Origin of the sequence: Mucilaginibacter sp., assembly GCF_964263795.1 — a bacterium.
Classification (GTDB): Bacteria; Bacteroidota; Bacteroidia; order Sphingobacteriales; family Sphingobacteriaceae; genus Mucilaginibacter.
Map to the genome: position 1 here is coordinate 1 of NZ_CAXVWK010000029.1, position 41,784 is coordinate 41,784.

Genomic DNA, 41,784 nt, shown 5'->3' on the forward strand with positions numbered 1-41,784 from the left:
CGATCCTGCTCCCCGCTACTCTTAAGATCAGCCTGTTACGTTAGTTCGTGACAGGCTTTCTTTTTGTTGACGTATTTTTTACGATTTCTGCTTATTCTATGTCTTAAAGATGCGATCCTTCTATGGTCAAACCCGATTGTATTTGAAATATCTAACTTAATTGTCCATCCCAAACTGTTACACCTTTTCAAAAAATAGGTTTATTAACACCCTTTTTATCAAGTGTCCCAAAGTTGATGATTGAATAGGATTGTTGGTACAATACTTAACTTATCGATGTTGAGTTAATTCAATATTAACTCAGTTCATTGCCACCATCTTACAATGCTTTCTATTATTAAGCTGGCTGTTGAAACTTAATCTCATTTGTTAGACTTTCACGGAATGCATGAACAAATGCGTTTTTCAGGATACCTACAAAGGTCGCCCAACCATTTGTTTTCAGGTCTTTAACATTCCCTTTTATAGGAATCACGGTTGCTATTTTTTTAGTTTTCGGGTTAGTAACTGCTTTAGCAAACAAGCCGACAACAGCTTTTTTAATCACTCTAAGAACACCTTGCTTTTTCTTTATATCCTTTTTGACATTGAGAACCTTTAAGTTTTTAATGAACGGCTTGACATAACCTTTCATTTGTCCATCTTTCAGTGTTAGGTTACTAAAAATGTCAATGCTTCCACGTTCTACATCCATCTTCGCATTTGCTTCAAAAAAACCATTTAAACTTAGCAGATTGGCATCTGTTAACTTTATTCCCAAGTCGAAATCAGGTATATCTTTAATTACATTAATTTTCATATCCGCTTTCATCTTACCGTTACCAATAGAAATTCCTGTAAAGTGTACTTGTGAGGGTAAAGGATCGGCCGTTTTTTGCACGTTTGCTAAATTAAGAGCCGTTAGGTGCATTTGCCCAATATGTAAATCGGTATGAGGTTGTGTGTTAAGGTCGCGGTAATCAAATCTTCCGTTATTAACTACAAGTTTGTTAACGGTCATTGGCATTAGTGCCTTCACTGTCTTAGTCCAACTATCTTTCGATGGTTCTTTTGCAATAGATTCAGTAATTAGGATATTAATAATTGGCTCATCAAGAATAACTTCACCAACTAACCTCCCTTTAAAAAGAGCATTCCATTCGATGGACAAATCTGCTTGTTTAATTTGAAGAAAGGGATATTTTGTTGGATCTGTTTTCTTTTTCAGAACCATGTTTTTAATCACGTAAGCACCTCTTAACAAATGTATATCAATATCGTCAACATGCCCAGTATAACCAGGAAGCTCATTTAATCTCTTGTTGACATAATTCTTTACTATACCAGGAAGTGCTAATCGAATTACGATGACTGATAAGAGAAGAATAACGAGAACCAGATAAATAAGCTTAATTTTTCTAACAAAATCCACTACCGACTGATAAGATTTATTCATCTTCAACATCCCTTTAGTATTTACAACTTCCACTTTTGTATATTGTTTACAAAGACATTAGGATATGGATAAAACCGTTACAAGCGTGTAGTCAAATCCTATTTCTGCATATGCTGATAAGCTAAGGCCTAAGCACTCAAGAAAAGCTGTTAAGAAAGAGGCGACTGTTTATACTAAAAGGACTTTGAATAAATATCATAAAGTAGATTGTAGCTATTTGCGTTGTAGTTCTTTTGCGGAGGACAAATCTGATGCAATTGCAGAGGACTACACAGCATGTAGTGAATGTAGTCGTTAAATAAATGAATATATAAACTAGAAATAAATGAAAATCACAATTCTTATATGTTTTGTAATATTGACATCGCTACTTTGTAAAGCTCAGACACAAAACGATTCTTTGCCGAAGATCAAATCGGTCGTCGATATTTCCTGGGCTGTCACCAGATTTTATACGCCGAACAAGGATTCATTGAAAAATGCATGTTGGGAAGGATGTGTTTTTATAAGGTTTACCCTTGATAAAAACCGGCAGTTTAAGGATGTGAGTGTCACTAAAAGCACCCCTTTGTTCATTGCTACTGCTATAATAAATGCTTTTGATCAAATTAATTCTTATGGAATGTTAATTAGTCAAATGAATGATAATTTAAACAAGACATATATATTACCATTCATTATTTCTCACAATGAAGGATGCGGATTTCCAAGTGGTTGGGAAGATGGTAACGCTAAACGCGATCCAAAATCAGAAAAAATATATCAGGTGAGGCAAAGCCGATATGATCAGTCAATAACATCATTACTGAATATGATGAAATATACTGATAAGGACTTTAAATTATTGGATTGCGTGTTATTAGCTCCTGCATTAATTGGTGCCACAATGTATTAAAAGTTAATATCTATTTTAAAGCTTTTATAGATAACGTGTATCATTAGATTCGCGTTACTTTTATTTATATAAAAAATCATATTGAATTAATTCAAATTCCCGAAGGCCTTCTAAACTATGCAGTTTCATAAGTCACTTGCATAATGTAATCAGTTGCACGATGCGCCTGTGCAGCAGCTTAATGATTAGTGTTTTATATTCTTCAAAGCTTTAGCCGGCTTTCAATATAGGCAGCGCTGTTGTCGATGGTTGCTTGACCAATGACAATAATGGCACCTAAGAAAGTAGCAACTATCGCTGCTGCAATTTTAATTTATCTTTGGTTGGTGAAGAAAAAGGATAGCATACCCGTAAACAGCATGATTGATAATGCTGGCGGCATTTCAGTTGAGCGTTTTGCAGTACGCGACCTGGGCGAAATAATGCTGGAGGATGCGCACCAGTCACACCGGCACGATAGCCATTCTTTTTTTCTGTTGGAAACCGGCGAGGTAGCTATTGAAATCGACTTCCAGAAGTTTCTCATTCAATCGCCGGCGGTATTATATCTGCACCCCGACCAGGTACACAAGCCTTCTGCCAGGGACGATGTACAGATCAGCAGCTTATCCATTACAAATGAAAACCTGCATGCCGAATACCTGGAGATGCTGGAAGGATTAACACCCGCTGCACCACTGCCTTTGAATGAAGATGCATATTTACTTTTAAAGGAAACTATCAGCCTTTGCCTTAAACTTACTGAACGCAAACACGCCCCGCTGTACCAGCATACGCTTAAAGAAAGTTGCAATACGTTTATCGGTCTGGTAATATCGCAATACCTGGCTACCAAAAAGGGTCCGGATAGAGCGTCCCGTTATGAGGTGGTAACCAAAGAATTCCGAAAGTTATTAGAGCAAAGTTACCCCACTGCAAAACGCCCGGCAGATTATGCGAAGTGGCTAAACGTTACGGTTGCTTACCTTAACGAATGCGTAAAAGGGGCTACTGGGTTTTCAGTATCACACCATATTCAACAGCGGGTAGTATTAGAAGCTAAGCGCCTTTTGTACCATTCTGATAAATCGGTAAAAGAGATTGCATTTGCGTTGGGTTATGATGATTACCCTTATTTTTCACGAATTTTTAACAAGCTAACCGGTTTAACCGCACTGGCATTTCGTAGCAAAAACCGCGATTAGTCCTATACTTGCAGCGTATTTCCCTTTTGCCCTACCGCTGCCTGCAGTTTCTTTGTGGCATGAAAAATATTTTGATTTCTGGAGCAAGCATCGCCGGATTGGCTACCGCCTGGTGGATGGATCATTTGGGATATAAGGTAACCGTTGTTGAATTGGCTGCCGCCCCGCGTACTGCCGGTGCTGCGGTAGATATTCGTGATGATACTACAGCTATAGTAAAACGCATGGGCTTATACCATGCTTTACGCTCCAAAACATTACAGGTGCAACTGATGGAGTTTAAAAATGCGGATGATGTAACCGAGGCCTCTATCGTTGTGCCCGAAAGCCATGAAGATATTGAAATTGAGCGCCCCGAATTTATGGAGATCATGCTGGCCGACCTCAAAAACAGGGTAGACTTTATCTTTAACGACCGCATAACTGCCTTTGTAGAAACAGATACGGACATAACTGTGACTTTCAAGAACGCCCCTCAGCAATCCTTTCATCTGGTGCTGGGCTGCGACGGTATGCACTCTGGTGTCCGTAAGTTGTGGTTTGGCGAGGAAGCGGAATACGCTCACTTTCTGGAAGCGTACTTTTCTATTACCATTGTTAACAAATTGCTTATTCCAACTAGCACCATGCAAGGTTATAACTCGCCGGGCAAAGCAGTAATGCTTAACGCTTATAATGGTAAAACAGACATTATTTTTTGCTTCGTAGCTGAAGAAGAGATTCCGTATCATTACCGGGATGTAGAACAGCAACGACAGCTCATTCTGAAAAATTTCACCGGCGGCGGCTGGCGTACCGACGAATTGCTGGCTGAAATAGAAAAAGCCGATAACTTTTACTTTGATAAGTTTTGCCAGATCAAAATGCAGTCATGGAGTAAAGGACGGATAGCATTGGTGGGCGATGCAGCATATTGTGCTTCTCCGGCGGCTGGTATGGGCGCCTCATTATCTATAGCCGGTGCTGCCGCCTTAGCAGACGCTTTGGTTAAGCACAACGGTAACTTTGAAAATGCTTTTAAAGAATATAATAACAGCCTGCGTCCCTTTATCGAAGAGGTACAAGCCACCGCATTAAATAACGTCCGTAAAACGTTTCTGCCCCGTACCGAGGAAGAGATCCATCAAAGAAATACGCACATGACCGGCTTCTGATCGTTACAATTAGTTGTATGCAGTCTGATAGGCATTAAAGCAAAATATTAGCTACCTGCATATACATATCGGCAATTACTTGCTAACCGCTAAATGATGGTGTATATACAATCAGGCACTCAGCTAATCTGCACAACCAGTTGCAAACAGGCCCATTTATAAGATTGGGGCTTTTGCATTACCTTTGCAGCATAAACGTACAGTATGAAACACGAAGAGGTAGTGGCCGCCATCAAAGTAATTGCAGAAAAAGGTATGGCCATCAACATCAGCAAAGCCGACTTGCAAAGCCTTAAGGCTTACAACCTGATCGATATTGCCAAGGGGGCCGAGAACGATCGCTCGCCGGCCTGCACCTTAACCAAAAAAGGCAGGGTAATGCTTAAAGCCAATACAAAACCTGCCGAGAAATCCGAATAGCTTTGCGCTGCTTTTTTCATATCGGTTACCTGGGCACCCAATACAGCGGCTGGCAAAAACACCCCGACGGGTTAAGTGTACAGCAAGTACTGGAACAAGCTTTAAGCAAGCTTTTTAAAAAGCCGGTATACATTGTAGGATGCGGCCGCACAGATGCGCAGGTGCACGCCAGCCAATTTTTCTTTCATGTGGATATTACCCAACCCCGGGATTATGACCTGTTGTTCAGGCTTAACAATATCCTGCCTGATGATATTGCCGTGTTTGACATTGTAGAAGTGGCCGATGATGCCCACGCAAGGTTCGATGCTACCGAACGAGGGTACGACTATTTTATCCATACCTATAAAGATCCATTCTTGGGTGGTTTTAGTTCGATGTATGCCGTAACATCGTGGGATACAGGGCTAATGCAGCAGGCTGCCAACCTGTTGTTAAAGTACGATGACTACCATGGTTTTTGTACGATGCCCAATCGCCAGCAACACACTATCTGCAACATTAGCAGTGCCACCATTGTTGCAGACGATGCCGTTGATAAACTACGCTTCCATATATCAGCCAACCGGTTCCTGGGCAAAATGGTGCGGATAATTACCGGCAAGTTGATAGATATTGGTACAGGCAAGCTTTCTTTAGATGAGTTTGAGGCACATCTTGCCAATCCGCTTTTGCCCTGGACAATTAAACCGGCTTACCCGCAAGGGCTGTATTTAAGCTCGGTAAAATACCCTTATCTGCAGCTGCCTAACCGCAGCAATTTTACGCAGATGCTGTTCAACACTACAAGCCGTTAAGCCGCTCCGGCAAACTATCGAGGGAATTTAAGGTAATGTAACTGTGAAATCTTTAGTATCATGTTGATCTTACTTTTGCCGATACGGCTTTACCAAACAAGTTAACGCTGGTAGCTGATCAGGTATTCAGCTTGATGAAACCGCCGTCTATCGGGTAGTCGCAACCTGTTATAAAGCCAGCCTCGTCAGAGCAGAGGTAAAGCATAAGGGCTGCTATCTCATCCGGGTTACCCATACGGCCTATGGGCTGCGTTTTCGAAAGCTTATCAAACATATCCTCCTGACGGCCGGGGTAGGTTTTAGCCAGAAAGCCATCGACAAATGGTGTATGTACCCTTGCCGGTGATATACAGTTACAGCGAATGCCATCTGCCAGGTAGTCCTTGGCTACAGATAACGTCATACCTACAACAGCGCCCTTTGATGTAGAGTAGGCAAATCTGTCAGCCAGTCCAACCGAGGATGCTATCGACGCAAGGTTACATATCACACCGCCGGTTTGCTTCATTATCGGCAATACGGCATGCAGGCAATTGTAAACACCCTTTACATTAACAGAAAGCACGCGGTCAAAATCCTCTTCGCTGGTATTATCAGCCTTGCCAATGTGGGCTATCCCGGCGTTGTTGATGAGTATATCAATCTTACCATATTTGGCTGCTATCCTGCCCGCCACTTCTGCTACCCCTGCTTGTTGCGCTACATCGCAATTAAAATATTCGGCGCTTTGGCCGGCTGCCGTAATTTCATTCACTACGGCGTGCCCGCCCTTATCATCAAAGTCTATAATACATACAGTTGCACCTTGCCCGGCAAATAAGATGGATGCTGCACGGCCAATACCGCTGCCCCCGCCGGTTATTACCGCTATTTTCCCTTTTAAACTAAACATGCTGCTACTGGTTAGATGTTGACTGGATAAAAATACAGCATCCGGCTAAGTTTTTACAACAATAACCGCAACTATCGGTTTTATAGACAACCAATGGGCGCCAAGAATGGAAAGATTTGATATCAGGATCAAAAAAGGAAAAGAAGAGCTGGAATTTGAAGTAAAAGAATACCTGCACCATGACGGTGAAAAATGCAAATTTGAAGTATTTAAAGATCATGAACTTGTAGTTAGCTTTAACCCCGACCCGCATGAAAACCTTTCGGTATGCCAAAACCCGGGTAACCTGGATAAACAATTGGTGCACTTGATTGCCGATAAGTTAGAACCATACGTTTAATCGTACATTAAAAATCCATTTTAGCATCCTTCATTCCGGCAATGGCGCCGGGCGGCATATGGTCAAAAGCATGCCTGTTTTTAGGCAGGCTGTCCGGATAATTATCAGCTAAAAATTTGATAAGGTTTTCGCGGATATAACAGCGCAGGTCAAACGCCTGCGATGAGTTGCGGGCGCTTACGAGGCAACGCAATTCTACCGTGCGTTCTTTTACATCTGTCACCTGTAAAATGCCTACCCGTTTATCCCAAAGTTTAGATCCCTCCAAAAGCCTGGTGAGCTCTTCGCGCAAAGCTTCGGCGGGCACATTGTAATCGACATATAAAAAAACGGTGCCCAATATTTCAGATGTAGTGCGGGTCCAGTTTTGAAATGGCTTTTCAATGAAATAGTTAATGGGCAATATTAGCCGGCGCTGGTCCCAAATATTGAGCACAACATAAGTAAGGTTAATGTCTTCTACCCTGCCCCACTCACCTTCAACCACCAGCACATCATCTATCCGGATAGGCTGTGTAAATGCTATCTGGAATCCGGCAAGCAAATTGCCCAGCGATTTTTGCGCAGCAAAACCCACAATGATACCGCCGATACCCACCCCCGTTAATAACCCTGCACCCAGCTTACGCACGTTATCAAAACTTAACAGGATAAGCGATACTGTGATAAGGATGATCAATACCGAGGCCACCCTTCGAATAAATTGCAATTGGGTGCGGATCTTCCGTTCTTTTAAATTATCCTCTTTATTGAAATCGTACCGGTGATAAACATAATCTTCCAATATCTTAATGGCGTTCATCAACAGGTTGGCAAACGATATTAACAGCATTATGCCTATCCAATTGCGTAGGGTACCCTCAAGCACATCCTTAAGCGTTAGATAAGGCATTGCTATGATCAGGATCAGTAAAGGCACAAAGTGATTTAAAGGCCCGCTTAAATGCGTTACCAGCGACCGGAAAAAAGAATAATCTTCGGCCTTTTTATTTTTATAGTAATTAAGCAGCAGGGTTATCAGGCCTTTAACCAGCAAACCTATCAGCAGTACAAAGGCAATCACCACCAGGTTCCACACCCAGGGCGCCATATTTTTTGACCACGAATTAATTTGCGCGTTCATACCCTGTTATAAAAATATGGGTTTATCCAGCTTCATGGCTATGCGGTAGGCGGCGTTCATCAGCCCTACGTGGCTGTATGCCTGCGGGAAATTGCCCCATTGGCTGCCCGATTCCTCATCCACATCCTCGCTGAAAAGCATTAGATGGTTACAATATTTCATCAGCTTTTCAAACTCGCGGATAGCATCGTCCATACGGCCTACACAAGCCAGCGCTTCTACATACCAAAATGCACAGATCAGGAAAGTTGTTTTAGGCTTACCAAAGTCGTCGGTATGAATGTACCTGTAAAACAATCCGCCTTCGGTTTTCAGTTCACCTTCCAAAGCTATCAAATGATCTTTAGCTTTTTGTGATGCCGGGTCGATGTAATTCATCATAATAAGCTGTAGCGTACTGGCATCCAGGTGCGGGCTGCCGGCAGCATGCGTGTAAACCTTTCGCTCGGCGTCGTAACAGCTTTCAATATGTTCGGCAGCGCGGGCTTTCAATTCCTGCGCCCTGGTCACCAATTCCTGGTTACCAATGGTTAGCGCTATTTTTTCGGCAGCGCAGCAGCCCGCCCATTGAAACAGGTTGCTGTAGCAGTGTATATGCGCAATGTTCCGAAATTCCCAAATGCCTGCATCCTTTTCATCAATAGTCCGTTCTATTTTACTCAGCAAAGATTTTATCCATTTATCAGAATCCTTACGTTCGCTAAAAACAAAGCGATGATCAGTATAAAGTGGCAACAGCGATATAAGCACCTGCCCGTAAATATCGTTCTGGATATGTTCTGACGCCTGGTTACCAATACGCACCGGCTTATTACCCATATAGCCGTCCAGGTGTTCCATGATCATTTCGGTAAGGTCTTTTTTACCGGTTATACCATATAAAGGCTGGTACCTGAAACTGTCCCCGTCAGAAAAGGAGATATCGGTTACATAATTAAAGTAACGCTCCATCTCTTCAAAATGGCCTATGTGGTTAAGCGAGGTGAGTACGTAATACGTATCGCGCAGCCAGCAGTAACGGTAGTCCCAGTTACGCTCACTACCCGGAAATTCGGGCAGGCTGCTGGTACTTGCGGCAATAAAAGCGCCGGTATCCTCATACTGATGGATCTTTAAAACCAATGCCGACCGCACCACGTATTGCTGGTAAAATGTAGCTATAGATGAATGCTTTATCCAAATGCGCCAGTAGTTGACTGTTTCGCGCAGGTATTCTTCACAAGTGCTGGTGAGCGAGCTGTTCAGCTCGGCACCGTAATTAAGCAACAGGTACTTGGTCTCGTTCAATGAAAAATATTCCTCATCTATCAGGTAAGTAAGCGGGATGTTTGATGTAAGGGTCATTTTCTCGCCGCAGCCACTATACTCTATCGAGTCGCTGCCCTGTAAAACATCTTGCCTGGAGCGGCCGTAATCGCAAACGGGGTTGCACTTTACCCTGATGCGCGGGGTGCCCTCAAGCGCCTCTATCTTGCGGATAAATATCAGCGGTTTAAAGTAACGGCCGTTCTGGTAAAACCTCGGGGCGAAATCAGTTACACGGTATTTACCACCATCGGTTGTAATTTCGGTACGCAGTACGTTGGTGTTCTCTAAATAATACTGTTTGGTAGTGTAATCGCCCTTTGGCAGGATAGAAAACTCGCCGCCTTTATTTTTATCCAGCATACCTCCAAAAACAAAGGGGCTATCAAACCTGGGCCAGCACATCCATTCTACATTGGTGTTTTTATTGATATGGGCCAAAAAAGCGCAGTTGCCTATAAGTCCTGTTTGATAGATATGTTTTTCCATTTAGTAGCTGCTATTAAAATTACCTATGCAACAACGCTTTTAAATATTTGTTAGTCTAAATTGAAATTGCACTATTGGGTAAAATATTATCTAAATAAGAAACATCGTTCCAAAAATTAAAACAATTAATTATACCGCTGTTTTATTGGAGTATGATAAAGAACATTTATCCGGGTAAACCTTATCCCCTGGGTGCTTCGTGGGACAACAAGGGCGTTAACTTTGCCCTTTTTGCAGATAATGCCACAGGCGTTGAACTTTGCCTTTTTGACGAGCAGGAAAATGAAGAGAAAATTGTTCTTCATGAACGCACGCATCAGATCTGGCACTGCTACATTCCGGGAATGGCACCGGGCCAATTATATGGCTACCGTGTTTACGGGCCTTACGAGCCGGAGAACGGCCACCGATTTAATCCCAACAAGTTACTAATAGACCCTTATGCCAAAGCTATTAATGGTGTTATAGACTGGCATGATTCGTTGTTTGGCTATGAACTGGGCCATGAAGATAAAGACTTGAGCTTTAGCAGCAGTGACAGTGCGCCCTTTGTACCTAAGTGTGTGGTTATTGACCCACACTTTGCCTGGGAGGATGACCAGCCGCCTCGAACGCCCTATCACCAATCAGTCATATATGAAGCGCATGTAAAAGGCTTTACCCAGCAACACCCGGACATCCCGGACGAGATCAGGGGTACATATGAAGCATTGGGCCACCCGGTAACTATTGAATATTTGTTAGACCTGGGCGTTACGGCATTGGAGTTGATGCCGGTACACCAGTTTGTTGCCGACAGGCATTTGATAGAAAAAGGCCTTACCAACTACTGGGGCTATAACACCATTGCGTTTTTTGCTCCTGATATACGGTATGCAGGCAAGGTTAATGCAGGTAAACAGGTGCAGGAATTTAAACAAATGGTTAAAAACCTGCATAAAGCAGGTATAGAGGTAATACTTGATGTGGTTTACAACCACACCGGCGAGGGCAATTACCTTGGCCCAACTTTATCACTCAAGGGAATCGATAACGCGTCTTACTACCGTTTGGTTGACGAAAACCCGCGTTATTATAACGATTATACCGGTACCGGAAATACGTTGAATGCCATGCTACCAAACGTGCTGCGGTACATTATGGATAGCTTACGGTACTGGATCCTGGAGATGCACGTAGATGGTTTCCGGTTCGATCTGGCATCAACCCTGGCACGCGAGCTGCACGAGGTAAACCGGCTAAGTGCGTTTTTTGATATCATTCATCAGGACCCTACCATATCTCAGGTTAAGCTGATAGCCGAACCCTGGGATGTTGGCGAAGGCGGTTACCAGGTAGGTAAATTCCCGTCGGGATGGGCCGAGTGGAATGGCAAGTACCGGGATTGCATCCGCGATTACTGGATAGGCGCCGATAGTATGCTGGGCGAATTTGGACAGCGTTTTACCGGCAGCCCGGATCTTTACCAGGACGATTACCGCAAGCCTACGGCAAGCATAAATTTTATTACCGCGCATGACGGGTTTACGCTTAACGACCTGGTATCGTACAATCAAAAGCATAACGAGGCCAATGGGGAAGACAACAACGATGGCGAAAGCCATAACCGATCCTGGAATTGCGGAGAAGAAGGCCCGACAGATGATCCGGATATAATTAAGCTGCGCGATAAACAAAAACGCAACCTGCTGGCCACACTTTTTCTATCGCAGGGTGTGCCGATGCTGGTTGCCGGCGATGAGTTTGGCCGCACACAAGGAGGAAACAATAATGCCTATTGCCAGGACAATGAAATATCATGGCTTAACTGGGCAGGCCGAGATGATGAACTTTTAGCTTATACCCGTAAGCTGATCAAAATACGCAAGGAGCACCCCATTTTCAGACGGCGGCGCTGGTTTCAGGGGCAGCCGGTTAAAGCAAAGGGGTTGGAAGATATCGCCTGGTTTTTACCGGAAGGCACCGAAATGGAGGAAGAGAACTGGAACCACGATTTTGCCCGGTCGCTCGGTGTATTTTTAAATGGCCGCGGCTTGCATGCGGTCGGCCCGCAGGGCGAGCAGATCTACGATGACACGTTTTATGTGATTTTTAACGCGCACCATGAGCCATTGGAATACCATCTACCGGAAAAGATCTATAGCGACAGCTGGCGTATTGTGCTGGATACCAGTAACGACGAGGTAACTGAGCAGCCGCTAAGCAAACAGGAAAGCATTATGGTAGATGGCCGCTCGATTGTATTACTTCATCATCCGCTTACATAACATGGCCAACAACAACTTGCATATACAACCGGGTATCAGCTTTATAGAAGATGGTAAAGCCCGTGTTCACATCTGGGCGCCAAACACCGAAACGGTGTCTGTTCTATTGCCCGAACAAAATCTAACGTTACCGTTAGAAAAAAATGAGCGCGGATACTTCGGGTTAGTAACTGACAAAATACTTCCCGGGCAGCTTTACCGGTTTGTGCTGAATGGAAACAAAGAACTGCCCGACCCGGCTTCACTTTCGCAACCACAGGGGGTGCACGGCCCATCGCAAGCGGTTGATGTAAAATCAATGGCGTGGACCGACCATGCCTGGCAAAATCCGCCACTGGCCGACTATCTGATGTATGAACTGCACACCGGCACTTTTACCCCGCAAGGCACATTTGCATCAGTTGCCGGTAAATTGGCCTACCTTAAAGACCTTGGCATTACGGCAATAGAGATTATGCCGGTAGCACAGTTCCCCGGCGAACGTAACTGGGGGTATGACGGGGTTTTTCCATACGCAGTACAAAATTCCTACGGGGGTGCTACAGAGCTAATGCAACTGGTTGATGCCTGCCATAACGTAGGCCTTGCGGTAATTTTAGATGTAGTGTATAATCATATTGGCCCCGAAGGGAATTACTTTAACGAGTTCGGGCCTTATTTTACCGAAAAATATCATACGCCCTGGGGCAACGCCATCAATTTTGATGATGCTCAATGCGATGAGGTGCGCAACTATTTTAAGCAAAACGTGCTGATGTGGTTCCGAGATTTTCACATCGATGCCCTACGGTTAGATGCAGTACATGCCCTTAAGGATTTAGGCCCTAAGCACATCCTGCAGGAAATTAAAGAAGCGGTAGATGAATTGATGGCCCAAACCGGTCGCAAGCATTACCTCATTATTGAGTTTGACCTTAATGACAGTAAATTCATCAACCCTGTTGCCCGTCATGGTTTTGGGATGGATGCGCAATGGATAGACGAATTTCACCACGCGCTGCGGGTAACAGCAGGCGAAAAGCCGCTTGGCTATTACAGCGATTTTAGCGGCATTGCCCATCTGGCCAAATCTTACCAGGATGCTTACGTTTACGACGGGCAATATTCTGAAGAACGACAAAAAACATTTGGCACCAAAACCGACAACCCGGGCGATCAGTTTGTGGTGTTTTCACAAAATCATGACCATGTGGGCAACCGGATGCTGGGTGAGCGCAGCAGTACTTTGTTCAGTTTCGAAATGCAAAAATTAATGGCCGGTGCCGTAATGGTTGCGCCATACTTGCCAATGCTTTTTATGGGCGAGGAGTATGCCGAAGAAAATCCTTTCCTATACTTTGTCAGCCATAGCGATCCGGAGCTGATAGATGCCGTACGCAAAGGCCGCAAAGCAGAATTCGCCTCTTTCTATGCCGACGGCGAAGCCCCAGATCCACAGGCTGTAACAACTTTTGAGCAATCAAAACTCAATTGGGATACCGTAAACGCCGGCAACCACAAAATTATGCGCAATTACTATAAGGCACTGATCGGCCTGCGGAAACAATTGCCAGCCTTACACACACTCAATCGCAATCAATTATCCGTAACATTTGATGCAGACCAACAAACCCTGCAATTACACCGCTGGGCAGGGTCGCAACATGTTTACGCTTTCATGAATTTTTCGAAAGAGGCCCGGATGATAACTATGCCTGCAGACGCTGGGGATGTTAAGCTTTTGTTCAATTCATCCGACGTGCAGTACAGCGAAAATGGGTCCGGGCAACGGGATGCTCAGCCCTCCGTTATTCAACCCGAATCTTTACAATTATATATTAGCCATGTTTAACCCGGTATCTACCTATCGTATCCAGTTCCATAAAGATTTTACGTTCGGCCATCTCGAGCAGATCATCCCCTACCTGGTTGAACTGGGAATCAAAACCCTGTACGCTTCGCCTATATTCAAAGCGGTACCGGGCAGCAACCACGGTTATGATAATGTTGATCCGCTGACCATCAACCCGGAAATCGGCACGGTTGATCAATTAAAAAAGATCAGCCAAAAGCTTAAAGCCAATAAAATTGCCTGGCTGCAGGATATTGTTCCAAACCATATGGCTTTTCATCAGGATAATTTATGGCTGATGGATTTGCTGGAGAAAGGCCCGGATTCGGATTATAAAAACTATTTTGATCAAAGCCTTGCCGATAACAGCCTTTTTGAAGGACCTATTATGGTGCCTTTTTTAGGTGATGACATAGAAACGGTGATTGCGTCCGGCGACTTAAAACTAGACTTTCGCAATGGTAAATTGGTATTTGCATACGCCGATCAGATTTGGCCGGTGAACACCTCCGGCTATTCAATGCTTTTTGAAACACTTAAAGCCAACGGATCACCGGAAAATATTACGGATGTAGCTGCATTATGGGAAGCTGATCAGGATAAAATAAACGGCGACACTTCCCTGCTATTGAAGGTATTACAATGCCAATATTACCGGCTCTGTAGCTGGAAGGAAACCGACCAGCAGATCAATTACCGCCGTTTTTTTACAGTTAACGGCCTTATTTGCCTTAACATTCAGCGGGAGGAAGTATTTGAGCATGTACACCAGCTAATTGGTGACCTAGTAAAAGATGGCACCTTTCAGGGCTTGCGTATCGATCACATTGACGGACTTTATGACCCTGCCCAATATCTGCAGCGGCTGCGGGCAATGGCCGGGCCAGACGCCTACATCGTAGTTGAAAAAATATTAGAAGCCAACGAAGAACTGCCGCCGCTATGGCCAATACAGGGTAGCACCGGTTATTACTTCCTATCGATCGTGAATAACTTATTTACTAACCGCCAAAGCGAAAAAGCTTTTACAGAATTTTATAGTGAGCTTACAGGCAAGGAAAAACCGGTACAGCGGCAGGTACACAGCAAAAAATCACTTATCCTTTCGGAGCACATGGGCGGTGAACTGGATAACCTTACCCGGCTGTTTAATAATTTGGACCTGGCTGATGTTCCTGTCGACAACGACCTGCTGAAAGAAGCTATCGGCGCTTTTTTAATTGAATTCCCTGTTTATCGTTTTTATGGCAATTCATTCCCTCTAAATAATGAAGAGGTTGCAGGATTGGAAACGATTTTCAATAGCATAACCAAACGCCGCCCCGACCTTTCAGAAGCGATTAAAACCCTTGCGGGGGTATTAATTGAAAAACCGGCGATGGAGGATTTAGCTTATAACGAACGTGCTTTAAAATTTTATCAGCGGTGCATGCAGTTTACCGGCCCATTAATGGCCAAGGGTGTGGAGGATACGTTAATGTACACGTATAACCGCTTTATCGACCATAACGAAGTTGGCGATTCGCCGGATGCATTCGGCTTGTCGGTAGATGAATTCCACCAGGCCATGCAGCTACGCCAGCAAAAATGGCCGCTGGCGCTAAATGCTACAGCAACCCACGATACCAAGCGAGGCGAAGGTGTGCGTGCAAGGCTGAATGTATTAAGTTGTATCCCCGACGAATGGATAGCAACTGTGCGCAAATGGCAGGCATTAAATAACGGTGTTAAACATGATCACGCGCCTGACGCAAACGATGAATATTTTATCTACCAAACCCTTACCGGCGCCTATCCAATGCCCGGGCAGGAGGATGACGACTTTGCAGCCCGACTGGATGAGTACATGGAAAAAGTGCTTCGCGAAGCGAAACGGCACTCTAACTGGGCCGAACCTAATGAAGCCTATGAAAACGGCGTAAAGAGTTTTGCAGCAAAATTGCAGGATAAAACAAGGCCTTTTTGGAGCGAATTCACGGCTTTTCATCAAAAAATAAGCGATTTAGGGATAGTAAATTCCCTGGCGCAGGTAACGTTAAAACTAACTTGCCCCGGCGTGCCAGATGTTTACCAGGGTACCGAACTTTGGGACCTGAGCCTGGTTGATCCTGATAACCGCCGCGCTGTTGACTATCAACTGCGCGACAGCTTACTATCGTCAGATCACAGTATCCAACAATTATGGAACGACAGGTTTAACGGACAAATTAAGGCATGGACAGTACAGCGCCTTTTGTTGCTGCGCAAAAAACATCCCAACCTTTTTGCAAAAGGCGATTATTTACCCTTACCTGTTAAAGGAGATTTTAAAGCCCGGGTAATGGCCTTTGCGCGTATATACAAGGGCACCTGGATAGTAGTGATCATCCCTTTGAACGTCGCGTCATATTATGACGGTTTGCCGGCTATCGATTGGCTCAATAACCGGATCCCGCTGCCCGGCCATGCTCCCGCAGAATGGGAAAACATGCTTACCGGCGAAACCGGCAAACATCAAAAATCCTTATTACTTACCGATGCACTGCAACAACTGCCTTATGCCGTATTAAAATTAGCGCACCCAAAAAGCACCCGCAGTTCGGGCGTGTTGATGCACATCACTTCATTACCGTCAAATTTTGGTATTGGCGATCTGGGCCCGCAGGCCAGGGCCTTTGCCGATCTGTTACATAAAGGCAGCCAGCAATACTGGCAGATATTGCCGCTAAATGTAACATCCGCAGCCGACGGGCATTCGCCGTACAGCTCCAATTCCAGTCATGCTGGCAACGTGCTGCTGATAAGCCCTGAGCTATTGGCAGATGAAGGGCTGTTAACAGCAGATGAACTTGAAAGCGCTTTTATAACCGATAGTAACCGGGTAAATTTTAAGGATGTTGAGAAAATCAAAACCCACTTGCTGAACACCGCCTGGAATAATTTTAAGGGCCGGACAGATAATATCCTCCGGGCACCCTTTGATGAGTTTTGTGCAGCGCAGGCTTTCTGGCTTGATGATTACGCGCTGTACGCAGTTATCAAACAAAAACATGATAACACACCATGGGCCGAATGGCCGCGGGAGTTAAAGTTCAGGGATCAACAGGCACTTGACGCTTTTTCGGTGAAACATTCGGATGAGATTCAAAAGGCCAAATGGCTGCAGTATCTTTTTGCTAGTCAATGGCGTTCTTTCAAAACTTATTGCAACCAATTAAACATACGCCTGTTTGGCGATTTGCCTTTTTACATCAGTTATGATTCGGTAGACGTTTGGGCAAACCCGCAACTATTTAGCCTTGACGAACACCTGGAGCCGGAAAGCGTTTGTGGTGTACCGCCCGATTATTTTAATGCCGACGGCCAGCGCTGGGGGATGCCTGTATTTAAATGGGGTACATTAAAAGCAAGTGGATATGATTGGTGGCTAAAGCGTATCCGTAAAAATCTGGAGTGGTATGACCTGCTTCGTTTAGATCATTTCCGAGCATTTGCTGCCTATTGGGAAATACCCGCCAGCGAACTAACTGCCGTAAACGGTAAGTGGGTTACCGGACCCGGCAACGATTTTTTCAACGCGCTGGTAAAAGAATTTGGAAAGCTTCCCTTCGTGGCCGAGGATTTGGGTGATATCGACGAAGACGTTTATAAACTTCGGGACGATTTTAAACTACCGGGAATGAAAGTGCTGCAATTTGCCTTTGGCGATGATTTGCCGCAATCTGCCTACGCACCGCACCATCACGGCAAAAATTATTTTGTTTATACCGGCACGCATGATAACAATACAACACTGGGCTGGTACAATGAAGATGCAGGTAAAACGGAAAAACATAACCTGAAGGTTTACACCGGTGTTGACGTGAGCAGCAAAAACATTAACAAGGTGCTCATTAAAGCCGCGTTTGCATCTGTATGTAAAACGGCCATTGTTCCGGCGCAAGATTGGCTTGATCTTGATGAAACGGCCCGCATGAACACTCCGGCAGGCGAAGGTGAAAACTGGACCTGGCGGTTAACGCGCGAACAAATGGCCGATATCCCGGTAAAAAAAATGCGTAAGTGGACTTTATTGTACGATCGTGGTTGAGCCCTGCAGTGTATCCGGCTAATAAAAACGCAATTCTTTTTATATTGCAGGCATGAAAGTAGCCGGGTTTACATTTATCAGGAACGCTGTTAAGAACGATTACCCGGTAGTACAGTCTATCACATCTATACTTCCGCTTTGCGATGAATTTGTAGTAGTGGTGGGTAATTCAGACGATGGTACCCGGCAATTGATAGCCGCTATCGAATCGCCCAAGATCAGGATCATTGACTCTGTTTGGGATGAATCGATTAAGGATGGCGGCCGGGTTTTCGCTGTAGAAACCGATAAGGCTTTTGTGGCCATCTCACCAGATGCTGACTGGGCATTTTACATCCAGGGCGATGAATTGGTACATGAGCGTTATCATACCACTATCAAAAAAGAGATGGAAGAAACGCTCATCGATCCGTCTATTGAAGGCCTGCTGTTCAAATACATGCACTTTTACGGCTCTTATGACTATTTTGGACAGTCGCGCAGATGGTACCGGCGGGAAATCAGACTTCTAAAAAACATTAAGGGTGTACACGCCTATCGCGATGCGCAGGGTTTCCGGCTTAATGATCGCAAGATGAGGGTGAAACTCATAGACGCCTATATTTACCATTACGGTTGGGCTAAGCCACTAAAAGGCCTTAACAATAAGATCAGGAATTTTAATCGCTATTACCATGACGAGCAGTGGGTGCAGCAACATATACCCGATACTTATGAGTTTGATTACGGCAACGCCGACAAGCTGGTTAAGTTTACCGGTACACATCCTGCGGTTATGCAAAAGCGCATAGCTGCGACTAACTGGAACATTGACTTTGGCGATAAAAGCCTTCAGAAAAATATGGACCTGAGGCGCAAGGTGCTGCAAAAGATAGAAGACTGGACAGGCTGGCGAATTGGCGAATACAAAAATTACATCATCGTAAAGCGCTACAAATAAACTGTTACAAAAGCCTGACCCAACAAATTTTGGCAATTGCCATTAAAACTTATTTTTGTAATACTGTTTAATTAACAGTTATAACTCCGCTGCATGGCTGAAACTTCTCTGGTACGACGACTTGGCCTTGCACATGCCACCGCAATAAACATGACCGATATGGTTGGCATTGGCCCGTTCATTACCCTGCCTATGGTTATCGGTATGATGAACGGCCCTTACTTTTTATATGCCTGGCTGGCAGGTGCCGTACTTTCCCTTATTGACGCGATGGTTTGGAGCGAGTTGGGTGCAGCTTTCCCAATGGCAGGTGGTTCGTACAATTTCCTTAAAGAAACCTATGGCAAAACCGGTCCGGGACGGCTCATGAGCTTTTTGTTTGTTTGGCAAACCATGATACAGGCACCTTTGGTGATTGCATCAGCTGCTATAGGTTTCGCATCTTATTTTTCATACCTGTTGCCGTTAAGTACTATCGAGGCAAAAATAATGAGCGGAGGCGTAGTAATTGCCATCGTTATTTTATTATATCGTAAGATCGAAGCCATCGGCAAAATAAGCATCGTTATGTGGGTGGGCGTTTTGGCTACCATGCTTTGGATAATTGGTGGCGGCATTTTTCACGGCAACTTCCTGGAACCTATTAAACATATTAACGATGGAATTAACGTAAACTATGCGTTTGTAACTGCTATCGGGTTTGCAAGCGTAAAAAGCGTGTACAGCTATTTGGGTTATTATAACGTATGCCATTTAGGCGGGGAGATCATCAATCCATCGCGCAACATCCCGCGGAGCATGTTCTTATCCATTGTAGGTATTGCCATCCTTTACATGCTGATGAATGTGAGCGTTGTAAGCGTTATTCCCTGGCACGTAGCTAAGGATAGCCAGTTTGTGATAAGTGAGTTTATGCAACAGCTTGCCGGCAGTACAGCTGCTAAAATTGTTACCTGCTTAATTTTATTGGTCGCTTTTTCATCGGTATTCTCTGCTACACTTGGGTACAGCCGCATCCCCTATGCCGCCGCTGCCGACGGTGCTTTCTTTAAGATCTTTGCGCGCTTACACCCTACAGGCAATTTTCCGCATATTTCGCTGCTGTTTTTAGGAGCAATAGCATTCGTATTTAGTTTACTATTTAAATTGAGTGACGTAATCAGCGCTATACTGGCAATGCGGATCCTCATTCAGTTTATATCGCAGGCGGTGGGCCTGCTTATCCTGCGTAAAGCAAAGAGCGATACCAAGTTTCCTTATAAAATGCTGCTGTTCCCTATTCCGGTTTATCTGGCTATACTGATGTGGTTTGGCATCCTGATCTCTACCGGTTTCCATATGGTAGTAGGCGGCCTAAGCGCGATAGTGCTCGGCACAATCGTCTATTTTGTCAAAGCGAAGGTTAATAAAGAGTGGCCGTTTATGCCCGCTCAACCGGCAGTCCATAAAAGTTGATCGCATTTTGCGACCAGAATTGTTGTTGTTCTGTAATACTCAATTTGCTTACATACTGATCCGCAACAAATAACGCGGCATCATAACCTCCGGCCAGGTTGCACACCGGCCAGTCGGAGCCAAACATCACCCGGCTTGCACCAAAAGCACTAAATACAATATCAAGGTAAGCCGCAAAATGTTCTGGCTGATGATGACTCCAGTCTGCCTCTGTGATCATCCCTGAGATCTTACAAAACACGTTTGGATGGGTAGCCAGCGACCGGATCTGTTTGTCCCAGCCGCTAATATGCTGATCTTTAATTTGTGGCTTAGCAATATGGTCAACCACAAAACGCTGATCGGGGAACCGGGCTACCAACTCCGCAGCAGATGTTAAGTGTTGCGGTTTAATAAGCAGATCATAAGTAAATTTGTATTGATTCAATAAAGAGATGCCATGTATAAATTGCCTGCCGAGCATAAACCGGTGATCGGCTTCGCCCTGCACAATATGCCGGAAACCTTTAACAACGGGCATTTCGCTGTAACAGGCCAAACGTTCTTTAACGTTATCTGCCTGCAGATCAACCCAGCCCACAACACCCTTTATAAAAGTGTGCTGCTCCGCAAGTGCTATTAAAAAGTCAGTTTCTCGTTCGGACTGATCCGCCTGTATAGCTACACAAGCGGCGATATCATTTTGCTGCATTAATGGCCAAACATCGGCCGGCATAAAATCCCGTTGGATTACCTGCAGATCATCGGTGATCCAGGCATCCTTTACCGGGTGATAATGCCAAAAGTGCTGATGGCTATCAATTTTTAGCATAGGCCTTTAACACCTGCCGTGACGAGCCCAATCCATCAATACCTAACTCTACTACATCGCCGGGGTTTAAATAAACAGGTGGCTTCATACCCAGCCCTACACCCGCGGGGGTACCGGTAGAGATGATATCTCCCGGCAATAGCGTCATGAACTGACTGGTGTAGGCAATCAGGAAAGGGATATTGAATATCAGGTTAGCCGTGTTGCCGTCCTGCATGGTTTTACCGTTTACGGTAAGCCACAGGCGCAGGTTATGCACATCGCCTAATTCGTCAGGCGTAGCCAGATACGGCCCTACCGGTGCAAATGTATCGCAGCCTTTACCCTTATCCCAGGTTCCGTTTCGCTCTATCTGAAACTCGCGCTCGGATACATCGTTATGCAGGCAGTAACCAGCCACGTAATTTAAAGCATCAGCTTCTTCAATATAGGATGTTCTCTTGCCTATCACTATTGCAAGTTCTACTTCCCAATCCGTTTTAACAGAGTTTTTGGGAATGGTGATATCATCATTGGGGCCAACCAATGCCGTGGTCGATTTCAAGAAGATCACCGGCTCGGGTGGTATAGGCGCCCCCATTTCTTCGGCATGATCGCGGTAGTTCAAACCGATACATACAATCTTTGATGGGCGAGCAACAGGGCTACCCAAACGTTCGCTATCAGCTATCGGGTTAAGTTTACCTTCGTTCTCCTTTAAAAATTGCTGCAGGCGGGTTAAGCCATCGCTTTCAAAAAATTGCTCGTTATAATCTTCGCCAAACGCTGATGTATCAAACTTAGTATCACCGATAATTACACCGGTTTTCTCTTTGCCGGCAGCGCCGTATCGTATCAATTTCATAAAGATGTTTATTATAATGAAACCCCTCTTTTCCAGGGGATAAAGTCGTCTTGCCCTAAAAGTACCGCTTTTGGCTGCTTTGTGCCGCTGGCAACTTCAATCACATAATCAAGCATGCGTATGGCCGATTGTTCTATCGTTTCATGCCCTTCAATAATCGTCCCGCAGTTGATATCCATAATATCCGGCATCTTAGTGAAAACAGCCGTGTTGGTAGCTACCTTAATTACCGGTGCAATTGGATTACCCGTTGGCGTGCCCAGGCCGGTTGTAAACAAAACCACGTTAGCGCCCGATGCTACTTCTGCTGTTGTACTTTCTACATCGCTGCCGGGCGTGCACAGTAAATTTAACCCCGGTTGTGTTACTTTCTCCGGATAATCTAAAACAGCAGTTACCGGCGATGTGCCACCCTTTTTAGCTGCCCCGGCAGATTTGATGGCATCGGTTATTAATCCGTCGCGGATGTTGCCGGGCGATGGGTTGGCGTAAAAGCCCGACCCGTCTGCTTCCGCTCTGGCGTTGTAGGTACGCATTAGTTCCATAAACTTTAACGCTTGTGTTTCTGTAGCGCAGCGGTCGCTCAGTTCCTGCTCTACCCCGCAAAGCTCCGGAAATTCCGCCAGGATCACGCTTCCGCCCAGGCTTACCAGTATATCAGATACAAAACCCGGCGCCGGATTAGCTGAAATGCCGGAGAATCCGTCGGAACCGCCGCACTCCAAACCAATACAAAGTTTCGATAGCGGGGCCGGCCGGCGTTGCTGCTTATTCATTTCAATTAACCCGGCAAAAGTCTGCTTTAATGCTTCATGCATCAATTTGTTTTCGGTCCCGATTTTTTGCTGCTCCAGTATGACCAAAGGTTTGCTAAAGTTAAGGTCGCGCTTGGTGATCTCGGCTTGCAAGATACCGGCCTGGGCGTGCTGGCAGCCCAGGCTTAACACTGTGGCTCCGGCCACGTTAGGATGTGTAATGTAACCCGCAAGCAGTCCGCACAACGCGTCAGAATCGGTACGCGTGCCACCACAACCCATGTCGTGATTAAGAAATTTTATTCCGTCGATGTTTTCGAATAGTTTTTTTACCGCATGCCCATCGGGTGCTGATTGAAGGTCGGCCTGTAATATATCCTCTGCAGACTGGCCCGACCGGTACATTGCTATCAGGTTATCTACCTCGGTTTCATAACCCTTCGGTTTGGCAAAGCCCAATCTGGCAGACAGTGCATCCTTCAGCACGTTGATGTTACGGTTCTCGCAAAACACCAGCGGTATCACCAGCCAGTAGTTGGCGGTACCTACCGAGCCATCCGCGCGGTGATAACCCATAAATGTTTTGTTCTGAAAAGCAGCGGCAATTTGCGGTATAGTCCAATCTGTTTTGCGGCTGCCAAGCTTAAAGCCGTCTGCGGCATGCCTTATGTTTTCTGTCGTAATGGCCTCGCCTTTACCGATAGCAGCACTTGCCTTGCCCACCAAAACGCCGTACATAAAAATGGGATTTCCGCTTTGCATCGAACTAACGGTAAATTTATGTTTGGCTGCAACCGGTGTGGTAAGGCAAAACGCATCACCATTGAAGTTGATGAGAAAACCTATAGCCAAATCCTTCAGCGCAACCAATACGTTATCTGCCGGGTGGATCTGAATATAAGTATGCTTGGTTTCCTGCGGCATGTGGCAGATAGATTTATTAGACTTTACTAAGATAGAAAGTAATTTGAATACGATAAAGTTTATGCGCAAGCGGTCAAGCCTGTATTTATCAATTTAAATGAAAAGATCGGCTCTTACGAAGCAAAACCCCTATAACGAAAAAAAGGGCCAACCCGACCCTTCTTTTAACACTGTTGAATACCGCTAAATGGAGTGTGAAAGTCTTATTTATTGATCAGGTTGTATAATTCATCCAGCTTAGGAGTAAGTACAATTTCGATACGGCGGTTTTTGGCGAGCGCCTCGGGCGTCTGGGCCGGGTCTATCGGTTGAAATTCACCTTTACCCGTTGCAGTTACACGTTTCGGGTCTACATTTTCCGTTTCGGTTAAATAACGTGATACAGAGGTAGCACGCAATACACTTAAATCCCAGTTGTCTTTAATCTGGCCAAGGTTACGGATCTTTTTATCGTCGGTATGCCCCTCAACGGCAATGTTAATATCCTGCTCTTTGTTCAGCACGACGGCCAGCTGCTTTAGCGCCTGCTTGCCCTTATCGTCTATCACAATGCTGCCCGACGGGAACAGCAGCTTATCTGTAAGCGACACATAAACTTTCCCGTTACGGATATCAACCGACAGGCCGCTTTGCTGGAAACCTAATAATGCCTTAGACAGTTTATCGCGCAGCGCGTTAGTAGCGGCGTCACGTTTCTTCAGTATGTCTTCTACTTCCTTTAACCTTGCTTCGCGCTTTTCCAGATCGCCGGCCAACTGGCTGGCCTTTGTTGAACTTTTATCGTAATCAGTATTCAGCGCGTTATACTTTTGTGTTAGCGCCCCATAATTGCCGTTAAGCTGGGCAATTTGTTGATGCAGTTTTGCAGTATCAGCACGCAATACAGCAACTTCATCCTCCAAACTGGTCGACCTGGTGGCAAGGAAGTCTCGCTGTGCAATAAGTCCTTTGTACTTTTTAGGCGACATGATAACGCACGATTGCAATGTGGCAATCAAAATAATAGCAAACAATGGATACTTTATTTTCATAAAAGATAGCATTAAGAAATTGCATTCCGCAGAAACACGGTGAGTGGATAGAGCTGCCTGCAAACTTCAGCAATTTCGTCCGCAGCTTTTGCACTCATGATCTCTTTATCCTTTAACGGATGCGATACAATAAAACTTTTTAATATTAGCAGGTCGATATTTTCGTTCCCGGCACTGTAATCCCGCGGTATGGTTTTCAGCCTGTCCTGCTCGCGGAAATCGCCGAACAACTTAATAAAATGAGGTGCATCGATGATCTTTTTAAGGTCATCGGCATTATAATCTATTTCCTGGCGAATCGCTTTAAGGTGCTCGGCTTCGGGCATCCAATAACCGCCCGCGATAAATGATTTTCCCGGCTGAATTTGCAGGTAATACTCAACTCCTCCAAGTTTACTCCCTATCGTAGGCAAACTCACGCCGAAATTGTTTTTATAAGGAATTTTGTTTTTGCTGAACCGGATATCCCGATAAATCCGCATCACACACTTTTTGGCATCCAGATCGGCACTTACATTCGGGTCGATTCTATGAAGTTTGGCAATAAGGTCGGCAGTAAAGGTGATCATATTCTCCCTCGACTGCTCGTAACGATCCTTGTTCACCTGAAACCATTCCCGGTTATTATTACCAACCAGTTCCTTTAAAAATTCAAGGGTGTGCGATTGTATCATCCGTTAAATACAATTTTGCACCTTAAAAGGTGCAAAAAGATGAAAAGAAATAGGCTTAGTTAAGGTTAAGCTTCTCGTTACGCATATCAAGGGTAACGTTTTTACGGCGGTACTTTTTATACCAGATGTACCCAACAACTGCAACCGCAAGATAGGGTGCAGCCAGTAAATACATGATACCGCTGTTTAAACCATTGGTTGTACCGGCTCCACTTTTTGAATTGGTTTCAACAGTGGCTGTACACATGGCACATTGCGCCTTAACCGGTACAGCGCTGCAAACCAGTAAACCGAAAACTAAAAACAGGTTTAAAAACTTTAACTTTTTCATGTTGATTCGGGATCAAAAATGGTAATAGGGAGATATCATCAAATATACAACAACTCCCGATACTGTAACAAATAACCATATAGGAAACGCCCATCTTACCAATTTCTTATGTTTTTCTACCTGCATTTGTAAGCCGCGGTAAAAACTTAATAATATCAACGGCAACACTCCCGCAGCCAGTACTATATGAGGTACAAGGATTGCCAGGTAAAGCGTGCGTAAACCGCCGGCAGCAGAGCGTTCATTTGCCGATAGGAGGCCGTCGCCATCTACATCACCATACACGGTATCTTTGCGCATCAGGTAGTGAAACAAAATGTAGGACACTAAAAATAACGATGACAGGCAAAAAGTTACAATATTGATGCGCTTGTGTGCAGTGATATTGCGTTGTTTGATCTGGTATAGCGATATCAACAATAACGCGCTGCAGGTGCCATTTAAAAACGCGTTAAGCAGGGGGAGGTAAGGAGTAAAAGAAGGTGGTGTTGCAGGCCCCGGGATAAGGTGGCGGTTCAACACGATCACTACGATTATAACAAAAATTGTTACCGCAGCTACAAATCTGAATATGAATTTATCGGTCATTGTTTTGGGATATGAATTGCAGACAGCATAAAGGGCTCCAAACGAGCCACAAATTTGCGTGTTTATGCTCTTATTTATTTAATAAAGCGCCTTATCAACTTTTCGCAGTTCTTCGGCAATCAATACCTTAATTTCGTCATTAAGGCGGGTAAGATCAGCCATTGAAGTGCCCGAATAATACCCGCGGATGTGTTTTTCAGCGTCTATCAGCACTAACTTATCGCTATATATAAAATCGTCTTTACCGGCTTGCAATGCATCTACCAAAAAGCCTTTGCGTGCCAGCGTATAAATGGTAGTGGTGTCGCCTGTTGCAAATAGCCATTTACTGTTAGCCTCTAACCTTGTGGCGTACTGCTTTAAAACAGGAGGGGTGTCTCTTGTAGGGTCTACGGTGATGGATAGGAAGTTCACCATTTTGTTTTTACGGTACACATCAGCCAGGGCGGTAAGATTATTATTTACGGTGCTGCAAACGCTGGGGCAATGCGTGTAAAAAAAGCTGGCTACAAAGATCTTCTTATCATAATTCTTAAATGAAACCGGTTGGCCGTTCTGGTCGGTCAGGGTAAAATCTTCGAGCTTATGATAGATAGTATCAGGTATATAGTTGCCGTGAAACTTATGGCCTGTTTTGGCAACAACTTTAGGGCCATAGAATGGCAACGGCTTATAGCGGTTTTTGCCTTTTGCGGTTAGTAAATAATATAAAAATCCCGGTAATGCTAAGATCATCACCAGGATTATTATTTTTTTTGCAAGACTGGTTTTAGCCATTACAAGCGTAAATCTATCCAGTAGTGGCTCTCGTTTGTAAGTACCAATATTAAACCAATAATAAATAAGATAGGCACTATGATAGCCAGCGCAAGGCCGATCTTCTCGAACTTAAGGTGCATAAAATACGCAACAATATAAAACGCTTTAGCTAGTGTTAAAACGATATATATAGGGTTAGCAACGTGTAAAGGTATGATACCCTTTGGCACCAATAACAATGCTATAATGAATTCAACCACGGTAATACCCAATAGTACACCAAAGATCTGCAGGATCTTCTTTTTGGTCATTCCTTCACCGTGATCTTCGTGGTGAACTTCTGTTGGTTCTGATGACATATATAATCAGTTAAAAATTATCAAACTAAATAAAAGAATGTAAATACGAATACCCATACCAAATCTACAAAGTGCCAGTAAAGGCCAACTTTTTCGATCATCAGGTAGCTGCCGCGTTTTTCGTACGTACCCAGTAACACATTTACGGTAATAATGATGTTGATGATCACACCGCTAAATACGTGGAAACCATGGAAACCGGTGATAGTGAAGAACAGGTTAGCAAATTGCTGGGCATAAACGCCGTAGGTCTCTTCTGTACCGCCGGTGAACAAATGCTTTAGCTCTTCCATGTCCGGGATGTGGCCCCACCAAAAACCTTCGTGGTGCAAGTGTGTCCACTCTAATGCCTGGCAACCTAAAAAGGTAAAGCCACCAATAATGGTAGCAACCATCCACCAAAGCACTTCTTTTTTAGCCATACGGTGACCGGCCTCTACAGCCAATACCATTGTCACAGAGCTTAAGATCAGGATAAACGTCATCAAACCCACAAATACAAGTGGCTGGCCGCTGTCGGCTATACCGGGAATCGACTGGAAAACTTTATCAGGTGCCGGCCAGCTGCTTGAGCTGAAACGTAACGCTCCGTAAGAGATCAATAAAGACGAAAATGTGAACGCATCTGATAGAAGGAAAAACCACATCATCATTTTGCCATACTCTACGTTGAAGGGTGATTTCCCCCCAGACCATGGCGTTGATTTTACTTCATCAATTTGTGATACCTGTGTACTCATGTGTTTGTTAATATTGGTTCAAAAGTAAAAAAACATACAGATAAATCCATATAATATCGACAAAATGCCAAAAAATAGAAGACAACTGCATGTTGAACAAATTTTTAACCTGCGGGGTGTTACGGTAGCTGCGGTAAAGCGTGTTGCCCAGTAAACCTATGCCGGCTAAAATGTGAATTAAATGCATTCCGGTGAATACATATATGAAAGATTGTGAGGCGTTAGGGTTGCTGAAATAGATACCCATTTTAGTAACCAGTACATACCACGCATAAACCTGTATTACAAAGAACACCACGCCTAAAGCAATGGTTGCCCAAAGGTACATACGTTGTTTGGCAAACTGCAGCCCCCTGGCCGCCGCCGATGCCATGTACATGGTTATGCTGCTTAATAAGATCGCGGCCGTGCTGTAAATAAAAGCATCGGGCATTTTGGCATGGATGCCGTGCCCTGTACCGCCGCTGTATACAATAAAACCACTGGTTAGCGCCGCAAAAAACATAAACGATGTGAAAATGAATATCCACATGTTGAATTTTTTGGGTGCAAGGTTCAATTTATCTTCTTGTTGTGCCTGAGCCATCATTTTGCTATAAAATCAAATAAAAACATTAGTTGCACTATGGGCAAATAATAAAACGAGCCAAACATAAGCGTACGCGCCGATTTAATTTCGAGCGTACGCAACAGGTTAAACGCCTGGTATAAAAACAGCAGGCTCATGGCTAATGATACCCCGCCTACATAGTAACCGCCATAACCGTAAAAAGTTGGCAGTAAGCTTACCGGCACGAGTATTATGGCAAATATAAATGTGATAACCGCGCTTGCCCTATCGCGCCTACCGGTAGGCAGTAACCGAAACCCTGCCAGTTTATAATCATCATCCAGCACCCAGGCAATTGCCCAGAAATGCACAAACTGCCAAACAAACTGTATGGCAAACAATATCAATGCTATTATGTCGATACGGCCATGTGGCTGACCGGCAACGTAGCCTATCAGTGCAGGCAGCGCCCCGGGTATTGCACCCACAAACACCGCTATTGCCGATTTACGCTTTAAAGGCGTGTAAGCAAATGCATAAAGAATGATAGAGAACACCGATAACAGCCCTGTAAGCAGGTTTAAAGAGCCTAAAAGATAGGTGCCCACGATACCCATTCCTAAACCTAGAACCAGCCCCTGTCCTGTCGTCATGCGGCCGGCCGGCATTGGCCTGTCCATAGTGCGTTTCATCAATCGGTCAAGGTCAACTTCGATTACTTCGTTAAAACAGTTGGCTGCCGATGTCACCAGGAACCCACCGATAACCAGTTTTACCCAATTAAGCCACATCGTGGTGCTGTATAATGATCCCCAGGTATTACCACCATTAGCCTTTACCGCGATGATGAAGGATATAGATGCCGAAAAAGTAACCAAAAAGGTTAACCGCAATTTAATCAGCTTTGAAAAATCACTTCCTTTCATTTGCGGGCCTCCTGCACATTAACCGTAGTGAACAAATTCAACAACAAATAAAACTGGGCCCCAAATACTAAACTGGCCAACACAATATGCGTTGCCTGAGCGTATGGCGGCAGCGCCATATATGATAACAATATACCCGTAACTATCTGCAGCATCAGCATTAAAAAAGTAAAACTCATCAATTGCTGCTGCATCGAATGCCTGCTAAAACTGCGGCGGATAAGAACGTACAATACAATGTTAAAAACCAATACTACTATCGCCATATCGCGATGCTGTGCAAATATCTCTCCGGCCCGGCTTATCCAGCTATCGCGGTAGCCGCCTTCCAGGTGACTTGCAACGGCGTCTATCCGTTCCCTAACTTCAGTACCGAAGGTAATCTGCAGGATGCTCAACGCTAAAACCAGTAACGTTACCACTGCTATAACAGGTTTTACCTGTAAATTATACCGGCCGGTAACTTTGGCCATATGATAAGTTGCAATGCTAATAGCTAAAATAGCTAAAGCTATCAACATGTGTACGGTTACTATCCAGGCTACCAGGTTTGTTGAAACCACTATCGATCCTAACCAACCCTGGAAACCAACCAGTAACACATTAAACACGCTCAGCAATACAATGCTTTTATTAGTTTTCCAGTATTTAAAAGAGTAAGCGGCAACTAATAACAAAAACAATCCCGATACTGCACCTATAAGCCGGTTAACATATTCTGTCCAGGTGCGGGCGCTGTTAAATTCTTCGGGCACCAATATTGATCGGTCGTTACGGATGCGTGTTGCCATTTGATCGTAACCAAAAGCATCCAGCATTTTAGCAAACCTTTTATTTTTAGACAGGCGCTTATCGGCGTAGGTTTGCTTGTAATCGGCCGGTAACTCTGACGCGTTGGTTGGCGGGATGTACCTGCCGAAACATTTAGGCCAATCCGGGCACCCCATACCTGATCCGGTGCTACGCACCACACCTCCTGCCAGTATCAATACAAAAAGCAGGATGATGGTTATGAGGTTTAATTTTAGAAACGTGCTCCCGGATGCGTTTATGCTCATTTAAATATTTTCTAACAAATTAGGGTACCCGACTATCAGTTGTGAGTGATGAGTTGTAAGTTGTGAGATGTAACTCATCACTCAAAACTCAATACTACAAACTTAAACCAGGTACCCTAAAAGATCAGATCAGTATAAAAAATTATTTTACTTCTTCATTGCTCTTTTGAGCACTTGACCATTTTGCATGCTCTTCTAAACCGTTAGGGTTATCTTCAAAATCATGCGGAAGATTAGAGCTCATTGTTTGTGAAAAAGGAACTGTTTGTGGTATATAATCTTCTTCTGCGCCTGGCTTGCTGTAATCATAAGACCAACGGTAAACAGTTGGAATTTCGCCCGGCCAGTTACCGTGTAAGTGCTCAACAGGTGTAGTCCACTCCAGTGTATTTGCCTGCCAAGGATTTTGTGTTGCTTTCTTACCCCAGAAAATAGAAGTAACAAAGTTGTAAAGGAAAGCTACTTGTGCCAGTGCCGACATGATTGCCGCCCAGGTGATAAATGTATTTACAGATAACCACTGTTTCATCGATTCAAACTCAGTAAAGGCATAGTAACGGCGTGGTACGCCATCCAGGCCCATGAAGTGCATCGGGAAGAATACCAGGTAAGCGCCGATAAATGTTAACCAAAAGTGCAGATAACCTAAACGCTCGTTCATTAAACGGCCGAACATTTTAGGGAACCAGTGGTAAACACCGGCAAGCATACCAAATATTGCTGCCGAACCCATCACCAGGTGGAAGTGGGCAACAACAAAGTAAGTATCATGCAGGTTAATATCTAGAGCAGCGTTACCCAGGAAAATACCTGTTAAACCACCAGAGATAAAGAATGACACCATACCAATAGCGAACAGCATAGCCGCCGTAAAACGTATATTTCCGCGCCATAAGGTAGCCAGCCAGTTAAATGTTTTTACAGCCGATGGTACGGCGATGATAAGCGTAGTGATCATGAACACACCGCCCAGGAACGGATTCATACCCGTAACAAACATGTGGTGACCCCATACGATGAACGATAATACGGTAATACCAATTAATGAGTAAACCATTGCATGGTATCCAAAGATTGGTTTACGCGAGTTCACCGACATTACCTCTGAGGAAATACCCATTGCAGGCATAATTACGATATATACCTCCGGGTGGCCCAGGAACCAGAACAAGTGCTGGAACAGGATAGGGCTACCACCTTCAAACGGTTGCACCTGGCTGCCGTTCAATACGATGTCTGACAGATAAAAACTGGTACCAAAGCTACGGTCGAACACTAAAAGAACAACACCTGCAACCAATACCGGGAAGGCCAATACGCCTAAAATAGCGGTAAGGAACAAAGCCCAGATAGTTAACGGCATTTTCCAAAGGTCCATACCTTTTGTACGCATGTTCAATACAGTACTTACATAGTTAATACCGCCCATTAATGATGATGCGATGAAAAACACCATGCTGGTAAGCCACAACGTCATACCCATTTCTGAACCTGGCATTGCCTTAGGCAAAGCTGACAAAGGCGGATAGATGGTCCAGCCACCGCTCGCAGGGCCTTTTTGAACCATGAACGATGATAGCATGATGATACTTGCTATTAAAAAGAACCAGTACGACAGCATGTTCATGAAAGGCGAAGCCATATCACGCGCACCTATCTGCAATGGAATTAAAAGGTTAGCGAAAGTACCGCTCAAACCGGCTGTTAATACAAAGAATACCATGATGGTACCGTGAATGGTAACCAGTGATAAGTAAAAGTTTGAATCTAAACGGCCACCCGGTGCAAAACGTCCCAATAAAGTTTCCATTAAAGGAAATGCCTGATCCGGATAGGCTAACTGGATCCTGAAAAGGATAGATAATATCATCGCGATAACAGCCATAGTAATACCTGTGATCAAGAATTGCTTGGCGATCATCTTGTGATCCTGGCTAAATACGTAGGTATTTAAGAAAGTTGCTTTATGATGTCCGTGATCATCATCGTGGTGATGTGCTACTCCGTGATCGTGAACTGCTAATGTTGACATACTCGCTAATCTTTTTGTATTAATTGTTTAACGCTAACCTGTTGTTTTGTTGTACAGTTGATTTTTGCTCTGCAAATTTCAAATCCTGTTTTAATTTATCTGTCAGGTAAGGTTTCTGTTGTGCTAACCAAGCCTGGTATTCAGCTTCTGAAACCACACGCACAACTTTTTTCATGTTATAGTGGGCCCCTCCGCAAATTTTGTTGCAATAAAGCAAGTATTCAAATGTCGGGTTATCCAGTTTGGTCCTCATTTCTGAGGTAGTAATAGTCGGTGTAAATTTAAAGTAGGTAGGCAAGCCCGGTACAGCATTAAGTTGCACGCGGAAGTGCGGCATGTAAACGCTATGGATCACATCCTGCGCGTGAATATTTAATCTGATAGATTTACGTACAGGGATCACCATTGTATCCGCCTGTAAATCATCATAGCTAAATTTATCCTTAAAGTTGATACCTAATTTGTTGCTGCCGTTAACCAGCTTATAATTAGTGTTACCCAATTTACCGTCTTTACCTTCGTAACGCAACTCCCAGGCAAACTGGTGGCCGGTAACATCGATATTGATAGAAGCAGGCTCGCCTTTGGCATCAACCGAATTGGTGATTTGCTGCCAGGTAAAGAAACCGAAAATAACCAGTATGGTAAGTACAATTGCCGGGGCAATGGTCCAAACTTTCTCAATGGTGTTATTATGCGGCAAAAAGTGCCCTCTGCGTTTTGCAGAGTAACGGTATCTGAAAAGGAAGGTGAACAGCAATATTTGTGTAACCACAAATACAATCGTGGTTAATACCGTAGTTGTCCAGAACATGTTATCTATCTTAACACCATGCACCGAAGCAGCTGCCGGCAATATCATGCTACCCTGTACTGTATATTCCCAGTAAGCGCCGTACATACCCGCAACTAAAAATACCAGGCAGATGACACCCATAACATTGTTCCAGTTAATCGGCTTTTTACCTTGTATTTGCTGGGTTAAATCGAACACCTGCAATATTTTACCAACTATGCCCACAACAAAGCATACTATCAAAAATAATAATGTATAATATGCAGCGGTGCCAAGGCCGTTATCTTTAACTGCATCAGCAGCAGTTGCCCCACCCTCTGCGGTAGCTTGTGCCATTACCATGCTGCTGCCCAAAAGCAAAAACACGGTTAAAAGCGAAAGCATTTTTTTAGAACGTATTAGAAATTTGAATCCCATTTTATTGGTTATTTGAATGCTGTATTCCGTTGCAAATTTAACAATTATTATATGTGATGATGCAGGCTCTCGTCCAGGAACGGGTGTTTTTTGGGCACTAAAGAGTTCACTTTGCTTAACCTGCTCAACATCAGGAAGGTAAATAAACCTGCAAATCCTAAAAATATGCCTATCTCTTCTACACCAAAACCTCTGTGCTCTTCAACAGTACCTGGCATAATCATCAGGTAATAATCTAACCAGTGGCCTAAGATCAGGATGATACAAGTCCACATCATGCGGTTCATCATACGTTTGGCATCACGAGACATTAACAATAACAGCGGTGCTACAAAGTTAATCACGATGTTGAACCAAAACAGCCACTTGTACTCAGGCTCCCACCTTCTGTAGAAATAAACCGATTCCTCCGGCATGTTAGCATACCAGGTAAGGAAGAATTGAGCAAACCAAACGTATGTCCAGAAGATAGAGAAACCGAAGATCAGTTTACCCAGGTCATGCAGGTGATTTTCTGATACCCAAGTAAAATAACCTTTCTTGATCAGCAATATCAGCGTAAGTGCTATAATAGCTAAACCGCTCACGTGCATGGCTGCTAAATTATACCAGCCAAACATGGTAGAGAACCAGTGTGCCTCTAAAGACATGATGGTACCAAACGCAAAGATGGGGAAGGTAAAACCAAAGATGGTTAAAAATATAGCTGATAGTTTAAAGCTTTTGTTGTAGTTGCTCATGCCGCCAACTTCATCTTCATTTTCTGAAGCTTTAGCCAATGCCCAGCCAAAGTAGCTGTAAGCTGCCAGTAACACTACTAAAAATCCGTAAAAGAAAGGCACATTTAAGAAAGCCGATTTACCCGCGATGATCGCGTCGTAATTTTCACTTTTCGGGTCGGTTAACCCATGTGCTGCCCAGTGTGCATATAAATATGGCACAACTTCTTTTTTACCGCCTTCTTCAATTTCGTGATGCTGCAGCAAACCGGCAGTAACAACAAGTAATAATATAATGCTGGCTATAGGTAACACCTTGGCAAAGGCCTGCGGGATACGGATAAATGATGCTGACCATGCTGCCTGGGCAACATACTGGTAAGCGCAGAAGAATACGCCGGCAATACAAGCACACACAAAATAGTATGACATAAGCAACAAGTTGCTATAAGTACGCTGCACGTGTTCGCCGCCAAATAAAAAGCCTGCTATAATGGCTACTACACCAATTACAATAGCAATCAAACTCCACGTTTTGGCGGTACCGGAGAATTCAAATCGTTCTTCAAAACTATTATGAGTCTTCATTAAAAATAATCTTATAAATTTTGTAAATGGTGTACATACATAACTATCTTCCAACGCTCCTCAGGCGATACCTGTGATGCGTAAGAACCCATGGCATTCACACCATAAGTGATAGTATGGTAAATTTTCCCGTCTGTAAGATCTTTCATCGCACCGCCGCGAGATGATTGCCCTTTAGAGTATGATGGCGGTGGCGGATAACCGTGCTGTACTACCAAGCCATCACCCTGGCCGGTTAAACCGTGGCAAGGCGAACAAAACGTGGTAAACAGCGCTTTACCATCGGCAAAGTTTTTTTGGTTATTCACAAGCATGTTTTTAACTTCTAAACCCGCCTGCTCGTAACCATCTTTATTGTTTGGATAATCAAAACGTTTAAAGCCTACCGGTATAGTACCGGCCGGTGGTACCTGGGCTGTTTTGCCATCTTTAAAATTCGGATTAGGCTGATCCGGATCGTATGCGGTATGTTCGTACATATTGGGAGCATATTCCCAACCGGTGCTGCGTTTATCCTTGCATGAGGTAATTACAACCGATGCAGCGATAACGATAACCGTTGTGCCCAATATTCTAAATTTATTCATAGCTAACATATTTTCTATCGTTATGCTTAACTTCTACAGCTCCTGCTTCTTTTAATAAATTGGTGATATCATCATGTGGTATGTTGCCCTTAGCGTTTACAGCTATAACAAACCTGTCATCTGTCGCGCGCAGGTCCATTACACGCGGCGCACGGCCCGGAAACAGGTGCGTGGCTGCAAAAAAGGTAAGCGTCATACCAAACGCGGTAAATAAGATAGTCCACTCAAATGTAAACGGTACAAAGTTGGGTATCGCAAAGTTTGGTTTACCACCAATGTTCATCGGCCAATCGTGCACCAGGGTATAATATACAATGCTGAATATAACACACATGCCCAGGCAGCCAAAGCAAAATGCTGCATAACCTAACCTCGATTCTTTAACGCCCAGTTTATCCTCAATGCCGTGAATAGGCATCGGGCTGTATACATCATAAATAGGGATACTATTCTTCTGTAGTTTTTCGATCCCGTGCATCATATCATCCGGATCGTCAAAAAGGCCTAATATAAATTTTGTGTTGCTCATTTTACTTTTTCATAATCAGCCATGTCAACGCTGTCGTACTTAACTAATGATTCTTTGTAATACTCAACTTCTGCCTCTTTCAGGTGGCCACCGTCGATAAGTTTCTTTTTAGCCTGCTCACTTGATGTTTTCAGTAACAGTTTCACCTCGGCAATTGCCACTGATGGTAATACCCTTATGAATAACAGGAACATGGTAAAGAACAAACCGATAGATCCGATAAACACGCTCACATCAACCCAGGTTGGGTAGAACATAGCCCAGCTTGACGGGATATAATCGCGGTGTAATGAAGTTACGATGATCACAAAACGCTCGAACCACATACCAATGTTCACGATAATTGACAGGAACCATGAGAATTTGATGTTGGTACGCAGGTACTTTGACCAGAATAACTGCGGAGAGATCACGTTACAGCTCATCATGCTCCAGTAAGCCCACCAGTACGGACCTGTTGCCCGGTTGATGAATGCGTATTGCTCATACTCAACGCCCGAGTACCATGCGATGAAGAACTCGGTGATGTATGCCACACCCACGATAGAACCGGTTAACAAGATGATCTTGTTCATTGATTCGATGTGGAACATGGTGATATAATTTTCCAGGCCTAATACTTTACGTGTTACCAGTAACAGGGTTTGCACCATGGCAAAACCCGAGAAGATAGCACCCGCAACGAAATAGGGAGGGAAGATGGTAGTGTGCCATCCCGGCTCTAATGACGTAGCAAAGTCAAATGATACAATGGTGTGTACAGAAAGTACCAGTGGTGTTGAGATACCCGCAAGAATCAAGGATACGGTCTCGAAACGCTGCCATGTTTTTACAGATCCTGTCCATCCGAAAGAAAGGATAGAGTAGATGCGGCGGCGAAGGCCTACAGCGCGGTCACGGATAGATGCGATATCCGGCAATAAACCGGTGTACCAGAATAATAATGATACCGAGAAGTAAGTAGAGATCGCAAACACGTCCATCATCAATGCCGAGTTCCAGTTAACCCATAATACATACTGGTTTGGAAGCGGTAAAGTAAAATAAGCTAACCATGGGCGGCCCATGTGCGCTACAATGTAGGTAGCGGCGCAAATAACGGCAAAGATGGTCATCGCCTCTGCCGAACGGTTAATGGAGTTACGCCAGTTTTGACGGAAGATGAGGAGTACGGCAGAGATCAGTGTACCGGCGTGACCAATACCTACCCACCATACGAAACCGGTGATATCCCAGGCCCATCCTACTGTTTTATTTAATCCCCAGGCACCTAAGCCAAACCAAAAGGTATAGCTGATAGACACCACCCATAACAAAGCACCTAATGATGATACGGTAAAACCTATCCACCATGCTTTGTTGGGTTTATTTTCAACAGGCAACAAAATATCGTTAGTAATTTTAGCATAGGTTATATCCTTGCCGGTTATTAACGGTTCCCTGATTATCGATTCACTGTGAGATGCCATATATATTTAAATCTCTTTGTAATAATTAAGCCTGTAATTCAGATGATGTATTCCTAACCTTAACCTGGTATCCGATACCCGGCTGTACGTTTAACTCTTCTAACACGTAGTAAGTCCTTTCGCTCTTCAAAGCTTTTGATACTTCAGAGTTAGGATCGTTTGCGTTACCGAAAACAATAGCGTTAGCCGAGCAGGTTTGCTGACAAGCAACTTTAACCTCGCCATCCTTAAGCGGGCGTTTTTCGATCTTCGCTTTTAATTTACCGGCCTGGATACGTTGTACACACATCGAGCATTTTTCCATCACACCACGGAAACGTGTGGTAACATCAGGGTTTAATACTAATTGCGTATGCTCGTTGTTCAGGTAGTTATCAAAACGTGAATCGTTCCAGTAGTTGAACCAGTTAAAGCGGCGTACTTTATAAGGGCAGTTGTTTGCGCAGTAACGTGTACCAACGCAACGGTTGTATGCCATTTGGTTTAAGCCTTCGCTCGAGTGTACGGTTGCCAATACCGGGCAAACTGTTTCGCAAGGTGCGTGGTCACAGTGCTGGCAAAGCATAGGCTGGTGTACTACCGATACATTATCAAAGTTCTCCAGTTTATCAATTTCTTTTTCCTGGGTAACTTTTCCTGAACGCCCGTCTACCTTAGCTTCGCCGTTTTGGTTAAAGCTGTAGTAACGGTCAATACGGATCCAGTGCATTTCGCGGCGGCGGCCAACCTCATCTTTACCAACAACAGGTATGTTGTTTTCTGCACTACATGCAACAACGCAAGCGCCGCAACCTGTACATGCATTAAGGTCAATTGCCATTACCCAGTTGTAAGCAGGGCGCTCGTACTCGTCCCAAAGGCTGTATTTCTGGTGTTCGCCTTCTTTACCGCTATTAACCGATGGATTTTTAACGTATTCTGTAAATGAAGCTTCGCGGATAACGCTGCGGCCTTCATAAGAGTGGTGCGTTTGTGTTTGCGACAGCGGGAAGATATCGCCGGTTGCCGTAACAGTTGCGGTTGCGGTAGTTTGGAAAGTACCGTTGCGGAAACTGTGGAATGGGAAAGCATTTTTACCTACGTTGTTACCAACAAGGCCTGCAGCGGTGCGGCCGTAACCAACAGCTATAGATACTGTGCCTGGTGCCTGGCCCGGTTGTGATAATACCGGTAATGAAATTTTGTAGCCGTTAGCCTCAACGGTAACAACTTCAAACTCATCAAGGCCCATCTTTTTAACATCAGCCGGAGACATGGCTGCAAAGTTGTCCCATGTAACTTTGGATACCGGGTCTGGCAACTCCTGTAACCATGGGTTGTTAGCCTTTTTACCATCGCGCATGGCAACAGATTGGTATAGCTGCAATTCTACTTTATTACCATCGGCAAGTTTTGCGCTGTTGTTCAGTATGGTTTGAGCAACTGCGTTAAGGTCGCGGTTAAAGGTGTAGGTACCGGCGGCAACAGGTGCTGTTTTAACAAACCCTGTTTGCAGTAAAGACTCCCAGCCCGGCTGACCGGCTAAACCGCCTTTGGCTAACAGGTTGGTAGTCCAGTTATTTTTAACGTAAGTGTAGTAATCCTTAACAGCACCACCGGTCCATATCAGCAGGCTTGTTTCGGCCTGGCGGGTATTGTAAACAGGGTTAATGGTTGGCTGCATTACAGTGAAGTAACCTTCAACAGCGCTGTCATCACCCCATGACTCTAAATAGTGGTGGTTTGGTGCAATAATATTACAAAGCGCAGCAGTTTCATCAGCATGGTCTGCAAATGAAATCCTCAGGCTGATCTTTTTAAGTGCATCCTTAATATCGTTGGTGTTGTAATAATCGTAAGCAGGGTTTGCATCTAAAAATAAAACAGCACCAACTTCACCGCGTTTTGCTTCGTTGATAAATTCAACCAACTCGGCATCGTTACCGGCGTACTGGCGCGACGGGTTATCCAGATCAATAGTAGTACCGTAGCTGCCCAGCAATGAGTTGATAGCGTTTACCAGTATCTGTGTAGCCACATCGTTTGAGCCGGCTACAACTAAAGCTTTACCTTTTGCAGCAACTAATTCTTTCGCTACTAAAGTAATGGCCTTATCAACGTTGGCATTGGCTAACTTTCTTGAACCGGGTAATGTTGTGCCTGATATGGCATTGTAAAGGTTAACCAGTGCCACACCTTCTTCAGATGGTTTAATCGGCATACGCACGTCGGCATTGGTACCGGTCAGGCTCATTCCGCTTTCAAACTGAATGTGGCGCGACATCTTCTTAGCTTCCAGCGATTTGTTATTCCTGTTTGAAACGTACTGGCGTGTAAATTCCTCGCCAGAGATCCATGTTCCCAGGAAATCTGCACCAAAGCTTACAATAACGTCGGCTTTATCAAAATTGTAATGCGGCAATACGGCTTTACCAAAACTGTTTTGGTTAGCCTGTATAATACCTGTATAAGATACTGCATCATAATTGGTATGTTTTGCAGTAGGGTACTTAGTAACAAAATCGGCAATAACAGCTTGTGTAGACGGGCTGTGTACTGTAGATGTAATGATGCGGATCTTTTTACCGGCCGCTGCAATAGCAGTTAACTGGTCGGTAACAAATTTATCAACCTGTGCCCAGCCGGTTTCGCTACCGTTTTGCATAGGTTCTTTAGTGCGGTTATTATCATACAGGTCAAGCACTGATGCTTGTGCCGATGCGCTTAAACCACCCTGTGATAAAAGATCGCCGGGATTGCCTTCTACTTTGATAGGGCGGCCTTCACGGGTTTTAACCAATATGGCGCTACCTTCATAAGTAGATGTATAGTAGTTAGCTACACCAATAGTAACCTCTTCCGGCTTAATTAAGTAAGGGATAGATTTGTGTACAGGTACCTTTTGGCAAGCTGCTAAAGTAACTGCACCCACACCAAATCCAAGGGCCTTTAAAAAGTCGCGGCGGGGGGTTTTTGACGATAAGCCGCCTCCGCTCAAGATTTCCTCGATTGGGATCGGCTCCGCAAACTCGTGTTTATTTTTCTCAACAAATTCTGGCGTTTTGTTCAGTTCTTCTAAACCTTTCCAGTATTTTTTATTGCTATCCATTTAAGTTATATAAACTGTAATGCTACTGTTCTTAAAAATCTATTAATAATGGCACTTAGCGCACTCAATACCGCCTAACAAGGCTGCGGTAACTTTTTCACCTTTTTTAAGGCGCTCGTGAACCTGTATCATGTTATCGTAATAAGCGTTGCCTTTGTAGTTAACCTCGGTACGTTTGTGGCACTGTATACACCATTTCATGGTTAGTGGCGAGTATTGGTAAACCTCTTGCATGGTTTGTACCTGACCGTGGCAGGTTTGGCATTTAATGTTACCAACCTTAACGTGCTGCGAGTGGTTAAAGTAAGCCAGATCTGGCAGGTTGTGTATACGCACCCACTGAATAGGTTTGGCTTTTGTACTATCGTATTTAGCCGTGTTTGGATCATAACCCAATGCATCGTAGATCTTGTGGATCTCAGGCGACTCGGTTTTAACCGATCTGTGGCAATTCATACAAACGTTTGCAGACGGGATGCCGGCGTGTTTAGATTTAAATGCGCTGGTGTGGCAATACTGACACTCCATTTTCATTACACCGGCGTGCAGTTTGTGCGAGTATTTAATTGGTTGCACCGGCTGATATCCCTGGTGAACGTTAGTGTTCCACATG

General features: G+C 44.3%; 36 protein-coding genes. 11 read left to right on the forward strand and 25 right to left on the reverse strand.

Annotation, left to right across the window (positions count from 1 at the left end):
- Positions 1 to 337 precede the first annotated feature (337 nt).
- Positions 338 to 1,468, reverse strand: a complete 1,131-nt coding sequence (locus ACE5CV_RS05670) for a DUF748 domain-containing protein (RefSeq protein ID WP_374949196.1) — start codon at positions 1,466 to 1,468, stop codon at positions 338 to 340.
- A 292-nt stretch (positions 1,469 to 1,760) separates the two neighbouring features.
- Between ACE5CV_RS05670 and ACE5CV_RS05675 the strand changes: the two genes are divergently transcribed.
- From ACE5CV_RS05675 to ACE5CV_RS05695, 5 genes are all read left to right on the forward strand, one after another.
- Positions 1,761 to 2,330 (forward strand): hypothetical protein, encoded by a 570-nt coding sequence (locus ACE5CV_RS05675; protein WP_374949197.1) that lies wholly within the window; start codon positions 1,761 to 1,763, stop codon positions 2,328 to 2,330.
- Between the two features lie 269 nt (positions 2,331 to 2,599).
- On the forward strand, positions 2,600 to 3,514 hold the full coding sequence (locus tag ACE5CV_RS05680; RefSeq protein WP_374949198.1) for a helix-turn-helix transcriptional regulator: 915 nt from the start codon (positions 2,600 to 2,602) through the stop codon (positions 3,512 to 3,514).
- 59 nt (positions 3,515 to 3,573) lie between these two features.
- Positions 3,574 to 4,668: an FAD-dependent monooxygenase gene (locus ACE5CV_RS05685; RefSeq protein ID WP_374949199.1), complete on the forward strand. Its 1,095-nt coding sequence runs from the start codon at positions 3,574 to 3,576 to the stop codon at positions 4,666 to 4,668.
- Between the two features lie 204 nt (positions 4,669 to 4,872).
- Positions 4,873 to 5,088, forward strand: a complete 216-nt coding sequence (locus ACE5CV_RS05690; RefSeq protein ID WP_374949200.1) for a hypothetical protein — start codon at positions 4,873 to 4,875, stop codon at positions 5,086 to 5,088.
- Positions 5,089 to 5,090: 2 nt separating this feature from the next.
- Complete coding sequence (locus ACE5CV_RS05695) at positions 5,091 to 5,885, forward strand: tRNA pseudouridine synthase A (protein ID WP_374949201.1); 795 nt, start codon at positions 5,091 to 5,093, stop codon at positions 5,883 to 5,885.
- Positions 5,886 to 6,003: 118 nt separating this feature from the next.
- Here ACE5CV_RS05695 and ACE5CV_RS05700 read toward each other — a convergent pair whose 3' ends face one another.
- Complete coding sequence (locus ACE5CV_RS05700) at positions 6,004 to 6,777, reverse strand: SDR family NAD(P)-dependent oxidoreductase (protein WP_374949202.1); 774 nt, start codon at positions 6,775 to 6,777, stop codon at positions 6,004 to 6,006.
- 106 nt (positions 6,778 to 6,883) lie between these two features.
- On the opposite strand from ACE5CV_RS05700, the gene ACE5CV_RS05705 reads away from it, so the two are divergent.
- A complete protein-coding gene (locus tag ACE5CV_RS05705) occupies positions 6,884 to 7,117 on the forward strand; it encodes a hypothetical protein (RefSeq protein WP_374949203.1) in 234 nt (77 codons plus the stop codon).
- A 7-nt stretch (positions 7,118 to 7,124) separates the two neighbouring features.
- Here ACE5CV_RS05705 and ACE5CV_RS05710 read toward each other — a convergent pair whose 3' ends face one another.
- Together ACE5CV_RS05710 and ACE5CV_RS05715 are read right to left on the reverse strand one after the other, a co-directional pair.
- Positions 7,125 to 8,240, reverse strand: coding sequence for a mechanosensitive ion channel family protein (locus ACE5CV_RS05710; RefSeq protein ID WP_374949204.1), 1,116 nt, complete (start codon positions 8,238 to 8,240; stop codon positions 7,125 to 7,127).
- A 6-nt stretch (positions 8,241 to 8,246) separates the two neighbouring features.
- A complete protein-coding gene (locus ACE5CV_RS05715; protein ID WP_374949205.1) occupies positions 8,247 to 10,034 on the reverse strand; it encodes a glycoside hydrolase family 15 protein in 1,788 nt (595 codons plus the stop codon).
- Between the two features lie 152 nt (positions 10,035 to 10,186).
- Between ACE5CV_RS05715 and glgX the strand changes: the two genes are divergently transcribed.
- From glgX to ACE5CV_RS05740, 5 genes are all read left to right on the forward strand, one after another.
- A complete protein-coding gene (glgX, locus tag ACE5CV_RS05720; protein WP_374949206.1) occupies positions 10,187 to 12,301 on the forward strand; it encodes a glycogen debranching protein GlgX in 2,115 nt (704 codons plus the stop codon).
- A gap of 1 nt (position 12,302) precedes the next feature.
- Positions 12,303 to 14,132 carry a malto-oligosyltrehalose trehalohydrolase gene (gene treZ, locus ACE5CV_RS05725; protein ID WP_374949207.1) on the forward strand — a complete coding sequence of 610 codons (1,830 nt, stop codon included), beginning with the start codon at positions 12,303 to 12,305 and terminating at the stop codon, positions 14,130 to 14,132.
- Entirely contained in the window at positions 14,125 to 18,201 is a 4,077-nt protein-coding gene (treY, locus tag ACE5CV_RS05730) for a malto-oligosyltrehalose synthase (RefSeq protein WP_374949208.1), read from the forward strand. The genes treZ and treY overlap by 8 nt, the downstream gene beginning before the upstream one ends.
- Before the next feature lie 52 nt (positions 18,202 to 18,253).
- Complete coding sequence (locus ACE5CV_RS05735) at positions 18,254 to 19,141, forward strand: glycosyltransferase family 2 protein (protein WP_374949209.1); 888 nt, start codon at positions 18,254 to 18,256, stop codon at positions 19,139 to 19,141.
- A 93-nt stretch (positions 19,142 to 19,234) separates the two neighbouring features.
- Entirely contained in the window at positions 19,235 to 20,596 is a 1,362-nt protein-coding gene (locus ACE5CV_RS05740; RefSeq protein WP_374949210.1) for an APC family permease, read from the forward strand.
- On the opposite strand, the gene ACE5CV_RS05745 is transcribed toward ACE5CV_RS05740, so the two are convergent.
- The 21 genes from ACE5CV_RS05745 to ACE5CV_RS05845 form a co-directional block, all read right to left on the reverse strand.
- On the reverse strand, positions 20,562 to 21,407 hold the full coding sequence (locus ACE5CV_RS05745; RefSeq protein ID WP_374949211.1) for an amidohydrolase family protein: 846 nt from the start codon (positions 21,405 to 21,407) through the stop codon (positions 20,562 to 20,564). The genes ACE5CV_RS05740 and ACE5CV_RS05745 overlap by 35 nt on opposite strands.
- On the reverse strand, positions 21,394 to 22,251 hold the full coding sequence (locus ACE5CV_RS05750) for a fumarylacetoacetate hydrolase family protein (RefSeq protein WP_374949212.1): 858 nt from the start codon (positions 22,249 to 22,251) through the stop codon (positions 21,394 to 21,396). The genes ACE5CV_RS05745 and ACE5CV_RS05750 overlap by 14 nt, the downstream gene beginning before the upstream one ends.
- Before the next feature lie 11 nt (positions 22,252 to 22,262).
- Positions 22,263 to 23,930, reverse strand: coding sequence for a UxaA family hydrolase (locus ACE5CV_RS05755; protein WP_374949213.1), 1,668 nt, complete (start codon positions 23,928 to 23,930; stop codon positions 22,263 to 22,265).
- A 203-nt stretch (positions 23,931 to 24,133) separates the two neighbouring features.
- Positions 24,134 to 24,961 (reverse strand): OmpA family protein, encoded by an 828-nt coding sequence (locus ACE5CV_RS05760; protein WP_374949214.1) that lies wholly within the window; start codon positions 24,959 to 24,961, stop codon positions 24,134 to 24,136.
- A gap of 11 nt (positions 24,962 to 24,972) precedes the next feature.
- Positions 24,973 to 25,635 carry a DUF2461 domain-containing protein gene (locus ACE5CV_RS05765; RefSeq protein ID WP_374949215.1) on the reverse strand — a complete coding sequence of 221 codons (663 nt, stop codon included), beginning with the start codon at positions 25,633 to 25,635 and terminating at the stop codon, positions 24,973 to 24,975.
- Positions 25,636 to 25,690: 55 nt separating this feature from the next.
- On the reverse strand, positions 25,691 to 25,966 hold the full coding sequence (locus tag ACE5CV_RS05770; RefSeq protein ID WP_374949216.1) for a hypothetical protein: 276 nt from the start codon (positions 25,964 to 25,966) through the stop codon (positions 25,691 to 25,693).
- A 12-nt stretch (positions 25,967 to 25,978) separates the two neighbouring features.
- Positions 25,979 to 26,554 (reverse strand): DUF420 domain-containing protein, encoded by a 576-nt coding sequence (locus ACE5CV_RS05775; RefSeq protein WP_374949217.1) that lies wholly within the window; start codon positions 26,552 to 26,554, stop codon positions 25,979 to 25,981.
- 78 nt (positions 26,555 to 26,632) lie between these two features.
- Complete coding sequence (locus tag ACE5CV_RS05780) at positions 26,633 to 27,331, reverse strand: SCO family protein (protein WP_374949218.1); 699 nt, start codon at positions 27,329 to 27,331, stop codon at positions 26,633 to 26,635.
- Positions 27,331 to 27,672, reverse strand: coding sequence for a cytochrome C oxidase subunit IV family protein (locus ACE5CV_RS05785; RefSeq protein WP_374949219.1), 342 nt, complete (start codon positions 27,670 to 27,672; stop codon positions 27,331 to 27,333). The genes ACE5CV_RS05780 and ACE5CV_RS05785 overlap by 1 nt, the downstream gene beginning before the upstream one ends.
- Positions 27,673 to 27,692: 20 nt before the next feature.
- Positions 27,693 to 28,412: a cytochrome c oxidase subunit 3 gene (locus ACE5CV_RS05790; RefSeq protein WP_374949220.1), complete on the reverse strand. Its 720-nt coding sequence runs from the start codon at positions 28,410 to 28,412 to the stop codon at positions 27,693 to 27,695.
- A gap of 7 nt (positions 28,413 to 28,419) precedes the next feature.
- A complete protein-coding gene (locus tag ACE5CV_RS05795) occupies positions 28,420 to 29,001 on the reverse strand; it encodes a heme-copper oxidase subunit III (protein WP_374949221.1) in 582 nt (193 codons plus the stop codon).
- Positions 28,998 to 29,888, reverse strand: a complete 891-nt coding sequence (cyoE, locus tag ACE5CV_RS05800) for a heme o synthase (RefSeq protein ID WP_374949222.1) — start codon at positions 29,886 to 29,888, stop codon at positions 28,998 to 29,000. The genes ACE5CV_RS05795 and cyoE overlap by 4 nt, the downstream gene beginning before the upstream one ends.
- Positions 29,885 to 30,946, reverse strand: coding sequence for a heme A synthase (locus ACE5CV_RS05805; protein ID WP_374949223.1), 1,062 nt, complete (start codon positions 30,944 to 30,946; stop codon positions 29,885 to 29,887). Before ACE5CV_RS05805 ends, cyoE begins: the two co-directional genes overlap by 4 nt.
- A gap of 142 nt (positions 30,947 to 31,088) precedes the next feature.
- The gene (locus ACE5CV_RS05810) at positions 31,089 to 32,978 is read right to left on the reverse strand and encodes a cbb3-type cytochrome c oxidase subunit I (RefSeq protein ID WP_374949224.1); all 1,890 of its coding nucleotides are present in this window, start codon (positions 32,976 to 32,978) and stop codon (positions 31,089 to 31,091) included.
- A 19-nt stretch (positions 32,979 to 32,997) separates the two neighbouring features.
- On the reverse strand, positions 32,998 to 34,191 hold the full coding sequence (locus tag ACE5CV_RS05815; RefSeq protein WP_374949225.1) for a cytochrome c oxidase subunit II: 1,194 nt from the start codon (positions 34,189 to 34,191) through the stop codon (positions 32,998 to 33,000).
- A gap of 47 nt (positions 34,192 to 34,238) precedes the next feature.
- Positions 34,239 to 35,498: a quinol:cytochrome C oxidoreductase gene (locus ACE5CV_RS05820; protein ID WP_374949226.1), complete on the reverse strand. Its 1,260-nt coding sequence runs from the start codon at positions 35,496 to 35,498 to the stop codon at positions 34,239 to 34,241.
- Positions 35,499 to 35,509: 11 nt separating this feature from the next.
- Complete coding sequence (locus ACE5CV_RS05825) at positions 35,510 to 36,094, reverse strand: c-type cytochrome (protein WP_374949227.1); 585 nt, start codon at positions 36,092 to 36,094, stop codon at positions 35,510 to 35,512.
- Positions 36,078 to 36,614 carry a DUF3341 domain-containing protein gene (locus ACE5CV_RS05830; protein WP_374949228.1) on the reverse strand — a complete coding sequence of 179 codons (537 nt, stop codon included), beginning with the start codon at positions 36,612 to 36,614 and terminating at the stop codon, positions 36,078 to 36,080. Before ACE5CV_RS05830 ends, ACE5CV_RS05825 begins: the two co-directional genes overlap by 17 nt.
- The gene (gene nrfD / locus ACE5CV_RS05835) at positions 36,611 to 38,083 is read right to left on the reverse strand and encodes an NrfD/PsrC family molybdoenzyme membrane anchor subunit (RefSeq protein WP_374949229.1); all 1,473 of its coding nucleotides are present in this window, start codon (positions 38,081 to 38,083) and stop codon (positions 36,611 to 36,613) included. Before nrfD ends, ACE5CV_RS05830 begins: the two co-directional genes overlap by 4 nt.
- Positions 38,084 to 38,108: 25 nt before the next feature.
- Positions 38,109 to 41,171: a TAT-variant-translocated molybdopterin oxidoreductase gene (locus tag ACE5CV_RS05840; protein WP_374949230.1), complete on the reverse strand. Its 3,063-nt coding sequence runs from the start codon at positions 41,169 to 41,171 to the stop codon at positions 38,109 to 38,111.
- 42 nt (positions 41,172 to 41,213) lie between these two features.
- Positions 41,214 to 41,784: cytochrome c3 family protein (locus ACE5CV_RS05845; RefSeq protein ID WP_374949231.1), on the reverse strand; the 571-nt coding region annotated here is incomplete at its 5' end.

Excerpts from the sequence above, each read along its gene's own strand:
- ACE5CV_RS05675 (WP_374949197.1), top strand. The coding sequence starts at position 1,761 with ATGAAAATCACAATTCTTATATGTTTTGTAATATTGACATCGCTACTT.
- ACE5CV_RS05680 (WP_374949198.1), top strand. The coding sequence starts at position 2,600 with ATGGCACCTAAGAAAGTAGCAACTATCGCTGCTGCAATTTTAATTTAT.
- ACE5CV_RS05685 (WP_374949199.1), top strand. The coding sequence starts at position 3,574 with ATGAAAAATATTTTGATTTCTGGAGCAAGCATCGCCGGATTGGCTACC.
- ACE5CV_RS05690 (WP_374949200.1), top strand. The coding sequence starts at position 4,873 with ATGAAACACGAAGAGGTAGTGGCCGCCATCAAAGTAATTGCAGAAAAA.
- ACE5CV_RS05700 (WP_374949202.1), bottom strand. The coding sequence starts at position 6,777 with ATGTTTAGTTTAAAAGGGAAAATAGCGGTAATAACCGGCGGGGGCAGC.
- ACE5CV_RS05705 (WP_374949203.1), top strand. The coding sequence starts at position 6,884 with ATGGAAAGATTTGATATCAGGATCAAAAAAGGAAAAGAAGAGCTGGAA.
- ACE5CV_RS05710 (WP_374949204.1), bottom strand. The coding sequence starts at position 8,240 with ATGAACGCGCAAATTAATTCGTGGTCAAAAAATATGGCGCCCTGGGTG.
- ACE5CV_RS05715 (WP_374949205.1), bottom strand. The coding sequence starts at position 10,034 with ATGGAAAAACATATCTATCAAACAGGACTTATAGGCAACTGCGCTTTT.
- glgX (WP_374949206.1), top strand. The coding sequence starts at position 10,187 with ATGATAAAGAACATTTATCCGGGTAAACCTTATCCCCTGGGTGCTTCG.
- treZ (WP_374949207.1), top strand. The coding sequence starts at position 12,303 with ATGGCCAACAACAACTTGCATATACAACCGGGTATCAGCTTTATAGAA.
- treY (WP_374949208.1), top strand. The coding sequence starts at position 14,125 with ATGTTTAACCCGGTATCTACCTATCGTATCCAGTTCCATAAAGATTTT.
- ACE5CV_RS05735 (WP_374949209.1), top strand. The coding sequence starts at position 18,254 with ATGAAAGTAGCCGGGTTTACATTTATCAGGAACGCTGTTAAGAACGAT.
- ACE5CV_RS05740 (WP_374949210.1), top strand. The coding sequence starts at position 19,235 with ATGGCTGAAACTTCTCTGGTACGACGACTTGGCCTTGCACATGCCACC.
- ACE5CV_RS05745 (WP_374949211.1), bottom strand. The coding sequence starts at position 21,407 with ATGCTAAAAATTGATAGCCATCAGCACTTTTGGCATTATCACCCGGTA.
- ACE5CV_RS05750 (WP_374949212.1), bottom strand. The coding sequence starts at position 22,251 with ATGAAATTGATACGATACGGCGCTGCCGGCAAAGAGAAAACCGGTGTA.
- ACE5CV_RS05755 (WP_374949213.1), bottom strand. The coding sequence starts at position 23,930 with ATGCCGCAGGAAACCAAGCATACTTATATTCAGATCCACCCGGCAGAT.
- ACE5CV_RS05760 (WP_374949214.1), bottom strand. The coding sequence starts at position 24,961 with ATGAAAATAAAGTATCCATTGTTTGCTATTATTTTGATTGCCACATTG.
- ACE5CV_RS05765 (WP_374949215.1), bottom strand. The coding sequence starts at position 25,635 with ATGATACAATCGCACACCCTTGAATTTTTAAAGGAACTGGTTGGTAAT.
- ACE5CV_RS05770 (WP_374949216.1), bottom strand. The coding sequence starts at position 25,966 with ATGAAAAAGTTAAAGTTTTTAAACCTGTTTTTAGTTTTCGGTTTACTG.
- ACE5CV_RS05775 (WP_374949217.1), bottom strand. The coding sequence starts at position 26,554 with ATGACCGATAAATTCATATTCAGATTTGTAGCTGCGGTAACAATTTTT.
- ACE5CV_RS05780 (WP_374949218.1), bottom strand. The coding sequence starts at position 27,331 with ATGGCTAAAACCAGTCTTGCAAAAAAAATAATAATCCTGGTGATGATC.
- ACE5CV_RS05785 (WP_374949219.1), bottom strand. The coding sequence starts at position 27,672 with ATGTCATCAGAACCAACAGAAGTTCACCACGAAGATCACGGTGAAGGA.
- ACE5CV_RS05790 (WP_374949220.1), bottom strand. The coding sequence starts at position 28,412 with ATGAGTACACAGGTATCACAAATTGATGAAGTAAAATCAACGCCATGG.
- ACE5CV_RS05795 (WP_374949221.1), bottom strand. The coding sequence starts at position 29,001 with ATGATGGCTCAGGCACAACAAGAAGATAAATTGAACCTTGCACCCAAA.
- cyoE (WP_374949222.1), bottom strand. The coding sequence starts at position 29,888 with ATGAAAGGAAGTGATTTTTCAAAGCTGATTAAATTGCGGTTAACCTTT.
- ACE5CV_RS05805 (WP_374949223.1), bottom strand. The coding sequence starts at position 30,946 with ATGAGCATAAACGCATCCGGGAGCACGTTTCTAAAATTAAACCTCATA.
- ACE5CV_RS05810 (WP_374949224.1), bottom strand. The coding sequence starts at position 32,978 with ATGTCAACATTAGCAGTTCACGATCACGGAGTAGCACATCACCACGAT.
- ACE5CV_RS05815 (WP_374949225.1), bottom strand. The coding sequence starts at position 34,191 with ATGGGATTCAAATTTCTAATACGTTCTAAAAAAATGCTTTCGCTTTTA.
- ACE5CV_RS05820 (WP_374949226.1), bottom strand. The coding sequence starts at position 35,498 with ATGAAGACTCATAATAGTTTTGAAGAACGATTTGAATTCTCCGGTACC.
- ACE5CV_RS05825 (WP_374949227.1), bottom strand. The coding sequence starts at position 36,094 with ATGTTAGCTATGAATAAATTTAGAATATTGGGCACAACGGTTATCGTT.
- ACE5CV_RS05830 (WP_374949228.1), bottom strand. The coding sequence starts at position 36,614 with ATGAGCAACACAAAATTTATATTAGGCCTTTTTGACGATCCGGATGAT.
- nrfD (WP_374949229.1), bottom strand. The coding sequence starts at position 38,083 with ATGGCATCTCACAGTGAATCGATAATCAGGGAACCGTTAATAACCGGC.
- ACE5CV_RS05840 (WP_374949230.1), bottom strand. The coding sequence starts at position 41,171 with ATGGATAGCAATAAAAAATACTGGAAAGGTTTAGAAGAACTGAACAAA.